The sequence below is a fragment of the Methylibium rhizosphaerae genome (assembly GCF_006386545.1).
GTDB classification, from domain to species: Bacteria; Pseudomonadota; Gammaproteobacteria; order Burkholderiales; family Burkholderiaceae_C; genus Pseudorivibacter; species Pseudorivibacter rhizosphaerae.
Genome location: NZ_SWAR01000016.1, coordinates 1 through 57,671, shown reverse-complemented (window position 1 = coordinate 57,671; position 57,671 = coordinate 1). Strand labels below are relative to the sequence as shown.

Below are 57,671 nucleotides of genomic sequence, written 5' to 3'. Positions count from 1 at the left end.
AGCGCGGCCACGTCCTGGCGCTGTGGCGCGATGGCAGCAGCACGCTCGACAAGACCCAGGAGCGGCCGGTGGCCATCAAGCTGCCCGACGAGCGGCACGGCCTGCTGTTCGTGTTCAGGGTGTTCGACCGCATGTCGTACGCGCTCATCCTGTCTTCGCAAGACCCGGTGCGCGTGGGCGACCGCTTCACGCAGCCCTGAACCCGCTGCTCGCCGGTGATCGAGCGCGACGAGCTGGCGGCCTGGCTGCGGCTGGCCGAGACCGCTCAGATCGGCCCCGTTGCCGCCCGCAGGCTGCTGGCGGCGTTCGGGTCACCGCAGGGGATCTTCGAAGCCGAGCCCTCAGCGCTGCGTGAGCTGGCGAGCCCCGCTGAAGCCAGTGCCCTGCGGCAGCTGCCCGAGTCATTTGCGGCACAGCTCGAGAAAACCTGGGGCTGGCTGCAAGCGGGCGACGACCGCACGGTCCTGACCCTGGGGGACCCTGCGTATCCGTCGGCGCTGCTGGAAACCGCCGACCCGCCATTGATGCTTTACGTGATGGGCGACGCCGGCTTCCTTCGCCGGCCCTGCATCGCGATCGTGGGCAGCCGCAATCCGACGCCGCAGGGCGCCGACAACGCCCGAGCATTCGCCGCCACGTTCAGCCAGGCCGGCCTCACCGTGGTCTCGGGCCTGGCCCTCGGCATCGACGGCGCCGCGCACGAAGGCGGCGTGTGTGGCCCGGGCGGCACGATCGCGGTGGTGGGCACGGGGCTCGACCGCGTGTACCCGAAGCGGCACCACGAACTGGCTCATCGCATCTCCCGCAACGGCGCCCTGGTGAGCGAGTACCCGCTGGGCATGCCGCCGCTGCCGCCCAATTTCCCGAAACGCAACCGCATCATCGCGGGGCTGGCCGGCGGCACGCTGGTGGTGGAAGCGGCGCTGCAGTCGGGCTCGCTCATCACCGCACGGCTGGCTGTCGAGATGAGCCGCGAGGTCTTCGCGATTCCGGGCTCGATCCACTCGCCCCAATCGCGCGGCTGCCACGCGCTCATCAAGCAAGGGGCCAAGCTCGTCGACAGTGCGCAGGACGTGCTGGAAGAACTCCACTGGCCGTCTGCCGCGGAGGAGCCGGCTGCGGGCGGCACGACCACCGCAGCCGCGCGCGACCCGGTCCTTGCCGCGCTGGGATATGACCCAACCAGCCTCGACGCACTGTGCGCCCGCACCGGATATGCGCCGTCCGAGCTGAGTGCGCGCCTGCTCGAACTCGAGCTTGCGGGGCAGGTGGCCCGTCTGCCGGGGCAGCTGTTTCAGCGTCTGGCGCAAGGCTGAAAAGCCCCACCGATACCCGCGCGCAAAGCCTTACTTTTTCCCGCCGCCGGCCAGCGACCCTCGGGTATAGTGGCCCGCATCATGTTTGACGTACTCGTCTACCTGTACGAAAACTACTGGCGTCCCGACGCCTGTCCCGACCACGCACAGCTGACGCGCAAGCTGTCAGCCGTCGGGTTCGAAAGCGACGAGATCCAGGAAGCCCTTTCGTGGCTCGACGGTCTGGCCAGTGCGGCCGAGTCGCACGACGGCATCCAGGGCGCCGACAGCCTTCGTGTCTACACGCTGGCCGAGCAGGATCACCTGGGTGACGAATCGGTCGGCTTCATCAGCTTCCTCGAATCGGCCGGCGTACTGCGCCCGCCGATGCGCGAGATCGTGGTAGACCGCGCCATGGCCATCCCGGGCGGCCCGGTGCCACTCGAAGATCTGAAGATCATCGTGCTGATGGTGTTCTGGAGCCTGGGCGAGGAGCCCGACGCACTCATCCTCGACGAGCTGTTCGTCGACGCAGCCGACCGCCTGATCCACTGACGCGCCTACGCGCTTCACCGCAAACGACGACGGCCACCTTCGGTGGCCGTTTTGCTTCCTGTCGGCCGGTCAGTGGATGAGCCGGCTCGGGTCGACGTCGAGCTTCGCCAGCGCGCTGCGCGTGGCTCGCACGGTGAGGGCTTCGTCCTGCGCGGGCACCAGCAGGCCAGCCTGCAGGAAGGCGGCCAGGCGGTGCTGCTGGAACAGCACCCCACGGCCGGCCGGCGTGACGAACAGCGTGAGCTGCTTGCGCAAGCCCTGCCAGGCCAACTGCACCGGCTCGTTGCGACCACGGTAGTCGAGCTTGTACCAGCTGCCGACCTGCAGCTCGCGCGCCCAGGTGAGCATCGCCGGCGTGGGCATCGAACCGCCCTCACCGACCACTTCGAGTTCGGACGACTCATGGCCCGACAGGTCCAGGACCATCGACTCGTCGATCTGCACGTCCTCGGCCTCGGGCAGCAGTTCCTCCAGCGTTTCGAGCCTGGCCATCAGCTCGTTCAGCCGCTCGGTCGGGATGGTCGCTGCCTTCGCGGTGAACGCGGCAGCCAGTGAATTGTTCAGGGCCTGGATGTGCTGGTCCTGCTTTTCCAGCGTGATGCCGGCCTGCGCCATGCCCTCGCGCAGCGTCTTCAGCAGAGGCGGCAGCCGGCGAATGACCTCGGCCCGCTCCTCGCGTGACACCTTGGCGCTGGCCGACCAGATGAGGTCGGCGGCGGCCCGCTTCATCACCTTGGTCTGCTCGCTGGCAGGGCCCGACTTGACGCCGGTCATGGCCAGCACGTCGGCCCAGACGTGGAACAGGAACTCGCGCACGCCCTCCTGCACCGGCACTTCGTTGAGCATCTTGCGCAGCTCGATCGTGTACTGGATGGCCAGCGTTTCGCGCTGCTCGACCTGCTGGGCCAGCGACACGCCCTTGCGCGTGGCCTCGTTCTCGTTCTTGAAGTAGTGCTCGAGAAACCGCTCGAACTCGGTCAGCACGGTCTGGAACACGCGGCGGCCTGTGTCCGGGTAGGCCTCGACCACCTGCACGACCCGCTTGATTTCCTTCTCGAGTGCGTCGCCCACCGCGCGGGTGGTGACGTCGAAACCCATCACGCAGGCCCCCATCCGGTCGATCAGCTTGCGCGCCGGATGGTCGGTGGTGGCAAAGAAGTCGGGCTCGCTGATGGCCACTCGCAGCACCGGCATCTGCAGGCGGGCGAACCACACGCGCACCGCTGCCGGGATCCGCTCTTCGGTGAGGATGCTCTGGAACAGCAGGGCCACGATCTCGATCGTGGCGCGTTCGATGGGTGTGGTGGCCGCCTGCTTCAGCGCCTGCTTGCGCACCTGCAGCTCCTGCAGGAGCGCCGGGGTGCTGACCGGGCCGCCGGCCTCCTTGCCGGGCGAGGGCGCGAGGCGCTGGTGCAGGCTCTGCTGCGCCTCGTTGATGGCGGCCTTGAGCCCCGGCGAGGGCTGCGGCTGGATCACGGTCGACGAGCTGAACTCCGGCACGTGCCGGCCGATCAGGCGGTTCAGCCGCCCGAGCACCGCCTCGGCGTGTTCGGAAGTACGGGCCAGGCCGGCCGCCCGGGTCATCAGCCGGGTCTCCTCGCCGACCGTGTGGCGCGAGAGTCCCGCGCTCAGCGTGGCGCCACCGCCCGGGCCGCTGCCCAGCGGCGTGTTGCCGCTGCCCGCATGTCCGCCGGCAGCACTGCGGCTGCGGCGGATGAAGGGCCGCAGGTCGATCTCGGGTCGCACGCCGTGGTTCACGAGCCAGCGGTTGGTCTCGTGATAGGCCTCTTCGACGAAGTGCGCGAATTCCTCGTGCAGCGACGGCTGCAGCGTGCGCCAGGCGTCGAGCGTGAGGCCGGCGCTGCGCCAGGCGTCGAGGACGAACCGCGCCAGCACATGGGGCCGCAATACGTCCTGGGGCTCGAGCTCGTCGCGCTGCTCGAGCACCGACATGCGCGAGCGAAGGTCGGTGAACTCCCAGGACGCCTTGTCCATCATCGCGAGCGCCAGGCGGGAACTCAGGATCTCCCGCTCGATGGTGTCGTCGTCCACCAGCGAAAAGTCACCGCCGGAAGACAGCCCGCTGCTGCGCGGAGGGTTCGCCTCGGCGGCCGTGCGGCCGCCCGCGGTGAGCGCGAAACCGGCGCCGCGCAGGGCGGTGATCATTGCGTTCTGCCAGCGTGCGCTCGCCTTGGGCAGGTCGATCGCGACGTTGCGGCGCTTGATGCCGGTTTCAGGATCAGTGGTCTGGTTGGCCAGCAGCCGCGCGCCTTCGACCACCGCATTGCCCACCTGCGCCACGCCCTGGAGCAGGAATTCCACATAGGCGCGTCGTGCCTGCGCGGCCAGAGCCTGAGGGTTGGCAGTGGTCGCCATGAGAGGGGCGATGCGAACTCGATCGGTAGTGAATGCCGGTCAACTCTACACCACCGCCCCGGCGTTGGGGTCGTCAGGATCGCCTTCCTTGCGCACGGGGGCCTTCACGAGGTCTTCGCGCTTGACACCCAGCCACATCGCGATGGCCGCCGCCACGAACACCGACGAATAGATGCCGAAGCAGATGCCGATGGTCAGCGCAATGGCGAAGTAGTGCAGCGTCGGGCCGCCGAAGACCAGCATCGACAGCACCATCATCTGGGTGGAGCCGTGGGTGATGATGGTGCGGCTCATCGTCGAGGTGATGGCATGGTCGATCACCTCGTGCGTGCTCATCTTGCGGTACTTGCGGAAGGCCTCGCGGATCCGGTCGAAGATCACCACCGACTCGTTGACCGAGTACCCCAGCACCGCCAGCACCGCCGCCAGCACCGAGAGCGAGAACTCCCACTGGAAGAAGGCGAAGAAGCCCAGGATGATCACCACGTCGTGGAGGTTGGCGATGATGCCGGCCACCGCGAACTTCCACTCGAAGCGGAAGGCCAGGTAGATCATGATGCCGATCACGGTCATGGCCAGCGCGAGGGCGCCGTCGCGTGCCAGCTCGTCGCCGACCTGGGGGCCGACGAATTCGCTGCGCGACAGGCGCACCGGCTCGCCGCCGGCGGCCTCGCAGACCTGCTTGGAGACGGCCTCGCCCTTGTCGGTGACCAGCTGGCGCTGCACCACCTTGCCCGACTCGGCCTGGCACAGCGTGTCGAACACCCGGGCCACCACGTCGGCCTGCTTCACATCGCCGCGCAGCGGCAGGCGGATCAGCACGTCGCGCGAGCTGCCGAAGTTCTGCACCTGCACTTCACCGAAGTTGAGCGACTCCACCGCGTGGCGGGCGCGACCGACGTCGGCCGGCTGCGCGTAGGCCACCTCGATGACCGTGCCGCCGGTGAACTCGATCGAGAAATGCAGGCCGCGCGTGACCAGGAAGAACACCGCCGCGGCGAACGTGACGAACGAGATGACGTTGAACACCAGCGCGTGCCGCATGAACGGGATGTCGCGCTTGATCCGGAAGAATTCCATCTGAGTCCTCTGAGTCGTTGTGCTCGCGGAGCCTGCGTCAGGCCTTGGCGGTCGGTTCGGTGTCGGGCTTCCACACCTGGCCGATCGACACCGACTTGAGCTTCTTCTGGCGCCCGTACCACAGGTTCACCAGGCCGCGCGAGAAGAACACGGCCGAGAACATGGAGGTGAGGATGCCCAGGCAGTGCACGATCGCGAAGCCGCGCACCGGGCCGGAGCCGAAGGCCAGCAGCGCGAGGCCGGCGATCAGCGTGGTCACGTTGGAGTCGAGGATGGTGCCCCAGGCGCGCTCGTAGCCGGCACTGATGGCCGCCTGCGGCGAGGCGCCCGAGCGCAGCTCTTCACGCACCCGTTCGTTGATCAGCACGTTGGAATCGATGGCCATGCCCAGCACCAGCGCGATGGCCGCCATGCCGGGCAGCGTGAGCGTGGCCTGCATCATCGACAGGATGGCCACCAGGAACAGCAGGTTCACCCCCAGCGCGACGGTCGAGAACAGCCCGAACAGCAGGTAGTAGGCGCACATGAACACCGCGATCGCGATGAAGCCGTACAGCACGCTGTCGAAGCCCTTGGCAATGTTCTCGGCGCCCAGGCTCGGGCCGATGGTGCGTTCTTCGATGATGTCCATCGGGGCGGCCAGCGAGCCGGCCCGCATGAGCAGCGCCAGGTCGTTGGCTTCCTCGGGGCTGCGCATGCCGGTGATCTGGAAGCGGTTGGACAGCTCCGTCTGGATGGTCGGCGCCGTCAGCACCTCCGGCTTGCCCTTTTCGATCAGCACCACCGCCATGCGGCGCTTCACGCCCTCGCGGGTGGCCGCCTTCATGGCGGCGCCGCCCTTGGCGTCGAGCGTGACGCTGACCACCGAGCCGGAGTTCTGCTGGTCGATGGTGGCGTCGGCGCCGGTCAGGTTGTCGCCGGTGAAGATCACCTGCTTCGACAGCAGCAGCGGCTCCTCGCCGCGGCCGTCGCGGCGCGAGTACAGCAGCTCGGTGCCCGGCGGCACCATGCCCTTGGTGGCGTCCTCGATCTTGGTCGGGTTGTAGTCGCGCACCTGCGGATCGGAGTTGAGGTGCGCCTCGACCATGCGCACTTCCAGCGTGGCGGTGCGGCCGATGATGTCCTTGGCCTTGGCCGGATCCTGCACGCCCGGCAGCTGCACCACCACGCGGTCGGCGCCCTGCTGCTGGATCACCGGCTCGGCGACGCCGAGTTCGTTGATGCGGTTGTGCAGCGTGGTGATGTTCTGCTTCAGCGCCTGGTCCTGCACCGCCCGCGCCGCCTCGGGCTTGAGCGAGCCGGTGAGGCGCAGGTCGGCCCCGTCGGCACCTTCCACCCACAGCATGTCGGGCTGCTGCTCGTTGAGCACGGCCAGCGCCGCGGTGAGCGTCTCGCGGTCCCGGAAACGCACCTCGACCTCGTTGCCGTTGCGCGCGATGCCGGCGTGGCGGATGTTCTTCTCGCGCAGCGCGGTGCGTACGTCGCCCGCCACCGACTCGGCACGCTTGGTGATGGCCGCCTTCATGTCGACCTGCATCAGGAAGTGCACGCCGCCGCGCAGGTCGAGGCCCAGGTACATGGGCAGCGCATGCAGGCGGGTCAGCCAGGCGGGCGAGCGCGGCAGCAGGTTGAGCGCCACGATGTAGCCGGGATCGGCCGGGTTCGGGTTGAACGCGCGCAGCAGCGCGTCGCGCGCCTTGGTCTGCGTGTCGATGTCGCCGAAGCGGGCCTTGACGGAGTTGCCGTCGAACTGCACGAAGTCGGGCGTCAGGCCGGCCTGCTTGAGCGCGGCCTCGACGCGACCCACCGCGTCAGGGCCGACCTTGATGGTCGCCTTGCCGCTGGACACCTGCACCGCCGGCGCCTCGCCGAAGAAGTTGGGCAGCGTGTAGATCGTGCCGATCAGCAGCGCGACGACGATGATCGCGTACTTCCACCAGGGATAGCGGTTCATGAGGGAGTCCTAGGTCGAACCGGAACTAGAAACAAAGCCGCGGCGTCAGCGGTGACGGCCGCGGCTTGCGATGAACGGGATCAGGAGGGACGCGCTTACTTCAGCGTGCCCTTGGGCAGCACCTGGACCACCGCGCCGCGCTGCACCTGCAGCTCGACGCCGTTGGCCACCTCGATGTACAGGTAGGCGTCGCCCAGCTTGGTGATCTTGCCCAGCAGGCCGCCGGCGGTGACCACCTCGTCACCCTTGGCCAGGGCTTCGATCATGGCCTTGGTTTCCTTCTGGCGCTTCATCTGCGGACGGATCATCACGAAGTACAGCACCACGAACATCAGCAGCAGCGGCAGCATGCCCAGGAGGCCGTCGGTACCGCTGGTGGCGGCTGCCGGGGCAGCCTGCGCGAACGCGTTGGAAATGAACACGTCTCGATCCTTCAAACGTTGCTGGAAACAAACGGCGGATTGTATGCCGCCCATCTTGCACGGACGAACCGGCCCGGCGGCCGGCCGGCGCAGGCTGTGCGGCGCCCCCGTCTTGCCTATCATGCGGGCTTCCCACGAGGAGCCTGCATGCAAAACCGCCTGGCCCGCACGATCTGCGCGGCTGCTCTGATCGCCACCTACGCCATGAGTTTCGCCAACCCCGCCGTTTCTTCTTCTGCGCCGCCGCCTGCCGAGGCCGACCCCTACCAGTGGCTCGAGGAGGTGCAGGGCGAGCGTGCCCTCGCCTGGGTGAAGGAGCGCAACGCGTCATCCCAGGCCGCACTGATGGCGCGCCCCGACTACGCGCCGACCAAGGCGGCGCTGCTGGCCGTGCTGAACGCGCGTGACCGCATCCCGTACGTGCGGCGCATCGGCGGGCACGTCTACAACCTCTGGCAGGACAGCACCAACAAGCGCGGCCTGTGGCGCCGGGCCACGCTCGACGAATACGCCAAGCCGCAGCCGGCCTGGGAAAGCGTGCTCGACCTCGACGCGCTCGGTGCCGCGGAGAAGGAGAACTGGGTCTGGGGCGGTGCCACCTGCCTGGCGCCGGACTATGAACGCTGCCTGGTGTCGCTGTCACGCGGCGGCGCCGACGCGAAGGTGGTGCGCGAGTTCGACCTCAGGACCAGGCGTTTCGTCGACGGCGGCTTTGCCGTGCCCGAGGCCAAGACCGACATCGAGTGGATCGACCAGGACACCGTCTACATCGGCAGCGACTTCGGCCCCGGCTCGCTCACCGACTCGGGCTACCCGCGCGTCATCAGGCAGTGGAAGCGCGGCACCCCGCTGGCGCAGGCGCCCACCGTGTTCGAGGCCCGGCAGACCGACGTCTCCGCCGGCGTCAGCGTCGACCCGACGGTGGGCTACCACCGCACGGTGTTCACCCGGGCGATCGACTTCTACACGACCGAGAGCTTCCTGCTCAAGGGCCGGCAGCTGGTGCGCATCGCCAAGCCGGACGACGCCGGCATCGCCTTCCACGGCCCCTGGCTGCTGATGTCGCTGCGCAGCGAACTGCGGCAGGGCGAGCAGCGGTTCGCCGCCGGCTCGCTGCTGGTGGCGCGTGCCGACGCCTACCTGCGCGGGCAGCAGCGCCTGGAGCTGCTGTTCGAGCCCACTGCCACCCGCTCGCTCGAAAGCTACACCGCCACCCGCTCGACCATCCTGCTCAACATCCTCGACAACGTGGCCAACCGCCTCGAGGAAGTGCGCCATGTGCAGGGCCGCTGGCAGCGCCGCACGGTCGAGGCGCCCTTCCCCGGCAACATCGGCGTGGCCAGCCTGCACGACCCTGCGCTCAAGGCCGACCCGCTGGCCGAGCGCTACCTGCTCACCTACACCGACTTCCTCACGCCCGACTCGCTCTACCTGGGCGGCACCGGCAACAACCAGCGTCAGCTGCTCAAGCAGCGCCCGCCGCAGTTCGACGCCTCCGGTGCACGCGCCGAGCAGCGCTTTGCCACCTCGAAGGACGGCACGCGCGTGCCCTACTTCGTGATCTGGCCGCAAGGCGCCAGGCCCGACGGCAGCAACCCGACGCTGCTGTACGGCTACGGCGGCTTCGAGGTGTCGCTGCAGCCCTGGTATTCGGGCAGCTTCGGCCGCGCCTGGCATGAACGCGGCGGCGTTCTGGTGGTGGCCAACATCCGGGGCGGCGGCGAGTTCGGCCCGGGCTGGCACCAGTCGGCCATCAAGGCCAACAAGCAGCGCTCGTACGACGACTTCATCGCGGTGGCCGAAGACCTCGTGCGCACCGGCGTCACCTCGCCGGCACGCCTGGGCATCCAGGGCGGCAGCAACGGCGGCCTGCTGGTCGGCGCCGTGGCGATGCAGCGCCCCGAGCTGTTCAACGCGGTGGTGTGCCAGGTACCGCTGCTCGACATGCGTCGCTATCACAAGCTGCTGGCCGGCGCCTCCTGGATGGCCGAGTACGGCGACCCAGACAAGCCGGACGACTGGGCGGTGATCTCGCGATACAGCCCCTACCAGAACGTGAAGCGCGAGGCCCGGTATCCGACCATGCTCTTCACCACCTCCACCCGCGACGACCGCGTGCACCCGGGCCACGCCCGCAAGATGGTCGCGCGCCTCCTGGAGCTGGGCCACCCGGTGCTCTATTACGAGAACATCGAGGGCGGCCACGGCGGCGCGGCCGACAACGAGCAGCGCGCCCACCTGCAGGCGCTCGAGTTCAGCTACCTGTGGAGCCGGCTGGGCGGCGACACGCCGGCCCGGCACTGAACCCGCCGGTTCATCCGTCCAGATTGGTGCGGAAATGCGGCGCCTTCGGCGCCGCATTTCTTTTTGTGAGCGCCGGAACTCGCCACCCGGCCCCGGGTCGTATGCCGGTTACGCCGGTGCCACTGCACCGGCCGCAAGGGCCGCGCAGCCGGTTGTTGGTTGTCGAGCGCTTTCGCAGCCCGCTCATTGCTTGTTGTTGGTGCAAGGCCAGGTGCCACCAGAAGGCACCAGGCCTCGCGTTGTTGCGCAATCAAGGAGGCATGCGATGGCCAGGCTCAATGTCAATGGTCGTGTCCGCGAGTTCACTGCGGAACCCGACACTCCCCTGCTGTGGGTGCTGCGCGAGCAGCTCGGACTCACCGGCACCAAGTACGGCTGCGGCATCGCCGCCTGCGGCGCCTGCACGGTGCACATCGACGGCGTGGCCACGCGCTCCTGCGTGCGGCCGGTTTCCACGCTGTCGGCCAAGGAAAGGATCGTCACGATCGAAGGCCTGTCGCGCAACGGCAGCCACCCGGTGCAGAAGGCCTGGGCCGAGGTCGACGTGCCGCAATGCGGCTTCTGCCAGAGCGGCATGCTCATGGCCGCGGCGGCGCTGCTCAAAGACAAGCCCAAGCCCACCGACGCCGACATCGACGCGGCAATGACCAACATCTGCCGCTGCGGCACCTACAACCGGGTGCGCCGCGCGATCAAGATCGCCTCGGCGCAAGACTGAAGCAAGGGGAGCTCGCATGGACCACCACACCATCACCCCCACGCTGACCCGCCGCTCCTTCATCGCCACCTCCACCGCCTTGGGCGGGGGGCTGTCGCTGGGCTTTCATGTCCCGCTCGCCGCGCAGCAGGCCGGCACCCCGGTCGAGGTGAACGCCTGGGTCGTCATCAAGCCCGACGACACCGTGATCGTGCGCATCGCACGTTCCGAAATGGGCCAGGGCTCGCTCACCGGCCTGGCGCAGCTGGTGGCCGAGGAGCTCGAGTGCGACTGGGCCAAGGTCACCACCGAATACCCCACCCCGGGCCAGAACCTGGCGCGCAACCGCGTGTGGGGCAACTTCTCCACCGGCGGCAGCCGCGGCGTGCGCGAATCGCACGACTATGTCCGCAAGGGCGGTGCGGCCGCCCGCATGATGCTGGTGCAAGCCGCCGCCGACGGCTGGAAGGTGCCGCCCGCCGAATGCAGCGTGGCCAACGGCGTGATCACCCACGGGCCTTCGGGCCGCAAGACCACCTACGGCAAGGTGGCCGCGGCGGCGGCCCGGCTGGCGCCGCCGGCCGACGTGCCGCTCAAGGACCCGAAGGACTGGAAGGTCGCCGGCAGGCCGGTGAAGCGGCTCGACACGCTCGACAAGCTCACCGGCAAGCAGGTCTATGGCATGGACCTCAGGCTGCCCGGCATGCTCAACGCGGCCATCAAGGACTGCCCGGTGTTCGGCGGCAAGGTGAAAAGCTTCGACGCAGCGGCCGTGGCCAGGCGCCCGGGCGTCAAGAAGGTGGTGGCGGTGGGCGACAGCGCCGTGGCCGTCGTGGCCGACACCTGGTGGCATGCCAAGACCGCGCTCGACGCCCTGCCCGTCGAATGGGACGAAGGCCCCAACGCCAGGGTTTCCAGCGCCGACATCGCCGCCACGCTGAAGGAAGGGCTCGACGCGCCGCAGGCCGCGGTGGGCAACCAGGTCGGCGACGTGAAGGCCGCGCTGGCCGGCGCCGCCCGCACCCTCGAGGCGGTGTATTCGTACCCCTTCCAGAACCACGCGACGATGGAGACGATGAATGCCACCGCGCGCTGGACGCCCCAGCGCTGCGAGGTGTGGACGCCCACGCAGAACGGCGAAGCCGCGCTCGCGGCCACCGCCGAAGCCGCGGGGCTGCCGCCGGCGCAGTGCGAGGTCTACAAGCTGCACCTGGGCGGCGGCTTCGGGCGGCGCGGCGCGGTGCACGACTGGGTACGCCAGGCGGTGGCCATCGCGAAGGAGCTGCCGGGCACGCCGGTCAAGCTCATCTGGTCGCGCGAAGAAGACATGCAGCACGGCCGCTACCACCCCATCACGATGTGCAAGCTGCGCGCCGGGCTCGACGCACAGGGCAACATCACCGGCCTGCACATGCGCATCTCCGGCCAGAGCATCGTGGCCGGCATCTTTCCGCAGAACATCCGCGATGGTCGCGACCCGGTGGTGTTCCAGGGCCTCAACCCGCCCGGGCCCGAGGCCTCCATCGGCTACAGCTTCCCGGCGCTGCTGGTGGACCACGCAATGCGCAACCCGCATGTGCCGCCGGGCTTCTGGCGCGGGGTCAACCTCAACCAGAACACCATCTACCTCGAGTGCTTCCTCGACGAGGTGGCGCACGCCACCCGCACCGATCCGCTGGCGCTGCGCCGCAAGCTGATGGCCAGCCATCCGAAGCACCTGGCGGTGCTCAATGCGGCGGCCGAACGCGCAGGCTGGGACAAGCCGGCACCCGCCGGCGTGTACCGCGGCCTCGCGCAGACCATGGGCTTCGGCAGCTACGTGGCGGCGGTGGCCGAGGTATCGGTCAGCGACGACGGCGTGCTGAAGATCCACCGCATCGTCGCGGCCACCGACCCCGGACATGCAGTCAACCCGCAGCAGATCGAGGCGCAGGTCGAGGGCTCGTTCGTCTACGGCCTGTCGGCAGCGCTGTTCGGCGAGTGCACCGTGAAGGACGGACGCATCGAGCAGGACAACTTCAGCAGCTACCCGGTGGTGCAGATGGAGCACATGCCGGCGGTCGAGACCGTCATCGTGCCTTCGGGCGGCTTCTGGGGCGGCGTGGGCGAACCCACCATCGCGGTGGCGGCGCCGGCGGTGCTCAACGCCATCTTCGCGGCCACCGGCCAGCGCATCCGCGAGCTGCCGCTGAAGAAGCACAGCCTGAAGAAAGCCTGAGCGGATGGCATGGCTTGCGATGGTGCTGGCCGGCGCGGTGGTGGCGGGTGATGCGATGCCCGAGCCGCTGACGTCCCAACCGGGCGACGCGGCGCGCGGCCGAGCCATCGTGACCAGCCGGCAGGTCGGCCTGTGCCTGCTTTGTCACAGCGGCCCCTTTCCGGAAGAGCGCTTCCAGGGCACGCTGGCACCCAGCCTGGCCGGGGCAGGTTCGCGCTGGAGCGAAGCGCAACTGAGGCTGCGGGTGGCCGATGCACGCCGGCTCAACCCGCAGAGCATCATGCCGCGCTACCACCCCACCACCGCCGACGACCCGGCGCAAGGCCTGAACCGCGTGGCGCCGGCCTGGGCCGGCAAGCCGGTGCTCGATGCACAGCAGGTCGAAGACGTGGTGGCCTTCCTGCGCACGCTGCGGGAGCCGGCCCGATGAAGCGGCGCAACATCGTTGCCGCCACGCTGGCCTGCAGCGTCGTGCCGGCGGCCTGGTCCACGCCCGAAAGCATGGCCGCAGCGGTGCGCGCCTTCGCCGGCGGCGCGCCCGTGCTGCCGAATCCGAAGGTCCGGCTCGACATCTCGCCGCTGGTGGAGAACGGCAATGCGGTGCCGGTGTCGGTGAGCGTCGACCATCCGGTCGAGGGCGCCGATGCGGTCGTCGCGATCGCGCTCTTCAATGAACGCAACCCGCAGCACGACGTCGGCGTGTTCACCCTGTCGCCGGCCTCCGGCCGCGCTTTCGTGGCCACGCGCATCCGCCTGGCCACCTCCCAGAAGCTGGTGGCCCTGGCGAAACTCGCCGACGGCCGCTGCTGGTCGCACACCGTCAGCGTCGAGGTGACGCTGGCGGCGTGCATCGAATGATCGAGAGGGCGCGCCATGGCCACCGCCGCACGCACCGTCATCACGCTGCCCGCCACCGCACGCCGCGGCGACGTGGTGGAGTTGCGCACACTCATCGGCCACACCATGGAGACCGGCTACCGCGTCGGCGACGGCGGCCAGGTGCTGCCGCGCGACATCCTGCGGCGCTTCGAATGCAGGCTCGATGGCGAGCTGGTGTTCGCGGCCGACCTCGCGCCGGCGATCTCGGCCAACCCCTACATCGCGTTCAACCTGCGCGCCGCGAAAAGCGGCACCCTGAGCTTCTCCTGGCAAGGCGACAACGGCTTCGCATGGACCGAAACCCGCCCGTTCACCGTCACCTGAAGCGGGTGGCCACGTGCGCCCTGGCGGCCCTGCTGGCCGGGCCCGCCGCCGGCGGCGATGAAGACACCCGCCGCTCCGGCATGCACGACATGAGCCCTGCGCTGCAGGCCATGCAGCAGGACGACACGCAGAACCCGGCGATGCTGTGGGTGGCCGAAGGCGAAGCGCTGTGGCAGCGCGACTGCGCCTCATGCCATGCAGACGCGGCCCGCAGCATGCGCGGCGCCGCCGCCCGGCACCCGGCCTTCGACAAGGACACGGGCACGCCGGTGAACCTGGCCATGCGCATTCGAAGCTGCCAGCAGCACCGTGCCGGGCGCACGCCTTCGGCCTTCGAGAGCCGGGACCTGCTGGCGCTGGAGGCCTATGTGGCGTTGCAGTCGCGAGGTCTGCCGATCGCTCTGCCCAAGGACAGGCGGCTCGAGACGGCCCGTGCCGAAGGCGAGCGCCTCTTCAACCGCCGCCTCGGCCAGCTCGACCTCGCCTGCATGCATTGCCACGACCGCAACGCCGGCCAGCGGCTGGCCGGCAGCCTGATCCCGCAGGCGCATCCGACCGGCTACCCGATCTACCGGCTCGAATGGCAGGGTCTCGGTTCGCTGCAGCGCCGCTTGCGCAACTGCATGACCGGGGTGCGAGCCGAGCCCTATGCCTTCGGCGCCGCGGAGCTGGTGTCGCTGGAGCTGTTTCTCGCGGGGCGCGCCGCCGGCATGAAGCTCGAGTCTCCCGGCGTGAGGCCGTGACGGCCTGCCAACGGGAACCGCGCCGCCACCAGCACCATTGCCGCCGCGAGCGCAAAGCCGGCGGCCAGCAGCGGCACCGCGCTCGCGTCGTCGCCGGTGACCATGAACGACGCCACCATCGGCCCGAAGGCGCTGCCCAGCAGCTGCGCCGCCGGCACCAGGCCCGCCAGGCGCCCGCTCGGGTCAGCCCGGAAGGCCAGGCCGATGTGGAAGGGCAGCATGAACAGCCACACGAAGCCGAACAGCGCGCAGGCCAGCACGAACTGCAAGGCGGCCCCGCTCGGCAGCGCCTGCACCGCCAGCGTGACGGCGGCCAGCCCCACCGATGCCGCCACCAGAACCGGCACCACCGGCAGGCGCCGCACCACGAGGGCAGCGGCACTGCCGCCGATCACCTGCATGACCAGCACGCCGGCCACCAGCGACTGCGCCGCCTGCGCCTGCAGGCCGGCCGCCTTGCCCAAGGGCTCGAGGTAGGCCCAGAACGCCCCGAGCGTGGCCAGCTGCAGGAACACGGCCGTGAGCGGCAGCAGCGTCGGCAGCGACCAGCGGAAGCCGGTTTGCGAGGCAGGCGCCAACGGCGCCAGCCTCGCCGGCTGAACGAAGGCCAGCAGGCAGGGCAGCAGGCAAAGGCCGGCCAGCGTGACGAAGCCGCCCTGCCAGCCCCACCGCGGGATCACCGCATTGGCCAGCGCCAGGCCCAGTGCAGCCTGCGCCAGCGTCTGCAGCACGAAGAAGATGCCGCCCACGCGCCCCGGGTTGGCGCAACGCACCACCACGCCGGTGGTGCCCCACACGAGCAGGCCTTCGGCCAGCCCGGCGGCGGCGCGCACGCCCAGCATCTGCGCATCACCGGTGGCCGCGGTGGTGAGCAGGTCCAGCGCGGCCGCCAGCAGCGCGGCCACCACGGTGACCAGCCGCAGGCGCGCCCCCGGCAGCACCGCATCGCCCAGCACCACGCCCAGGCCGAGCGTGACGATCTCGCCCATGGCCACCAGGCCCACACCTTCGAGGCTGACCTCCTGGCGCTCGACCAGCTCGCCCAGCAGGATGGGCTGCACGCCGATCATCAGCACGGCGATCGAACCCACCGCGAGTGCGGCGCCCACCTGGCGCACGGGGAGGCTGTCCAAGGCTTGTGGCAGCGACATGGTGCGTCGGGTCCTCGTGTTCGGCTGGGTGGAGGAAACGGGCAGTCTGGCCGCTCAGTAGCCGCGGCTCTCTTCGGGCAGCTGCCCTTGCATGAAACGTTCCGCGGCGCGCTGCTGGTCCTTGCGCAGCCGCCGGTTCGCGATGGCTCGCACCAGCCACGGCAAGGGCTTCACCCGCCCGCCCGCGGCCACGGCGAGCACATAGGCCTTGGCGCATTTCTCGAACAGCTCCGCGTTCAAGGCCAGCCGGGTGGCGGTCATGCCCAGGCAGGCCGGCCGGCCTTGCAGCAGCAGCACATTGCCCCAGGCGGCCATCGGGCCGATGTGGCGGGCCTGCTCGTCGAACACCTGAGGCAGGCCGCCGCCGAAGTCGGCCAGGCAGCGCCCATAGGCGCCGCCGCCGATCGCGACGGCGCCGGCGTCGCCGCGGCTGCGGTAGATCGCCGCATGCGCATCCGCCTCGGGCGGCAGCGGTTCGCGCCAGCTCAAGCGCTGCGGCGCGTCGTCGCCGGCCCGGGCCCACCACATCGCATCGCTGCCCGGTATGCGCAGCGACAGGCTCGCGCCCGGGCCGTCGAGCAGCTCGCGGGCTTGCAGGCGCTCGCGCAGCTGCTGCCAGGGGGCGCGCAGATCGATGCCGGTGTCCATGGCGTCAGACCAGCTTGAACACGTCGTCGAAACGATTGAGCGCATCGTCGATCACGTCGTCGGTGTCGGCGAGGCTCGTGTAGATGCGGCTGCCGGCCAGCGTGATCAGGCCGTGCGCGGTGTACGCCGCGCCCATCTCTTCCATCATGTGCTTGCGGCGCCGGGCCTCGTCCTTCACCCGCAGCAGCTTGAAGACATTGCTCGTGTCCAGCAGCAGCACGCCCGAGGTCTGCAGGTGCACGATGGAGCCCATGTTGTACGTGACGTAGGGCAGCCCGCGCCGCTCGATGATGCCGGCCAGGCCCTTGCAGAGCCGGTCGCCGGCACGGCCGGCCGCGCCCGCGGCGTCGGTGCGCTGCGCTTCGAGCAGCGCGTGATAGCCGGCCACGCAGGACAGCGGATTGGCCGACAGCGTGCCGCCGACGAAGGCACGGCGCGCGGTGGTGCCGATGCCGCCCACCAGCAGCATCATCACGTCGCGGCGCCCGCCGATCGCACCGGCCATCGGATAGCCGCCGGTCAGGCACTTGCCCAGCACGGTGAGGTCGGGCGTGACGCCGAAATAGGCCTGCGCTCCGCCCATGCCGAGCCGGAAGCCGGTGACCACCTCGTCGAAGATCAGCAGTGCGCCGAACTCGTCGCACAGCGCACGCACCTGCGCGTTGTAGTCGCGCTGCACCGGCCGCGTGCCGCTTTCCGGCCCCAGCGGCTCCAGCAGCACCGCCGCCGTCCCCCCGCGCAGGCGGTTGAGCTGCAGCTTGCGGCGCAGGGCGTCCAGGTCGTTGGGATGGCACTCCTGCGTGTGGCCGGTGGCCCCGCGCGGAATGCCCACCGCCTCCATGCGGCCGGTGCCCGGCAGCCGCATGCCATAGACCAGTTGGTCGCTCCAGCCATGGTAGGCGCCGCCGATCTTGATGATCCATTTCCGCTTCGTGCAGGCACGCGCCAGCCGCACCGCGCCCATCACCGCCTCGGTGCCCGAACCCAGCAGCCGCAGCATCTCGACGCCGGGCATCGACCGGCACACCAGCTCGGCCAGCTTCACTTCGTATTCATGCAGCAGGCCGGTGGCCGGGCCGCAGGCATCGAGCACCTCGTTCACCTTCAGCCGCACCGCCGGGTGGTTGGACCCCAGCAGCGTGGGGCCGCCGGCCTGCAGGAAGTCGATGTAGCGGTTGCCGTCCACATCGGTCATGTGGGCGCCCTGCGCCTGGGCGATGGCCAGCGGGAACGGATGGTTGAAGGCGAGGTTGTGCTGCACGCCGCCGGGGATCACCGCCTTGGCCTCTTCGGCCAGCCGCTTCGAGCCCTGGCAGCGCTCGTCGAACCAGCGCATGACCCGCTGCATCGCCTCGGGCCGGATCGGGCGCATCGGCTGCTTCACCAGCACCTCGAAGCGGCGGTAGAGATCGCTCACGTCGGGCCAGGCCGAGATGGCGGGGGCAGGCGTGGCGGCGGCGTGGATGGGGGCGAGATTGCTCATGCGATGGGCTGTTGCGGAGGAATCGGGGACGGGCGGGACAGCAGCTCGGCCACGCGCGCCAGCGCGTCGCGTCGCGAGGGGGCCTGCGCCGCCTTCAGGTGGATGCGCTGCGCCAGATGCGCGCGCGCCAGCGATTCGAGGTCTTCGACAGCCTGCACCGCCTGCTCGAGGCTCGCGCCGCAGCACAGCACGCCGTGGTTGAGCATCAGGTAGGCGTTCAGCTCGGGACGCAGCGCCCGCGCGAGCCTGGCCGACAGCCAGCCGGTGCCCGACGGCGCATAGCCCACCACCGGCACGCGCGGGCCGAGCGTGCGACGCAGCGGGCCTGCCGGCACCTCGAGCGCCTCGCCGATGAGCGCGCAGGCGCTGGCCACCGGCTGGTGGGTGTGGATGGAACATTGCACGTCGGTCCGCGCGCGCAGCACCTTCGCATGCAGGCCGCTCTCGACTGAAGGCGCGCGGTCGCCTTCCACCTGCGCGAGGTCTTCCAGGCGCAGCACGCACACGTCGGCCGCGCCCATGCTCAGGTAGTCGGTGGCCGAAGGCGTGACCGCGAAATGGCCGGCGTCGATGCGCAGCGCGACGTTGCCGCCGGTGCCGGCCAGGTGGCCGCGGTGCGACAGCCGTATGCACAGCTCGACCACGGCCTGACGAATGGGCAGGGTGTTCACGCGGGGGAGCCCTGTGGTGCGTTGAGCCGGTGGTACAGCGGCGCAAGCCGCGTGCGCACTTCCTTGAAGGTCTCGAACTTGTCGGAGTACAGGCGGCGCAGCGCGCTCGCCGGCTCGTAGGTGCGGCGCACCTGGCGCAGCGAACACAAGTCTGAAAAGCCAAGTGCCCCCAGCCCCACCGCCGCGATGAAGGCCGCGCCGATGGCATTGGCCTGGATGGGACTGGCCAGCTGGCGGATCGGCCGGCCGGTCACGTCGGCCATGATCTGGCACCACACGTCCGACTGCGCGCCGCCGCCCACCGCGGAGATGGCGCCGGCGTCGCGCCCGAGCAGCCGCGCAAAGGGCTCCAGCATCCAGCGGGTGTTCAGCGCAACGCCTTCCAGGAAGGCCCGGAAGATGTCCTCGCGCGAATGCTCGAGCGAGAGGTTGATGAGGCCGGCGCGCAGGCAGGGGTCGTCCACCGGCGTGCGCTCGCCCAGCAGCCACGGCGTGTAGACGAGGCCCCGCGCGCCCGGCGGCACGCGGGCGGCGATCCGGTTGAGCGCCTCGTAGACCGCCGGGTGCTCCTCGTCTGCGGCCAGCTCGTCCGGGTGGTACAGGATGCGGTCGCGCAGGAACGAGAGGTTCGCGCCGGCAGTGGACTGCAGTGCCATCGCAAGGTAGCGGCCGCCCACTGCGCACGGCACGCTCGCGATCTTGTGGCGCACGTCGGTCTTCATGAACGGCACGTGCGCGCCCAGCCACGACGAAGTGCCGAGGTACAGGTGCGGCTCGAAGTCGCCCGCCGCCGCGCCGACGGCCACCGCCGACGTGTCCACCGCGCCGCCGACGACCACCGTCTTCGCGTCCAGCCCGAGCGCCTGCGCCACCTCGGGCAGCACCGGCCCCAGCACGTCGGTGGACTTCACGATCTCCGGCAGCTTGTCCGCATCGATGCCGAGCGCGTCGATGAGTCCCGCGTCATACCGCACCCGGTGCGGGTCGCGGTTGTCGGTGACCCAGGCGGTGACCAGCGAGTCCTGCGTGGCGCACAGTCGCCCGCACAGCCGCAGGTTCAGGTAGTCGGGCACGTTGAGAAACTTGCGGGTGCGTTCGTACCGCGCCGGCTCCTGGTCGCGGATGTAGGCCATGTGCCCCGCGCTGTCGCGGCCCGACAGCGATGGTGCGCCGCCGGTGAGCCGCAGCCAGCGCCACAGCTTGAGCGGCCCATACCCCTCGACGTTGAGGAGGCGGCCGCGCACCCGCCGCCCGATGGCCGCGGCGCCGCGTGCATCGAGCCAGGTCATGGCCGGGCCGATGGCTTCGCCGGCGGCATCGACACACACCGTGCCTTCGGTCTGCGCCGAGCAGCACACCGCCACCACCCGCCGTCGCAGCGCCGCATCGGCCGCCAGCAGCTCGCCGGCGCTGCCCATGAAGGCGCTCCACCAGTCGCGCGGGTCCTGCTCGGCCAGCGCCCCCTGCACCTGCAGCTTCACCGGGCGGAAGGCCCAGGCCTGCACCGTGCCGTCCAGGGCCACGAGCGCGGATTTGCAGCCCGAGGTGCCCAGGTCGACGGCCAGCACCAGCCGTTGATCGGCGGCGTCGCGCATCAGAACTTGCGCGACACGGAAACGACCAGCTTGTCGCCGTCGGTGGCGCGCAGCCTGTCGCCGTCCTGCGCCAGGTAGAGCTCGCGCACCCTCGTGTTGGTGCCCACCCAGTCGGCGCTCCAGTCGAAGCCCCACTGCCGGTGGGTGATGCCGATGCGCCAGTCGGCGAAGTCGGCTTCGCGGAAGTTGTTGATCTTCTGGTAGCCGGCATGCAGGTTGAGCGTGGTGGCCGGTGCGAGGTGGTACTTGTAGTCGAGGTCGAACAGCCAGCTGCCGCGCGAGCCGTGGTCGCCGCGGGCATAGCACTCGAGCGCCTGCGTCGGGTCCGGCATCAGCAGCAGCATCGTGCCGCACACGCCGCCGGTGTTGGCGCCGCGGTAGGTCCTGGAGATCACGTTGAGCACCCGGCCCTCGAGCGCGCCATAGCCGGCTTCGAGGACCGCGAACGACGAGTCGTACTTCGTGGTGCGCACGTCGCCTGGTGTGAAGGTGTTGAAGTCGAACGACTGCGGCGCCTCGAACCTGGCGCCGGGAAAGCGCTCGGTGGCGAGGCCCGCGCCGAAGTGCCAGCCGTCCGGGTCGCCGAAGCGGTAGCCGCCGGCCAGCGTGACGCCCACGCCCTTGCCGTCCAGGAACTGCTTCTTGCTCACCGAGGCGAACTCGACCAGCGCCACCAGGCCGCTTTCGTGCGCGGCCTGCAGGCTGAGCTTCGCGCCCGGCCGGTTGAGCGAGTCGGAGATGCCGCGCGTGCGCTGGTCCGAGGTGAGCTTCACCTCGGTGTCGATGGCATAGGAAGCCGTGTCGTTGCCGGCGGCGAAGGACGCGCAGGCTGCGGTGCCGGCGAGCACGGCGGCGGCGCATGAGGGCATCAGGCGGAGGAGGTGCATGGGTTTGCTCCGGGGCGGTTGGGTCATGACGAAAGGCCTCACGACTTGCACGACGGCGCGGCCGGCAAGGCGGCGGTGCGCCTGAGCAGCTCGGTCTGGCCGAGCACCTCGACACCCACGAAGGCGCGGATGTGCAGCTCGTCGGACTTGACCCGGACCACGCCCTTGTATTTCTTCTGGTTGCGCGGGTCGTAGACCCAGCCGTCGCGCCAGGCGTCGTTGTCGAAGCGCTCGAGCTGCGCGATCGCCATGCCGCAGGTGTCCCGGGGCGTGCCGGCATCCTTGTCCCAGACGATGCGGCCGCACAGCGCGGTGGCCCGGTCGGCGCACGGCCTGAACTCGATCACCGCGTCTTTCTCGGCGGTGAGCCACAGGCCCTTGGCGTCGTCGGGCCCGGCGGCCCAGCCCGTGGCGGCGAGCAGGGCCGCCAGCAGCGGGATGCAAGACACAGGTTTCACCGGCACTCCTTTCATTGCCTGCAAGGCATCGGTTTTTCGCAATCAGGTAGTCATCACTAGTTTATAGTCATGACTATCGTTTTGGTCAACGCGACGCCTAGGACAATCCCGGACGCCACGCCGACGCCCCACCCCGACATCCCGCACGATGCCCACCGCCAAGAAGCACCAGCCGTCGCTCGCCGCGAAGAAGCAGCCCGCGCAGCAGCGGGCCACCGAAACCTACGAGCGCATCCTGGAAGTCACGGCCGAGACCCTGGCCGACGTGGGCATCGAGCGCCTGTCGACCAACCTGGTGTGCGAACGCGCCGGCCTCACGCCGCCGGCGCTGTACCGCTACTTCCCCAACAAGTACGCGCTGCTCGCCGAACTGGGGAAGAGGCTGATGCAGCGGCAGAACGAACGCGTGGCGCACTGGATCGGCATCGACACCTTCGAGGGCGGCGTCGAAAGCCTCGAGCAGGCGCTGGAAGGGCTGATCCGCGACACCTACGAGGTGACCGAAAACACCGTGGGCGGCGTATGGATCATGCGGGCGCTGCGGGCCGTGCCGGTGCTGCAGCAGGTTCGCCTGGCCTCGCATGCGGCGGTCACGCAGGAGCAGGCGCAGCTGCTGGCGCGGGCGCTTCCGGGTGCAGACGAGGCCGAACTCAGGCTCGTGAGCCGCATCGTGGTCGACCTGATCTACGCCACGGTGGAGATGCTGTTCGACGAGTCGCTCGACGTGCAGGCGGCCGCGCGCATCGTGGCCGGCATGATGGCCAGCCACCTGGAGCGGGTGGTGCCGAAGAAGTCGGCTGGTCGCAAGGCGGCGCGGCGCTGAGAACCACGTGGTCGGTCGGCAGCGACCGTGTGTCGCACCGACCTGCGGAGGCCGCTCCGGTAGAGCTTCGGGTGTGTCGCGCTACTTCTCGAGCACCCCGAGCTTCGCCGACCCGTTGACCTCGACCTTCTGGCCCACCGGCTGCCCGGACTCGGCCTCCTCGATCCAGACGACCGAATAGTTTTCGCCCAGCTGGCCCCGAACCACGTACCGGGTGTTGGCCTTGGGAGAGAACTCGACGACGCCCTTGACCTGATAGACCGTGCGGGTGAGTGCCTGGATCGGTGCCGCGTAGTGGGTCCTCCCCTTTACCGCCACCTTGAGCGGCTGGTCGGCCACCAGCGGCCGGCTGATGAAGTACGGCGTCATGGCCAAGCCGCGTCCCTTGTTCCTGCGGAACGTCTCATTCAGGCTGTTGTCGACGTCGGCGCCGTTGATCTGCTCCACGACGAAGAAGTCCGCCTTGGAGCTGCCATGGACCTTCGCCGAGTCTTCGAGCACGGCCTGCGGACCGGTGTAGCCCTCGGGTACAGACGGCGCGAACGTGGCGCAACCGGTCATGGACAAGGCGAGGCAAGCAATGGCGGCAAGTCGTATCACGGGTCCTCCTGCAGATGTTGTCGGCCCCGCATGCTACGCGCGCGCCGGCTCACCCCGCAAAGACAACGCGGTTGCGCCCCGCCTGCTTGGCCTCGTACAGGGCTGCGTCCGCACGGGCGATCAGCGCCTCGAAGGTGTCAGTGGCACCGGCCTGGGCCTCCACCGCGCCGGCGCTGCAGGTCACCGGCAGTGGCCCGGCAATGCCGATGTCGAAGGCTTCTTCGGCGACGCAGCGTTGCAGGTGTTCGACACGGCGGCGCCCTTCCTCCTGCGCAAGCGACAGCCCGGGCAGCACGAGCAGGAACTCCTCGCCACCCCAGCGGCCGATCGCGTCGTAGCCGCGCATCGCCTCGCGCAGCCGCAGCACCAGCTGCTGCAGCACCGCGTCGCCTGCAGGATGGCCGCAGGCGTCGTTGATGCGCTTGAAGTGGTCCACGTCCAGCAGCACGAAGGCCACCGGCGCCTCGCCCCGCCGTGCATGCGCCAGCTCGCGGCCGGCGAGTTCCTCGATGGCACGCCGGTTCATCGCGCCGGTGAGGCCGTCGGTGAGCGCGAGCTTGCGCATCTGCTGGTACGAGGCTTCGAGCTCGGCAGTGCGGCGCCCGACCAGCGTCTCGAGCTCGCGCTGGCGCCGCACCAGCAGGCGCACGCGCCAGCGATACACCAGCACGGCGAACGCCACCCCGCCGGTGCCATAGCCGGCCACCGCCCAGGGGTGGCGCCACCATGGCGGCAGGATCTCGAACTGCAAGGTGGCCAACCGGGAGGTCTCGCCCAGGTCGGCGTTTTCGGCCACGGCCTCGAAGCTGTAGCGGCCGGCCGGCAGCGCGGCGAAGCTCACGTCGCCGTGCGCCGTGGTGTGCCATGCGTCGCTCAGGCCCTTGAGGCGGTAGCGCACCTGCTGCGCAGCCCGGTTGGTGTACAGCGGCACGGTCCATGCGATGTCCAGCGCCGCCGGCGACCAGGCGCCCGCCCAGGGCCGGTCGTGCGGCCAGGCCTGTGCGCCGCGGACCACCTGCGTGATGTGCAATTCCAGCGGCACCGGCTCGAACAGCAGCTGCGGCTGCAGCACCTGGCTGGCCCCGCGGCTGGTGCCGATCCAGACGCCGCCCGCCGAGTCTTCGTACAGCGAGCCCTGGTTGCAGTCGCTCCACACGAGGCCGTTGCCTTCGCCGAAGCGGCGCCACTGGCGCCCGTTCCACACCAGCACGCCATCGTCGGTGCTCACCCAGAGCCAGCCCCGGCTGTCGCCCAGCAGGGCCATCACCGAGCGCTGCCCCAGGCGCTCGATCGGCAGCGGCTCGGCCGACCAGCGGCTGCCGGCGCGACGCAGCCGCCATACACGGTTGTCCTTGGAGCCGACCCATAACGTGCGGTCGAGCGCGCAGCCGAGCTTTTCGACCACCAGGTCTTTCGGCAAGCCGGCCACCGCAGGCCGGGTGAGGCCCGCCACCGCGTCGTGCATCAGCAGGCCCGCGGAAGTGCCGAACCAGGCCGGCCCGCCGGGTGACCTGCAGGCCGCATATACCGACATCTGCTGCGCCTGCCGGCGATCCATGCCGGGCGGCAGCATCAGCTCGTGCGACATGCCGCGCCCAGCCGGCTTCATGAGGTGGAGGCCGCCATTGTCGGCACCGAGCCACAGCCTGCCGCCCTCCTCGGGCAGCAGTGCCATCACGAACGGCAGGCCGGCGGCCACGCGCTGCCAGGCCTCGCCGGCACGCCGCCGGAACAGCTCGCCCGAGTAGGTGCCCATCCACAGGTGACCCGACGCATCGCGCACCAGCGCGCCCGCCGGGTCCTGCGTGCCGCTCTCGCCGCCCAGCCGGGCCGCATCGGCTCCAGCATGCTCCACCAGCGCCGCGCCCCGGCCGGTGCCCATCCAGAGGCGGCCGGGTGCCTCCTCGGCGAAGGCCCACACGTCGTCGCTGCGCAGCCCCTGGCGCTGCGTCCAGTGGCGCGAGTGCCGGTAGCCACGCCAGTGCGCGAGGCCGTGGCCAGCGGTGCCCAGCCACACGTCCTGCTGCCGGTCCACCAGGATGGCGTGCACGCCGCCACCCACGGTGAGGCCCTCGGCCGCGGCGAAGTGGCTCCAGCGGCCCGCCTGCCACCGCAGCAGGCCGGTGTCGCTGTGGGTCATGACCCGGCCATCGCCGTCCTCGACGAGCGGCTGCTGCAGGTGCACCGTGCCCTGGCTGAGGCCGGGCGGGGTGACGTCCTTGAATGCAGCGTCGGCCTGCGCGCCACTGCGCAGCACCAGGGTCCGGCTGCGCACCCACAGCGCACCGTCACGCGCGCGCAGCAGGCCGGCCCACTGCGCCCGGCGCACGCCCTCGCGTTCGCCCCAGCGCCGCAGCTCGCCGGCGTGCCAGCGGCACAGCGCCGGGCCGCAGCCCAGCCACCAGGCGCCGTCGGCCTCCACCATCACCGCATGCACCGCAGCGAGCTCCGGCTCCTCGCGCCACGCCTGCGCCGGCAAGGCGGGGCTGGCCAGCCAGCCGCCGCTGCCGGCATCGCGCCGCACGGCGTACAGACCCTCTTCGGCGGCCACCAGCGCGCCGCCGTCGGCGGTGGCCGCGAGGGTCTGGCCCTGCTTGGAGACGAGGCTGCGCCCGGCCCCGCCCACCGGCTCGAACCGGTCTTCGTGCCAATGGAACAGGCCCTCGCTGGTGCCGACCCACAGGCCGTGGCGGCCGTCGCTCGCCAGCGCGTTGATCTGCCGGCTCGGCATGGCGGTCTCGACCTTGTCGACCCGCTCGATGCGTGCACCGTCGTGCCGGTACAGGCCGTTTTCGGTGCCGATCCACAACCGCCCGTCGGGCGACTGCACGAGCGCAGTGACGACGAGGTTGCCCAGGCCTTCGGGCTGGGCGTGGTAGTGCAGCGCCAGGCCCTGGGCGGCCCCCCCTTGCACCAGGCCACACCAGGCGAAAAGGCCCGCTGCAGCCCTTTGGACGAATCGGCGCATGGTCCGTGGTGACGACATCAGAAACGGCATGGGTACAAGGCATGCGGCCTCACGCCGCCCAGCCTTCAGCATAGGAGCCCGGCATCGCAGGCATGCATGAAACAGCGGGGAATTCCTGCGGTGTTCAACGCATCGGCGCGCGTCCTGGGCAGGAAGTCACGCTCCGTCCTCGCCTCGGCGAGCCACTTCGCCCTTTCGTCCATGGCTGCGCATCGGCCCGCGCCGCGCACCGGCATGGGGCTACCGTCCGCAGCATTCAGCAAGACCGATCGAGCACCACCGATGATGTCCATCCCCACCGGCGGCGCGCGCGCGCGCCCCGCCACGCCCCCCCGCAGCCCGCGCGCGGGGATGACGCCTGCGCAGGCCGACTTCATGTCGCAGCTGGCGTTGCAGCTCGGCATGGGGCCTGACGACGGCCCCTCGCTGGTGGCGCCCCGCCTGTTCACCGGGCCGGCCGGCCTGGCCTGCCGCGTGCACCTGCAGGAAGGCGAACCCGCCGTGCGGCCGGAGGCGCTTTTGCCCATGGCCGCGCAGGAACTCGCCGGCAACGAAGTGCAGCGGCTGCTCTCGGTGCAGTCGCTCGTGCTCAGCGAACTGGGCTGGTACCTCACCACGTCGCCCGAAGGGCTGCTGCAGCTGAACTCGCTCTCGTGGTTCAACGACCCCGTCGACGCCGCCACCGCGCTGGACCTCGCCAACGGCGTGGGCCTCGCCGTCATCCACGCACTGATGCTCGACGACCCCCGGCTCGGCCAGTCGCGCGGCCTGAGCAACTGACAACACGTCGAGCACACCGAGATGAGCATGGTTTCCCGCACTTCCCCACTGGCTCCCACGCCTCAGCCGCCCGTGTCCGAGCCGCAGCGGCCGCAGGCGCCCCAGTCCGGCGCAGCGCTCGTGCATGACCTGATGGGCCGCAATCCCCGGACCCAGTCGTTCTCGGCCGCCGAGACGGCCGAGCGGATCAGGCTGACTTCGACGCTGCTGTCGGACGAGCAGCGCAACGCACGTTCGGACCGCTTCGAGGTGGGTTCGTCCTCCGGCGCCGTGGCAGCCCGGCTGCAGCCTTTCGAGATCGCGATCGACGTGGCGCGGCTCGAGGCCGCGACGGCTCCCTCCGGCCCTGTGCAGCAAGGCCCGGCCGAGCGCATCCGCGCCGCGCTGGACTCCATCGAATTCAAGGCACCGGCCGGCCCCGAGCGCGAAGCCCAACAGGCGCTCGAGGCCCGGTACGTCGACTGGGCCGCCGGCGTGCTGCAGGCACGCGAACGCGCTTTCGGCAACGGGCGCTACTCCATCGACAGCGACCGCAAGGTCTCCATCGGCGAGGCCGTGCTGCCTGCCCTTTACGACGGCGTACGGCAGTTCCTCTCGTCGTCATCGCGCTCGCCGGTGGCCGGGGCCCTGGCCACCGCCGTGGGCCCGCGCTTCAGCGGCAGCGACTCTTCGGGCCAGCGCATCAACCAGGGCGAACTGAACAACACCTACGACCCCGCCGTGCTGGGCGGTGCCGTCGGGGGTGTCACGGCATTGGCCACCGACTCCACGCTGCTGAGCGCCATGGACCGGCGCGCCCGGCTGGCGAACTTTCCGCAGCTGGCACCGGTCGACCTGAAGGCGCTCGTACCCGACCCGGCGCCCGTGCAGCTGCGCGTGGTCGAGGGCAGGAAGGAATACTGGACACCGCTGGCAGACAACACGAATCCGGCGGCCTCGCCGGACCTGCCAACCCTGGGCAACCTGCAGGAAGCGGCCGAGCAGAAACGCCAGCGCCTCGCCCTCCTGCAAAGCGCGCTGCAGGGGCAAGGCTGGGGCCTGCTGGCGCAGCCGATGGTCACCGGAGCGGCCAACGTGCTGCGCCGCTATGCCATGCCTGCGAAGTCACTGCTGCAGCCCGGGCCCGTGATGGCCGGCTCGGTGCTGGCGTCGGGTGCCGCAGGCGGTGCCACGCGGGTCACCCTCGGGCTGCTCAAGGCACCGGCCTTTGCCGACGTGGACAACCTCGTCGGCGGCCGGCAGCGTGTGAACCTTTTCGAAACCCGCCTGCCGCAGCCCGACGCGCCGGCCGCGACCTGGTCGGACGCGCGCAACCTGCCGCGCCATGCCGCCGAGGTGGCACGCGAAACCGGCTCGCTGATGAAGCACTACCTGGCGGGGCCCTGGCGCGGCGCCGGCGGCCCGATTCCGTCAGGCTCAGCCGTGCTGGCGCGCGTCGGGGACCTCGCGCACGCCGTGGTGGCCAACACGTTCGCGGCGGTGTTCTCCACCGCGACCGGGCCCTTGATCGGGCAGATCCTGCGCGATGGCGCCGCCTCTGCACGACCCGGCGAAAGCACGCAATCGCCGGCCTATCTGCTGCAGCAGTTCTCGCAGAGCGCCACCAACGACTTCGTCTGGCAGGCCGCGAGGTCGGCGTTCAAGGGCAGCGCATTCAATCTCGCCGGCTCGCTGGACCGCTGGCGAGATACGCGCGAGATCAAGCTGCGGCAGACCGCACTGCAGGCGCAGGGCGACCTGCCTCACCTTGCCGAGAAGCTGCTCGCCACGCTCCAGGGTCGTCCCGACTCGACGCTGCAACGCTCCCTGCACGAATTGCAGGCGCTGAGAGGCGACACGGTGGACACCACGAAGTTGCAGCGCGCGCTGGCCGAGCTGAAGCGTCATGCCGAGGCTGCAAGCGACACCCCGGCGGAGGCAGGCACACTCATGCGGCGCATCGAGACGGCGCTGCAGAACATGGAGCAGCGCGAGGCGAGCATGCGCTGGCGCATGCCTGCACACGAGCGTGGCACGGGCGGCCAGACCTCGAGCTGAAGCCGTCGCCGCCGGACAAGGACGTCCCGGCGCACCAGACCGTCATGTCGAGCGCTTCACCGTCCCTTGCGTGGGCGGTGCATCCGCGGGACTCGTCGGCTCCTGCGGCGAAGCCGGCCGCCAGGTCGTGGCGGGCGCAGAGGCAGGCCAGTTCCACGCGTCGAGATGGCGGGAAAGCTCGGTCATCGCACTGGCCGGATGCGTGTCTGCAGGATTCGTCGCAGGTGCCGCCGGCTGCTCGACGCGTGCACGCCGCGCCCGGGGCTCCTGAATGCGCAGCCCGCCTTGCTTGCGCTTGCCCGGCACCACCGACGACGTGGAGGGCGCCGAAGACGAGGACTGCGGGTCCGCACGCCGCGGCGCGCGGGCGGCGGCGTCGTCGCCCGACGAGTCGCTGTCGGTGTTGTAGTTCACGCTGATCTTGCCGGCTCTCGTGAGCGTGGCGTAGGTGCCGATCGCCTGGCCGATATTGCGCTCCACGATCTCGTTGGCGTCGTAGAAGGCCTGGCCCGCCCGCGACAGCCAGGCCGGCCCACGGCGGACCGAGCCCGGCAGACCCAGGTCTTCGGCACACACGGTGCACGGGCGCATCGTGCCGGCCAGCGACTTCAGCTTCAGCGCTTCGCCGGTGGCCTCCTGGAACGCGTCCTTGATGCGCCGCTCGGCATGCAGGTCGATGGCCTTGCCGTGCTGGTACACGGCCTCGGTGGGCACCCGAAAGCGCTTCTCCGCCATGGCCTTGAGCACCGGCGCCATCGCGCCGCCCGCCTCCGGCTCGGCCAGCTTGCGCGCCAGCTTCGACTGGTGCCGGCCTTCGCGGCTGGCACCCGCATCGACGCTCTGGGCAAGCGTGTCCGCCAGCCTACCGGAGGCGAGAAAGACCTTGATCTTGCGGTTCATGCTGTCGCTGTTCGAGGACACCCAGACGTCCTGCCGCTTCGCATCGAAATGGCACTGCACCTCGGTGGCCTTGAATTCCGTCTTGAGCACTGTCGACAGCCAGCGCAAGGCCTGCTTCGCGCGGTCGTGCCTGAACGAGCGCGGCGGCATCACCAGCTCGGGGCTGTCCGCGTAGATGGCGCGCAGGCCCTTTTTCGTGGTGCTCTGCACACCCGCGCCGTCGTCCGTCTTGTTGACGATGAACAGCTTCGCGCCGTAGCCGGCGAAGCCCGGCACCAGCACCCGGCGCATGCCTGACGGCACCGCGGGCTGCAGCTGCGCGAGCAGGGCCGAAAGCTCGTGCTTGTGGCGCTGGAGCTGCAGGTGGGGCAGCTGCGCTTCGATCTCGGCACGGCCGCGCACTTGCCCGCCCGGCCCGACGAGCAGCTCCAGGCGCTCGGCCAGTTCGGCCGAGTCCGACATCCGCTGCGCAGCCTCGCGCACCGAAAGACCCGGCTCGGCCCGCATCGCATTCGCGGCGGCCGCCAACGGGTACAGATCTTCCTTCAGCGCGCGCATGAACCGCTCGCCGGGCGTGGGCGGGCGCGGCAGGTGGCTTGCCCTTTCCACCTGACCCAGGGTCTGCAGTGCGGTGCGGATGGCCTGCCAATGGGTGTCATAGCCGGGAAGGTGCCGCAGGCGGTGATCGCTGACGGTCAAGGCGCCGGTGCGCGCGTCGATGGTGCGGTCCAACACGCGGCGGTTGCCGCGGGTGAGCCGCGCCAGGCTGGCGGTGCTGGTTGCGCTCGGGTGGTCGATCTGCGCCTGCAGCACCGCGGCCACCAGGTCCGCGGAAAGCGGCTGGGGCAACTGCTCGGCCTGGTCTTCATGGCCCAGCGCCGAGAGGTGCTGGTGGAAGGCGTCTCGCTCCTCGAAGAAGCCCGGCACTTCCGACAGGGCGTCCAGCGATCGCCTCAGCCTGCCGTCATGCGCGAACCAGGACCGAAGCGTTGGCCCGTCCAAGCCGGCTACGTGGTCCGCACCTTCGAGCAGGTTGCGCTTGCCGGCCGCCTTGTTGGCCGCCATCACCTCCAGCGCGCTCGTGAGTTGACTGCTCCGTGGGCGCCGGGGCACACGAGCGCCGGCCGGCGCCGCGACCGGCTCCGTGGGGGCCGGCAAGGCGCTCGGGCCGGCCGCGGCTTTCGCGGCCAGCGCTTTGCCGCGCCGGATCCGGCCGATCATGTCCTTGATCGTCATGGCCTCGTCCATGGGGCCCGGCCCCACATGGCGCAGGGTGGGCGCTTCGCCGGCCGTGGCGCGTCGAAGCAAGGTGGTGGGCTTGTCGCTGCCCTCCAGCGGAAGCACATGTCGCGTGATGCCATGTTCCGCGTTCACGACCGTGCCGCCATGCTTGTCGCACAACGCGTCCAGGTGGCGCAGGAACGCAATGATCTCGGCGCGGCTTTCATGCCGTGAGTGCATGCGCCGCTCGTAGGCCTGGAACTGCGGTTGGAGGGGGACGCCGAGATGCACCCACTGGCTGCGCAGGTGCTTGGTGTAGGTGGTCTCCCCCGTGCGCCGGGCCTGCTGACCCCACCTGCCGCCGCCGCGACGTCTCTGGAACTTCGCCATCTCGTCGAGCACGTGGTCTTCTGCTTCGATGGAAGGCAGCAGGCGCAGGTCTGTCAAGTCGCCGCCGGGGTCGCGGTGCACCAGGAGCCGGATGTCGCGATCAACCCCCGGCAGACGCAGCAGGCCCCGGTCGATACCGGCCACGTCGGTCGGCTCCGATGCGCGCTGCTGCAGAAGCTGGACGAAGTCCGCCCCGGTGAACTTTTGCTTGCCCCGCAACGTCTCCACATATGCCTGGTGCAGAGGGGCCAGTTGCTTCTTGCGTAGGCTCCACACGTGCTGTTGCGGCGTTCGCTTCGACGCCTCGTTGCGCGCAGCGGCAGACGAGCCGCCGACCCTCTTGCGCTTTGCAAGGCCCGCAAGCACTCCGGCCCGGCTTGCCGCACGCCTTTGTGCCTCGCGCTGCATCGCGCTGGCCGCCTTGCGCACATCGGCCTGCGCGTCACTGCCGGCGATGCGCAGGTCGGCCAAGACACCATCGTCATCGTCGCACCGCAACACCTGCACCGGTTTCGCAGTGCCCGGGATCTTGACCGCATGGCGCTGAATGCCCGGCACGCCGGTGGGCAGCGCCGGCGCCTCGGCCTGGGTCGTGAGGAGGTGCACCATGCGAAGAAACTGGTATCCCTCGATGGGCTTCCTGTCCTTGTCTGCTGCGCGGATGTACGCCTGCCGCAGGGGCTCGAACTCCGCCTGGCGCGACTCGCTCCTCGACCACATCCTCCACAGACGGGCTACGTTGACGCGCACAGGCCCCTGAAGACCGGCCGCATCCGCCTCGGCAGACGATCCACCGGGAGGCTGCGTGGCCAGAGGTCGCGAGGAGGCCGCGGGGCCGCCGGAAGGCAGGATCGCGTTCCTAGGGCGTGCCGACGTGGCGCCCGCCGGGTCGCGCGGCGCACGGGCGTGCAATGGCAGTGCCGGTGCCGGGCCCGCGCTGTCCGTCGTGCTTGGCGCGGGCACGGCGCTCGCTTCCGTCGGTGCCCGCGACGACGAACCGTGCACAGGAGGCAGCGGCGGGAGGTGGTGTCCGTGAGTCTTCATGTGCTTCCGTTGCGGTTTCGAGCGGCCGGCTCTCGGCCGCTCCCGGGCGCCTGGTGCTCGTCGCTTTCGCCGTCAGTCTTTCGGCCACTTGCCTTTTCGCGCTGGCTGTCCACGGCCCGGGACGCAAGACCGTCGTGCGCCGGCTCCGATGTCGACCGAGAGGGCGAACCGCGTCGCGAGGACGCCGTTTCGGCGACGGAGGTCGGCACATAGGTCGAACTGTCGCCATGGCTGCGCCCGATTCCGTGCCGTCCTGTCATCGTTCGTCACCCCTGATGTTTGCGGCCGGCGCCCCTGGAATGGGCGCCACATGGCCGGCGAGTCTGTCGCGAGGCAGGATGGTCGGTGGCCGGGGCGTGCGAATGGCGGTCGAGGCAGGCGAAGCAGCACTGGCCGTCGGCATGCGCTTGTCTGTGCGAGTGTTCGCTGCTGCAACGGCTCGCTGGCTGGTAATGGTTTGCAAATTCGGCACATCGTGATGTGCTGGTCAGGTTTCGGTGAAGACCTCCCTCGCGCGCCGGACTATGGTGCTCGCGGTCAACAGGACCATTGAGGAGTGAGCATGTCCAAGAAGTTCGAGGAGTCCGCAGAGTTCGAGGAACTGCCGGATCCTGTACGCCGCGCATTGACCCGGGGCCTCGGCCTTTTCCCGATGCTGCCGCTGCTGCCGGGATGCGGCGCGGGCTCGGACGAGTCCGACCAGCCCGACCAGCCCGGCCAGCCCGAACCGTCCGAGGACAAGGCACAGGCAAACCGGCTCGCCGGCGCCTCGGCGACCGGCGTGTTCCGCCACCCCGGGCTGCTGGTCACCGAAGACGACTTCACCCGCATCCGCGCGCATATCAAGGCAGGCAAGGAGCCGTGGACGACCTGGTGGAACACGCTGTGCGCCGATCGCTTCTCCAGCCTGGACGCCCGGCCCTTCCCGCTGCCGGCCGTCTACCGCCTCGACAACAGCAAGCACGCGATGTACGTGGACATCCGGCGCGCCTGGTACCTGACGCTGCGCTGGAAGCTGTCCGACCCGCAGGACAACCGCTATGCCGACAAGGCGGTGGAGTTCCTGGACGCCTGGGCCAACACGCTGAAGGAGGTCGGAACGGTGCCTCCCGGATCGACCGCCTCTGACGACCACACTTTCATCATCATGGCCGGCATACAAGGCCACCAGTGGGCGCAGATCGGCGAGATCCTGCGCACCTACAAGGGCTGGGCGCCGCAGAGCCTGAAGCGCTTCCAGCAGATGCTGCTCACCGTCTTCGCCCCGATCTCGTCGGCGATGCTCAGCAAGGCCCCCATCGGATCGCATGCCAACTGGGACATGGCCTCGCTGTGCGGCGCGCTGTCCATCGGCGTGTTCTGCGACAAGCCTGATCTGTACCGGCAGGCCTGCGACTACTTCGCCGGCAACAACCGCGGCCAGCTCATGAGCTTCGGCAACGCCTCCCTCGTGCACGGCGTGTACTTCATGCACCCGGGCCACCTGGGGCAGTGGGAGGAAAGCGGCCGTGACCAGGGCCACTCGACGCTGGGCATATCGCTCGGCGGCAGCTTGATGGAGATGGCCTGGAACCAGGGCGACGACCTCTACGGCCTGCACAACAACCGCTTCCTGGCGGCGGCCGAGTACGTGGCGCGCTCCAACCTGCTCGACGAGAACGGCAAGACCTACCCGATGCCGTACGTGCCCGAACACAATCCGACGGCGCCCCACACGGAGTTGTGGACGCAGGTGAACCAGGGGTTCCAGCACCGCCGCAACGCCTGGGAGCCGATCTACAACCACTACGTCAACCGCATGGGGCTCGCCGCGCCCAACGTGGCACGCATGGTGGCGTGGTGCGAGCCCAACTACGGGGGCAACAGCGACGATGTGCCGTACCCGACGCTCATCCACCGCCGGCCCGCCTATGCCGGGCCGATGAAGCCGCCCTCGGGACTCACCGGCCACCTGCACGGCGGCCGCGTCCTGCTGTCGTGGTGGGGCAGCGTGGGGGCAACGGCGTATGCGGTCAGGCGCAGCTCGCGGGCCAACGGCTCCTTCATGCACCTGGCCACGGTGTCGGCCACCGAACTGCTCACCTTCACCGACACGCCGCCCGACGGCGTGTGGTTCTACCAGGTCACGGCGCAGGGCCCCGGCGCCCCGAGGGCCGGCTCCAACGTGGTTCGCGTCGCCGCTCCCGGCGAGACCTGGTTCTCGCTGCCGCTGAACGACCCGAGCAGCACCGGCACGGTCGGCGCGCTGCGGACTGCCACGGGCACCTTTGCCGCGGTAGAGGGCAAGCTGCTGGGCGGTGCCACCTGGGGGGAGGGGCGCCGCAACGACAAGGCCATCGTCTTCGACGGCAGGGAGTCGGGTTTGCAGTTGCCCTCGGGCGTGTTCAGGGACCTGGACGACTTCACCGTCTCGATGTGGGCCTTTTCGAATCCGCCGGTGCCCTGGAACACCTGCCTGCTCTTCGCCGGGAACGATGCCTACTCCTTCATGCGCATCACGCCGAAGGCGGGCCGCGGAATGCGCTTCGGGATCTGTGGCGCCACCTCCCCCAACGACGAGAACCCGCAGGTCCTCGAAGCCCCCTGGTTCATGCCCATCCGCCGCTGGGTCCACGTGGCGGTCACGCTGCGAGGCAACATCGGGCGGCTGTATGTCGACGGCACCGAAGTGGTCAAGTCCGAGCACATGCGGCTGTCGCCGCGCCATGTGGGTGATCAGGTGACCTTCCTCGGGCGAGGCTGGGGGCTTCCGTCGTTCAACGGCCGCATCCAGGACTTCCGCGTCTACTCGGGCGCACTGAGCGCCGCGGAGATCGCGGCCCTGGCGCGGTGAGGGGTTGATCCGGCAGCCCGAACCTGGCTTCGAGCAAGAGCGGGCCGCAGATCTGCGGCCCAGACGGTCCCATGGGAGGCAGCACCGCGTTTCTCGGGCGTGCCGAGGTGGCGCCCGCCGGGTCGCGCAGCGCACGGGGACGGGCCTGCGACGACGAGCCCCGCACAGGAGGCCGTGGAGGAAGGCCTTTTCCGTGCGTCTTCATGTACTTCCGTTGCGGTTGCGGCGCGGCCTGCAATGCGAGGCCGCGTCGCGAAATGCGAAGCGGCGCCTGACGCCTTCGCCGTGGGCGGGGCCAGGTCTTACCGTCGATGCTGCGGTGTGCAGGAAGAGTACGCGGAAAGAGCGCCGACGCCTTACCTGCCCTCGACGAAGTGAGCCAAAGGCGTGGAGAGAATGTCGGGCCCCACATCGACGTGGAGGATGCCGTAGCCGTCAATGGGCCTGTTCTTCGTGTGCGAGAAACCGCGCAGGAAGCTTTCGAACTCGCCTTTCGGCACCTTGAACTCGCCGCAGTCGGCATCAAAAACGCTGATGACTCCCGCACCGCTTTGATGATGGACGGCAACCACATGTCGGTCGACCCGCCCATAGTTCTGGCTCGGTGTGATTGTCAGCAACGCATATCCATTCACTTGGCCCGCCACCGCTCGCGCCGTTGCCTTGGCATCCAGGAGGCGGCTGCTGGACGCATGCACCTGCATGCCCCAGTTCTCTGAAGCCTGCCGCAGCGCCGTGGCGTCCACCGACCGGGCCGACCCACTCGACTGGCGAGCCACCGCTGCCGCATCCACATAGCGCTGCTGACAAGCGTCAGCGTGCTTCAAGGAATCGTACGAGCCGACGACGTTCACCCGGTCCACTGCGGACGTCTGGGGACTCGCGTGATGCAGCCGGACCCAGAGCGCCGAGAAACCCACGCAACTGCCCTCATAACCCTCGGCCGAGCCATAGTGAGCTCTGGCCGCAAGATCCTGACCAAACCTGGCAACCGCAAACGGTGCCATTTGCGAAGGAAGCTCGACCCATGTGGGCGCGTCATGATTGTCAGCCGACGGCAATGCCCCAGGCTTCGCGGTGCGCCCGTCGATCGACGCGGTAATCAAAGTGTGCGAGCGAGTTGGCAACCCGAGCGAGCGAGGCCCGACGTCGCTGGTGCGTGCGTACGTGCCCTGACTGCCATCAGGCGAGCGCATCCCGGTCAGTTCGCCGCCGCCCCACGACATACCTGGCCGCGCAGTGGCGTTGCTGCTTGATGTGGGGCCCGATGCCGGCGTCGGTGAGTGATAACGCGAGACGCTTCCGCTGCTCCCGCCAAAACAGATATTGCCCATAGCTTATTGATGCGTGATTAGTAATTGAAGCTGTGACCGCACAGAGAGAGCAGCAGTCAATCATGTTCGTACAACTGATTCCGGCTGAAATAGACCCTGTTCTTCGTCATCAGCACGTCCACGTAGGACTCTTCTCCCGCTTCTTCTATCGAATTGACGTGCAGCCTGGCGCCACGGATGTTGAATTCGTTGCGCAGGCCGAGGAGTTCCCATTCGTCGTCGAGAGTGTCGTAGTCCGGATCCGGCGATGACATGCCGCCAACGACGTGGATCGAAACGCCCCGGGCGCCCGCCTCTTGCATCTCGTCGCGCAGCCGTTGCAGGGCGGCGCGCGGGGGGATCCTGCCGCCGTGAGGATCGACGCCCGAGTGGTGCAGGAGGCCGAGGATCGTTTGACCTTCGTCGTTCACTCCGCGCGCGCACATCGCGAAGCAGGTTGCGACGCCCAGCGTTCCAATGGAGTCATATTCACCAGCCGCGGTATTGACCACCAGGCATTCGTCCATGTCGACGTCCCTCGTCGACATGACCGGCGGCACGACGGCGCGGCGGCCCGCTACGCTGGCAATACTGGGCGACGTGAACAGATCCTGGTGCATCAACTCCATCGCTTCGATTCCGCGGCCCAGGTTCATGCTGCTCATGGCGGGTCCGACCGGCTGCAGCCCGAAGGCGGGTGGCGCCCACAACTGCTGCGGCGGCAGCGTGCTTGAAGACGGCCCCGCTTGGAAGGGCCCAGCGCCCATGGCGTGAGACGACATGCCAGCATCGTGGTGCGCCATCTGTGCCGCATCCGCCGCGTCCCAGTGGGCGAAGGCGCTTTCCCACGGAGAAGGTGCCAAAGGCTGCCAATGCGGAGCGGGCGGCATTCCCATCGGCCCGGCCCACGGGGCGTAAGCGAGTTCCGCGCCGTGTTCCCGTCCGAAGGAGTGCGCCAGGAGTTCGCAGTCGCTGCGGGTGCCGGGCGAAGTCGGAATCGACAGCGACCGGAATTCCGCAGGATCGAGGTTGGTCTCGCGATCGGCATCTGAAAGCCGGACCTGGACGCGCTCGGGCGACTGCGGTGCACTGTCCATCCGGTGAAGGGTGCCGGACGTGCGCCCTGAAGACACACGCGACACAGGCGGCGGACGCAGGGAGGCGTCAGTGCTGTGGTGCGAAGAGGAGGCGCCGGCGTTGCGGCTGTACGAATCCTTGCGGCGGCTGCTTCCGAAACCGAACGCCTTCTTGAGGCTCTTCGTGAAGCCCGACATGAAGCCGCCCTTGCGCCGCGGGGCGGCTTCGTGGCGGGTGGTGTACGAGGCGTAGGCGCTGCTGTGGCGGGTCGGCTGCGGGGCGGCGTACGGCTCGGGGCTGTCGGGCGGGGACTCGGGCACGTAGGGCATGCGCGCGCTGTGGAAGCTGTCGCGGCCCACCAGTGCTGCCGCCGCCGAGGGCGGCAGCCGCATCGAACCGCCGATGCCGGGCGCCGCGCCGCGCGGCGCGAGGGTCGCCCCGGCATCGCTGGCGCGGTGCCGCTCGGGGCGGCCCAACCGCAGGTCTGCAAACTGCCCAGCCAGATCGTCGGCCCCGGCGGCTGGAGGAACGTGAGGCGCCTGCGTGGTGGACGCAGGCTGCGGAATCCCGGCGGCTTCGCGTGCCTGCCAGTAGCTGTCGGCGTCGTAGTACTGCCACGAGTTGTTCCCTGGAAATCCCATTGCGTTGTCTCTCTTTGTTGAAGGTTCAAGGCGGCCCGAAAGGGCCGTGGCACTGCAGCCCGCGTGTGCGTCGCAGACGAAGAGCGAACCGCGGTCAGCGCTGCTTCTTGCGTGGCCCGGTGTCCATGTAGAGGGGCTGTTGCTGTCCCTGGGAGGCAGGGTTTTGCGCGGTGGCCTCCGCGAATGCCTCGTACCGGGTCAACGCCTCGACGATCGCTGGCCGGCTGGGCTGGATCGCGCTCAGGTCCCACGGGGCTTGGCCCGCGCCGTCTCTCCGGTCCCACGGGATCGGGCGCTCGCTGTCGACCATCCTGCGCGTCAGCTCCTGGATGCCGAACAGCACGTGGTCACCGCAGGAGTGCAGATCGCGTTGCCGGGCCGTCGGCCTGCCCAGCACCTCGTTCACCCCCAGCGCGTTGGCCACCTCAAGTGACCTCGCGAACTGGGGGGTGTCGGTGGCGTTGCGGGCCTCATCAGGAGCAACCATCGAATCGTAGTGATAGGCCTGCCGCTCTGCCCGGTTGACCACCAGCAGCGACCAGTGGCTGTTGGCGTTGTTCACCGGCAGCAAGACGACGGGCGCGTCGAGATGCGAGAGCACCCGTGCCCGTCGCACGGGATCGTCCCCGGTGAGCAGACTCACCTGCGCCGCGTCGGCAATGGCCAGCCGTTGGTTGAGCCGTTCGTAGCGCTGGCGGGCCATGCCCGGGCCCATCGCCTCGACGATCCCCTGGACCGCCATCCGCGTGCAGTGCATGAGATCGTCGTCGCCCAGCCAGCCGTTGCCGGACAGCCTCTGGGCCGCGGTCTGGCGCGACGCCTCCTTGCGTTTCTGGCCCACCTGGTCGTTCTCCAGGTCGATGATCTGGGGCGTGGACACGGTGGCCTTGTCGGTATCGGACGATCTTGCGGGCCCCGTGACCTCTTCGTCGGGCGTGTTGAGATCGAACAGCGCGCCGCTGAGCGGCTCGATGCTGTTCCAGGCCGAATCCGTTGCCGAGCGCTGTGGAGAGCTTTGCGGCATGTCCCAGACGCCCGGCCGCAGGCTCGCGCCGGCAGGCTGCGCCGGCGAGGCGCCCGCTGGACCGGTGCCGCGGCGCCAGCGGGCAGCAGCCCGACGTGCTGGCGACCCCTGTGGGTCCCGGGCGGGGCCGGTGACCTCCTGCGAGCACGTGTCCCAATCCTGGGAACCCTGCGAAAGGCTGGGCAGCGACGTCAGCGGCGCCAGGCCGCTGTAGACCCCGGCATCGGCGCGGTTCGGCGCATGGGCGGGGCCGGTCACGTCCGGCAAGGGCGAATGCAGGTGGAAGTCGGGCCAGCCGCCACTCGGCGTCGGGTCGAACGGCGACGCCGGGACTGCGCGAGCCTGTGCCAGGCCGGCAGGCGCATCAGCCGCCTGGGCTCGATCGAAAGCGCCCGCCCTCGTTCGCGCCCGTTGCCCGAGGTGCCCCTCGGCCTGTTCCTTCAGATCCGGCCGCAACGTCGCCACGTAGGCGCTGCCCAGCGCGGTGAGGCCATTGGGGCTCTTCTCGTCGAGCAGCTGGCGCAGATGGGCGGCCTGGTCAGGCGCCATTTCCTCGAGCACCGCGTCCAGGCCGCGGCCGCCTGCGCAGTCCTTCAGCGCCCCGACGAAGCAGCCCGGATCGATGTCCTTGCACGCGACACCCACAACATCTTCCGGCTTGATCGTCGCGCAAAGCCTGTTCAACTGGGCGCGTACTTTCTGCGCTCTCTTGTTCCCTTTGGTGAACTCCGCGATGTCGCCCTGCAGGGTGCCCGCGACGAGGCTGACAGCCAAGCCGGGTCGGCCCTCGTCCTGGAGCCAGCTGCTGAACAAGCGACCCTGGCTTGCGCAGTTGTCCGCTTCGTTGCGTACGTTCGACCCGGGGGCGTCGCGCGGACCCGGGTTCGGGCGCGGCGGGAGCCCTTCCTTTTTCTTGGCGATCTGCTCCCGGAGCAGTTCACTGAGCCGCTCGACGAGCCGTGCGTCCGTCGCAGGGATTCCGCGGGTGCTCCGGTGGGTCCCGATCGCGACTCGCCCCGTCTTCTCAAAGGTGCGCAGGCATTCGAGAAGCGTGCCCGGCAAGATCCTGGTGCCGACGGCTGCGGGCTGGGCTTCGACGGCCAGGCGGGGGTCGTCCAGACGGCTGGCCAGACCCGCGCCGTGCGCTCGAGCCTCATCCGTTGCCCTGTTGGAGGCCCATCGGCTGAGGCGGCGGAAATCGACCATGTATTCATTCAGCGTGGTTTGGCGAACCCCTTGAGCCTTGGCCGCATTGGTGAAATCCTCAAGAAGCGACTTGTCCTCTTCCACGATCTGTCGCCGCGACGCGGCGCTGGCCGCTGCGTCGCCCGTGTCCACCAAGGGCGAGTCCAAATGGAAGTGCGGCCACCCCTCACTGGGGGGCTGATCGAACGGAGACAGCGGCACCGCTGCGGATTGACCGGACACGCCGGCTCGCGATAGCGCCCATTCCAGGAGATGCCGCTCGGCCTGTTCCTTCAGGCCGGCCGGCAGCGTCGCCACGTAGGCGCTGCCCAGCGGCGTCAGTCCGTTGAAGCTCGTCTCGTCGAAACACTGGCGCAGGTCGGTCGCCTTGTCGTCAGACGCCATCCGCTCGGCCAGCCCGTCCAGGCCTGTGCCGCCCGCGCAGGTCCCCAACGCCTGGACGAACCAGCGTGGATCGACGCCGCCGCAGGCCACGCTCACGACATGTTCCGGCTTGATCGTCGCGCACAGCCTTCTCAAGACGCTGCGCACGGTGGGAACCGCGGAAAATTCGTCTATCTCCTTGTTCAGCGTGCCCGCGACAAGGCAGCTGGCCAGGCCCGGCTTTCCTTGCCGCCGGAGTTCTTCGCTCAACGCGCGCGCGTGGCTTACCCCGATGTCCGCGTCGCTGCGTTGTTTGCGTTTCCCCGGAATCGACGGCCGCGGGGGGCGTGCTTTGGCCTTGTCGTTCAGCTGCTGTGTTCGCAGCTCATGGAGCCGCCCGATGAGCCGCTCGTCCATCGAAGGAATCCCGCTGGTATCGCGCACGGTCTTGATGTGGATCTGCCCCGTCCTTTTGAAGGTCCGCAGACAGTCGAGGGTCGTGCTCACCGCAAGGCAAGCGTTGCGGGTGTCCATCTGCTCGAAGCGGTTGGCCAGGCCGGGGTCGTCCAGACGGCTGGCCAAGCCGATGCCGCGGGCGCGCTCCTCATCCGTGGCCTGGCTCGATATCCACTGGCTGAGGCGGCGGAATTCCTTCCTGTAGTTACCGACGCATCTGCCTTCGATGGCGGCGGCCGACTCAAACTGGTCGAGGAACGCCTTGTCCTCCGCGGCGAGCGGAGGTTGATCAGCCCCGCGGCCGACCGGACGAGGCTCACTCGCTTCTCTTCTCGGCGGTCTGGGAACCGAGACCGCCGCCTGTGTTGTTGCATGATCATCCAGAGGACGAACCGTCCCGCCGAAGTCCAGCAGCACAGCCGTTCGCGGCGCAAGACTGGCATCGGCATGGGCGGCGCGGGGTCGCCCACCCAGCCCGAGGTCGTTCCCTCCCTCCCCGAATCTCGGCGGCGCAGCGACCGGCGCAGCCGGTGCCTCCGTGCCCGCGGGCGCAGCCCCGGCCTGTTGCCATTGCGCGCGGGCTGCGGGGTTGCCATAGCGGCTCCAGTCATGGTTCATCGAGCTTCCCTCCACGCACCGCCGAGGCCATGCCTCGCGCGCTCCGCCGCGGCAGCGGGCCTGACGCCGGAAGGGACGATGGCGATGCAGGAATGCGCCCGCGACGGCGGCATCTGTTTGGAACTCATGCTTTCTCCCTGAAAGTCGCAGAGCTGCTTCTTCGTGTGGACGGATTGCACCCCTGTTCTGGAGGTGAACCATGACGATGGCGAATCTCTGCACCGGAATGCGAAGTCCGATGAACGACTCCCGGTTTCGCAATCCCCGTCGCCGCTTCGCGCCCCCGGTGCCCAGGCGCAGGGACCGTGCAGGCTCGCACCCAGCGGTTGCCGCCTCCTGGGTTCGACGCTGCGTAAAAAGGATGTCAAGGGTGAAGGACGACGCACCATCGGCCGGCGAAAGGCCGCACGCATGATCCGCGAGGCCACCGGCGCGGCCCGGCGCCCCCTTCCCGATCCGGGCGTCGATGAGGCGAGCGCGGGCGGTGAGGCACGGCGGGTGCGCCCTCGCACCCAGGACGCCGGCGAGGCCCTGCCAGGCTTGTCCCCGCGCCGCACGATGCCCGATGCGTCGATGTCGGAACCGCCGCGCCGCTCCCTGGTATCGGCCGGGCAGTTGCAGCAGGTGCGGGCCGCCGAGGTCACCCCTGGCGGCCGGGCCGCCCTGGAGAAGCAGGCGTTGCTGATTCGCGTGGGCGTGGCGCTGAGGGCCAAGGGCCACGGCGGCCTGTCCGGCTGGCTGCGGATGCAGCAGCAGCCCGACGGTGCCCGCCTCGCAGCCGAGGTGCTCGACCGCATCAAGAACGGCCCGGAGCTCCACCTGGGCACGGCGAACAAGAAAAGACTCGACCAGGCAGCCGAGAAACTGCGGAAATGCAGCCTGGACGAACCGCCGCGCGGTGCGCTGCCCGCCGCCTCCCACGATGCCCGACAGCTCCGCTTCCGCCACGCGACACCGGTCCCCACAGCCCGCTACAGGCCGCGGCGGGTACCTCGGCGACCACCGGATCGATGCAGTCGCTGCCGCCGTCGGGGCGTAATACGCTGGTGGTCCTCGCCGCAGAACGGGCGTTGCAACAGACCGACATATCGCGTCAGGACGGGACGACGCGCCATGGCACGACGCTGGGCCATCTCGGTGATGCCCTGCTCCGGCGCCAGCCCGCCCTCACGCTGGATGCGTTCCTGGACCGCCTGCTCGGCTCCGATCCGGCGCAGCGCGATGCCGCCGCCGCACTGAAAACCGCGCACGAGAACGAACAGACGAACCCGGCGCTCACGCGGTCACTGCTCAACGCCTGCGTCAAGGCACTGTCAGCGGTGCCCCGCGAGCAACGCATGCTCACGCTCGAACAGGCGTTGCCCCTCAAGCTGACACGGACGCTGAAGACGCTGCTGCCCGAGGAGGACCTCCGGCTCCTGCAGCAGGTACAGGCTGCCCGCGGCACCGGTGCCCAGGAAACGCAGCGCAAGCAGGTCCTGCTGACCCGGCTGGGCGTCCTGTTGACTGCCAGGGGCCATGGCGGCCTGGCCGGCTGGGTGCAGATGCACCGGCAGCCCGGTGGTGCCCGCCTGGCAGACGAACTGCTCGATCGACTCAAGAACGACCCGCAACTCAAGGTCGGCAACTGGAACAGGACTCAGTTCGACCGGGCGGTCGCGGATCTGCGTGCGTGCGCCCTCGGCGAGGCCGGCGCCTCTGCGGCCACCCCGGGAAGCGGGCCCTCCACGCCGGCTGACGGACAAGACGACCTGCTGCAAGGCTTCGCCGAATCCCTCGAGCGCTCGCTCATGTCGCCCACGCACACTGCGCCCTCTTCGCCGGTGTACGAGACCGCGGACGACTTTCCGCTGTTCGATCCGGGCACTCCAACGGCGGGCGACCTGACGCTGCTCGCCCCCTTGCAGAACACGGGCCACTGGTTGCCGCCCAGTGCGACGGCGTCGCACGACGACCCCCTGCGGGACTTTGCCGAATCCCTGGAACACATGCTCATGTCGCCCGGAGAGGCCGCGACCGCGTCGCCCGGGACCGGGCAGGCCTGATCCGGAGTCCCTTCCCTGCGATGCGCCTTTCAAGGACTGCCGTGCTACCGACCCGCTGCACGGCGCGACATGGCCTGCAGCTTCTCCAGCACCTCTGCGCCGACCTGTCCGCGGTGCACCTTGTCATCGTGGCCCAGCGCCCGGCGCATTTCTTCCCACTTCGCGCCCAGGTTGCGCTGTTCCGCCGTTTTCACGTGGACGGCAGCGAACCGGTTCAACGGGAGCGTCGCCGCGGCCTCCGGCGTCACCGGTGCATCGGTGTGGAGGTGGAGGTAGAGGGAAGGCGTGGGCGCACCGTCCGCACGCGGCCGGGGCCGGATCTCCATCTCGAACAAGGTGCCTGCGGGCCCCTGGTCACCCGCTGAGGGCAGCCGCCTCGGCGGGCGCGCCTGGGCGATGTGCCCCACCTCGAGCAGGCGCGCCAGATGGTGTCCCTTGGGGAACGCGTGGCCTTTGATGCCATCGATCTCCTCGGCCTGGACCCGTTGTGCAAGCAGGTCCAGCACCGCGGCGCGGCGCTCGATCCGCGCGGACAGCTCGGCGACCTCCGGCGTGCCGCGTTGTACGGTGGGCAGCGCGGCCAGTTGCCGGCCCGCCGCGCGCAGTGGCCCCGGGTCGCCGAACCACTTCGTCATCGAGTCGCGGACGGTCTTCGCGATGTGCATGGGGTCGATGTGCAGGCGCTCGAACGAGTCCACCGTGGACGTGTCCACGCCCAAAGCGCGTGCGAGGTCCACGACGCGGGACTGCTGGACGTCCTGGCGGTCGAGGTCGCGTGACCTGCCAAGCGCCTGCCGCGCACCCGCCAGGGCTTGGTCGCGCCGCAGGTCGGCGGGCGAAACCGACGGGCCGGCCGCAGTCTCTGCGGACGCCGGCTTGTGCGCCGCGGCGCGCTGTCGGCGGCTTCTTCGCGATGTCGCCGGCGCGGCCGCCTGCGTGCGTTGCGGACGGTCAGGCGCCTGCGACGTGGCAGCCGTCGCTGCGGCTTGGTCGGCCAGCGGCAGCGCAGCTTGCGCGACGCTGCGCTGCGCCCGAGCCATCAGGGGGCCGAGCGACGCGGTGAATTGACGCACCGCGTCGCCGCACTCGAGCGCCAGCGTCCACTTGTCGGAGGCGCTGTCGATCTCCCGCGATGCCGCCAGGCACAGTTGCCCGCCGGTGGCCTCGAAGTCACGCCGGATGTTGTGCATGGCTTCGAGCGCGCCGGGCAGGTGCTCGGGGTTCACGCGCTGCTGCGTCAGGACTTCGTAGGCCCGGGTGTAGGCACCTCTGCTGGACTCCATCAGCGCCATGTGGGCCCTGAGCGCCCCACGCAGCTCTGGCGACAGTCCGCCGCGATGCGCTTGCAGCCGCCGTGTCGTGAGGTCGACGATGCGGCGGCTCGAGTAGCACTCGTGGGCGACGGCCCAGAAATTCGCGAGCCCGGCCGAGGCAGCGGAGATTTCTCCGCGCCGGGCGCCGTTCTGTACGGCCTCGTCTGCGCCTCGCACGCGCGCGACGTCGCCGCGATAGTGCGCCAGCCGCTCGGAGATTTCTCCCAGGTACGCCTGCATCTCGGCGGGATCGGCGCCGTCGGCGGGCAGTGCCCGCGTCAGCGTGTTCACTGGTTCGGCGTGATCCCTCAGCGTGAGAAACAAGAGCGAGCTTTTGCTCAGCTGCTGCTCGAGCATTCCGCGCCCGCCCAGCATCTCGGGCTCGCTTCGCACGCCAAAAGGCAGCGACGCATAGGCGGCCAGTCCGCTTTGCACGACGTCGATCGTCTGCATGGCCGCGCGCGCAACCAGCAGTGTGGGCATGTTGTCCACGCCACCCGCGGTCAAGCTCTGGATGAACGCCTGGTTCTTCGCGGCGCGCAGCACGGCGTCCGCGTAGATGGCCCTCGCATCGGTTTCTCCGACGGAGGGCCGGATGCTGGTGCTTGTGCTGGCAGAGGGCTTGGGGGCGGGCGCACTTGTTCCTGGCGGCATGCCGCGCGGCGCGACCGCGTCGGAATTCGCCGCGGCTGGCCGTCTGCCCAGCCCTTCCATGCCCGCCGGCGTGCTGGCTACAGGGCTTGTTCGCGGTGGGGACAGCCGGCGGCCGGCGGCGTCATCGTCTTCGAGCGACAACGACGTGAGTCGCAGCGGGCGGGCGCCTGCGCTGCGTTGGACCTGCTCGCCGGACATCGGGTGCCTCCCTGATTCGATCGCCGCGACGATAGGCAAGTCGCGGCGCGAAAGGCGGCGAGGCGCGAACCGAGGGCCGCTCAGGCGAAGAGCGCGCAGCACGGAGGGCGCTGCGGCGCATTACGACCGCCGTGGCCGTGGAGCGGGAGAGTCTTCCGGCGCCGCCGGGCCCGTGGGGCTGGCCGGCTCCTGCGGCGAAGCAGGCCGCCAGGTCGTGGGAGGCGGCGAAGCAGGCCAATTCCAGGCATCGAGATGGCGGGTGAGCTCCGTCATGGTGTTCGCCGCATTCACAGCGGGCGCAGCCCTCGGTTCGACGGCGGCACCCGGTTCACGAGATTCGATGGGCGGCTGGACGCGCGGCTCGCGTGCCTTGCGCTTGCCCAGCACCGCCCACGACATGGAGGGCGCCAGCGACGTGGAGGGTGCCGAAGACGACGCCCGCGACGCCTGCGGGTCCGCACGGCGCGGTGCGCGTGCGGCAGCGGCGTCGTCGTCCGACGAGTCGCTGTCGGTGTTGTAGTTCACGCTCAGCTTGCCCGCTCTCGTGAGCGAGGCGTAGGTGCCGATTGCCTGGCCGATGTTGCGCTCCACGATCTCGTTGGCGTCGTAGAAGGCCTGGCCCGCGCGCGACAGCCAGGCCGGCCCGCGGCGGGCCGTGGGCGGCAGGCCCAGGTCTTCGGCACACACGGTGCAAGGGCGCATCGTCCCGGCCAGCGATTTCCGGTTCAGCGCTTCGCCGGTGGCTTCCTGGAAGGCGTCCTTGATGCGCCGCTCGGCATGCAGGTCGATGACCTTGCCGTGCTGGTACACGGCCTCGGTGGGCACTCGGAAGCGCTTCGCCACCATGGCCTTGAGCACCGGCGCCATCGCGCCGCCCGCTTCGGGCTCGGCCAGCTTGCGTGCCAGCTTCGACTGGTGCCGGTCCTCGCGGCTGGCAGAGGGGTTCGCGCTCCCCTGCTCGAGCCGGCTCTTCAGCCCGCCAGAGGCCAGAAACTCCTGGATCTTGCGGTTCGTGCGCTCGCTGTTCGAGGACACCCAGACGTTGTTGCGCTTCGCATCGAAGTAGCACTGCACCTCGGTGGTCTTGAACTCCTTCTTGAGCACCGTCGACAGCCACCGCAAGGCCTGCTGCGCGCGGTCATGCCGGAACGAGCGCGGCGGCATCACCAGGTCGAGGCTGTCGGCGTAGAGGGCGCGCAGGCCCTGCTTCGTGGTGCTCTGCACGCCCGCGCCGTCGTCCGTCTTGTTGACGATGAACAGCTTCGCGCCGAAGTGGCCGAAACCCGGCACCAGCGCGCGGCGCATGCGCGACGGCACTGCCGGCTTCAGCTGCGCGAGCAAGGTGTCCAGCTCCTCGTGTCGGTGAAGCTCCAGGTCGGGCAGCCGCGCCGCGACCTCGGCGCGGCTGCGCACCTGCCCGCCAGGCTCGACCAGCATCTGGAGACGCTCGGCCACTTCGGCCGAGTCCGACATGCGGCGCGCCGCCTCGCGCACAGGCAGGCCCGGCTCGGCCTGCATGGCACTCACGGCAGCGGCCATGGGGTACAGGTCTTCCTTGAGGGCGAGCACGAACTGCTCGCCGGCCGTGGGCGGCCGCGGCAAGCCGCTCGCCCGCTCTGCGTGGCCCAGGGCCTGCAAGGCCGCGCGTATGGCCTGCCAGTGGGTGTCGTACCCGGGCAGGTGCTGCAGGCGGTGGTCGCCAATGATCAAGGTGCCGGTGCGTGCATCGACGGTGCGGTCGATCACGCGGCGGTTGCCGCTGGTGAGCCGCGCGAGGCTGGCGCCGTTGGTGGCGGCCGGGTGGTCGACCCGGGCCTGCAGCACGGCCGCCACCAGCTCGGCCGAAAGGGGCTGGGGCAGGCGCTCGGCCTGGTCTTCATGGCCCAATGCCGAGAGGTGCTGGTGGATGGCGCTTCTCTCGTCGAAGAAGGCCACCAGGGCCGTCATGGCGTCGAACGATCGCCTCAGCCTGCCCTCGTGCGTGAACCAGGAGCGAAGCGTCGGCCCGGGAACTCCGGCAGCCTGCTCCGCCCCTTCCAGCAGAGGCTTGCCGCTGGACTTGTTGGCAACCATCGCCTCCAGCGCCAGCGTGAGCTGGTCGGCCCGTGTGAGGCGCCGTGCGCGCGCCCCGGCCGGCTCGGCGGCAGGCGGCACACCGGCCGGGCGCGTCTCGGCGCGGGCGGCCCGCTGGTCGTTCGTGATGCTGGCCTGCATGCGGCCGATCATGTTTCTGATCGTCGCCACTTCATCCATGAGGCCTCGCCCCACATGGCGCAGGGTGAGCGCTCCTTCGGCACTGACGCGTCGCAGCAGGGTGACGGGCCTGTCGCTGCCTTCGAGGGCAAGGACGTGGCGTGCGATGCCGTGCTCCGCGTTCACGAGCGTGCCGCCTTCCTTCTTGCACAGGTCGTCGAGGTGGCGCACGAAGGTGTTGATCCCAGCGTGGCTTTCGTGCAGCGCGTGCCGGCGCTGCACGTAGGCCTCGAATGGCGCCTGCAGGTGGGGCCCGAGGTGGTCCCACAGGTCGCGCAGGTGTTTGCTGTCGGAATCTTCCCGCGTGTACTGGACCCGGTTGGCCAATGCGTTGGTGGCGTGACGTTTGCGGACCGTCTCCATCTTGTCGAGCACATGGCCTTCCTCTTCGATCGAAGTCAGCAGATGCAGGTCGGTCAGCTCGCCGCCAGCGTCGCGGCGAATCAGGAACCGTACGTCTTGATCCAGCCGCGGCAGGCGCACGAGGCACCGGTCGATGCCGGCCACGTTGGTCGGCTGCGATGCGCGCGGCTGCCCGGCGAGCTGCTCCAGAAGCTCGAGGAAGTCCGCACCAGAGAACTTGCGCTTGCCGGGCAAGGTCTGCGCGTAAGCCGTGTGAAGGGCGCGCAGCTGCTGCCGGCGTGCCTTCCAGACACGTTGATGCGGTGTTTGCTGCGGGGCTGCGTCACGCGCAGGTGCGGATGGGCCCGCGGTCCGCCCCGCTTTTGCAAGGAGTCCCGCCCGGGTTGCGACGCGCTTGTCCGCCCCGCGCTGCATGGTGGCGGCGGTCTGGCGCACATCGGCCTCGGCGCCGCTCCTGGCGATGCGCAGGTCGGCCAGTGAGCCGTCGGCATGGTCGCGCCGCAACACCTGCACCAGGCCCGCCGTGCCCGGGATCTCGACCTCGTGGCGGTGGATGCCCGGCCGGCCGGTGGGCAGCGCCGGCGCCTTGGCCTGCGTCGTGAGGAAGTGGACCAGGCGCAGGAACTCCGGCCCTGGGATGGCTTCGTTGCCGGCACGGATGTACGCCTGGCGCAGGGGCTCGAACTCCACCTGGCGTGATCCGCTCTTCTTCCACAACTTGTCGACCCGGACCCGCACGAGGGGTGGCTGCGGCAGGACCGTGCTTGCGTCGGCAGACGCCCCCACGCCGGGAAGCTGAACGACCGGCTGTTGCGAGGAGCCGGCGGGCAGCACCGCGTTTCTCGGGCGTGCCGACAGGGCGCCCGCCGGGTCGCGCGGCGCACGGGGGTGCGCGGGCAGCATGGATGCCAGGTGCGTGCCGTCAGTCGCAGGCTCCGTGGCGCGAGAAGTAGTGGGCGCCTGCGACGACGAGCCGCGCACAGGGGGCAGCGGGGGGAGGCCTTTTCCGTGAGTCTTCATGAGCGTCCCTCGCGGCGGGGGCGACCGGCTGTCGGCCCGGCCCTCGGGTTCGCGCCAGTCTTGCGGGCACGTGCCAGGAGAGTGGCCCGCCGTGCGAGGCCGCGCGCTGCCGCGCGAAGCGAACGTTGGCGAACGATGTGCAGGGCGCGCGCTGGTTCGGCTTCCCCATCGCCACTTCGCGGCCCCGAGCGCTGCGTGCCGCCAGGCCGGGCACTCTGGCGACACAAGCGAGGTGAAGGTGAACGACGCAATACCGGCCGGCAGCGTGCCCGGCGGCCAAAGGCCACACCGATGAGGCCCCCCGGCATCGGCCCGTCCCTGCGCCCTCACCCCGATTCGAGCGCCGACGCGGCGTCTCCTGGCGAGCAGGCGCGGCGGGTTCGCCCCCGCACGCTGGACACAAGCGCCGGCGAAGCGCTGCCGGGCTTGTCACCGCGCGGCACCGCGCCGGACGCATCGATGCCGGAATCGCCGCGCCGATCCGTGGTGTCGCTCGAGCAGCTGCAGCAGTGGCGAAGCGATGCCGGCCCCCGCAGCCCCGGGCAGGCAGCGGCGGGCACGGCGGCGGTACCGATCGCGATCGCGACCGCACAGCCGGGTGCGTCGTCGTCGCGCCCAGCAGGCGCCGCAGCCACGCCATCGACGGCCTCCGATGCGTCGCAGGTCTTCACGCCGCAGGGGCGCAACACACTCGTCGTCCTTGCGCTGGAACGGGCGCAGCAACCGAGCACCGCCCCCGGGCAGGCGGAAGCCACGCGCCACGGCTCGGAATTCGCCCGTTTCGGTGAGGCCCTGCTGCGGCAGCAGCCCCCCCTCACACTGGACGCGTTCCTGGGCCGACTGCTGGGCCCGGACCCGGCGCAGCGTGATGCCGCCGCCGCGCTGCAGGCAACGTACGTGAGCGAACAGGCCGCCCCTCGAGCCGCGCGCAGCCTCCTCAACGACTGCGTGAAGACGCTGTCCGGCCTGCCCCCCGAGCAACGCATGCTCACGCTCCAGCAGGCGCTGCAGCGCAAGTTGCTGACACGAACGCTGAAGACGCTCCTGCCCGAGGCAGACCTCGGACGCCTGCAGCAGTGGCAGGCCGCCCAGCCCGACCCCGACGGCGAAACCGCCCTGCGGAAGCTGGCCTTGCTGACTCGCCTGGGCGTCGCGTTGAGGGCCCACGGCCACGGCGGCTTGTCCGGCTGGGTGCAGTTGCACCAGCAGGCCGGAGGTTCCCGCCTGGCAGGCGAACTGCTCGATCGCTTCAAGAACGACCCGGAACTCCAGCTGAGCAGCACCAACAAGGCGAGACTCGAGCGAGCTGCAGCCGAGATGCGCACATGCGATACCGCCGAGGCGGGCCCCGCCCGCACCCGGCCACCGGTCGCTCGCGCGGTGGCGTCCGAGCCGCCGGGGGTCGGACCGAGCGACGCGGGCCCGTCCAGCCCGAGGCCGGCCGCCCCAGGCAGCCCCGCTGCCGCTGAGCTGATGCAGGCGTTGCCGCCACAGGGGCGCAACACGCTGATGGTCCATGCGGCGGAGCGCGCGCTGCACGAGACCGGCATGTTGAACGAGGCAGAAGCGAAGCGTTACCGCTCGACGTTCGCCCATTTCGCCGATGCGTTGCTCCAGATGCGCCCGCCCGTGGGCCTGGATGCGTTCGTGGAGCGCCTGAACAGCCCCGACCCGGCGACGCGCGACGCCGCGGCCAGGTTGCGTGCGGCGTACGAAAACGGACGGACCAACAGCAGCAAGGCGCGGACCGAACTCGCGGCCTGTTTCCGGGCCCTCGCGATGGTGCCGCCGGAACGTCGCACGTTCACCCTCGGCGAGATGTTGCAGCGCCAGGCAGTGGCCCGGGAGCTGAAGACGCTGTTGCCTGCGGCAGACCATGGCCTGCTGCAGCAGGTGCAGGCTGCCGAGCGACCGCCCGGCAGCCGGGCTGCACTGGAGAAGCAGACCTTGTTGATCCGCCTGGGCGTGGCGTTGAGAGCCCAGGGCCATGGCGGCCTGTCCGGCTGGGTGCAGCTGCATCGGCAGCCCGGGGGCCCGCGCCTGGCAGACGAACTGTTCGAGCGCATCAAGAACGGCCCCGAGCTGAAGTTGAGCGGCCCGAACAAGCGAAAACTCGACGACGCGGTCGCAATCCTGTGTGCGTGCACCAGAACCAGCGCGAGCAGCAGCCTCGGCCCGGCAGGCCCGGCCGCTGCCGGCCCGTCTGCCGCCGCCGCACCCGCTCATGCCGCGCCCGCGCCGCCCAGGCCTCAGGCCACGGACGACCTGCCCCTGTGCGACCCGGGCTCCCGCACGGGGTGGGATCTCGCCTTCCTGGACGCCCTGCACGACACGGACCAGCTGCTGTCCGGTGCCGTGGCATCGCACGACGACCTTCTGCGCGATTTCGGCGCACCCCCGAGCCCGTAACGGCCTGCAACCGTGGGCTTCGCTTGTGGTTCCACGGCTTCGCGCCGCCGGCGCTCAGGCGAAAGAGGGGCGGCACATTCAACGCAGGTGCGGTTCGGCCGCGACCCAACTTATGCAGTAAAGGAGTACCCCCAATGAGCGTTGCAGCTTCTTCCACCCAGTCCGAGGCAGCAGCCAAGGCCAACACCGTGCACGCATGGCGTTGCGCGGCGGCCCTGGGTCTCGGCGCGCCCGAGAACGTCGCGCAGCGTTTCGGCGAAACCGGGCTGGCCGAGTTCAGCGGCAAGCCGCTCTCGCTGCAGCCCTTGCAGGGGGATCCGTCCGGTCCGTGGATCGGCGCCACGCGCGCGCAACGACCGGCCGGCATGAGCGAAGACGAGTGGTGCGACGCCTTGCTGCTGGCCACCAGCCACTGCGTGGCGGCCACGCATGCCGCCTTTGCGCTGGCCGACGACGGCGACGGCGTGGTGCTGCTGCGCGTTCCCGCTGGCCACGATCATCCCGACCTGCTGGCCGCCGAGCTGGCCTGCCTGCTCGGGCTGCGCCAGGCGGTGGAGCAGGTGACGAAGAGCAAGGCGCCCGCCAAGGCAGCGGCGTCGCAACCGAAGCCCGGGCAGTCCCTGCAGTCCGCTGCGCCCTTGCACACGCGGCCCGCACCGGCGCAGGCGAGCCCCCTCCGCGACGAGGACATCCAGCAGTTCGAGGCCCCGCAGCAGGTGCTGGAGCTGGTCTATGCCGCGGCAGCGGCGCTCGGTTTCAGCCCCGAGCAGGCCGTCGCGGCCGCGCACACAGGCAGCCTCAAGATCGACGGCGTCTCGGTCGGCCTGGCCTGCGACGACACCGGCCTGACCTTGGTGGTCGCCGCCGACGTGGCCGCGCAAGCGCTGGACACGCCAGCACGCCGCCGCCTCGCACTGCAGGCCAACGTGCACTTGATGGCGACCACCGGCGTGGCACTGGCGTGGGACCGCGGCCAGGCTCGCCTCGTGTCGCGGTGCCAGACGGAGGGCCACTCCGCGGAGGACCTTGCCGCCTGGCTGACGAACCTTGCCGGCCTGTCGCGCGCCATTGCCGAACAGCGTGGTGCCCAGGCGACCCGCCCCCATTGAACCGACGAGCAGTACATGACCATCTCACGCACTCCTTCTTCGCGCATCGACCCCGCGGCCGTGCCCGCCGGCGACGGTGCGTCCTCCTCCCAGGGCGCGCCGTCCGGCGCAGGGCAGTCCACGCTGCCGTCGGCGCCCCCCGGCCTGCACTCTCGCCAGCCCTCCTCCTTTTCATTCGCGGTTGAAGGCGCCGGAGCGCCAGCCCTGCCGCCGCGCACAGCGGTTCCTGAGATCGTGGAAGTGGCAGGGTCCTCGACGCCCGAACACGATCGCAGCCGGATGCTGCGCCCCGGCGAGCGTTCGGAAAGCAGCATGAGGAGGCTCGTGAGCACCGTGATGAATCTGGGCTGGGGCGCGAGATTCCTGGACCCCAATACCTTGCGCATCGCCAGTTCCCTCGGCGGGTCCGCCCGCGAGGGCGGCGAGGCGAACAGCGGCACGCCGACGGGCCGCGCGCTCGGGCACGCCCCGACCTTCGGCGACCGCGTGGCACCGCCCGAGCGCAACTGGCGCTCGGTGGCTGCCGACATCGTGAAGGGGGCTGGCCAGGTCGGCGCCCAGGCAGCGAAGGAGCTCGCACTCACGGCCCAATCGCTTCTGCCGTCGAAGTCAACGGTGGTGGGCCTGGCGCGGACCCTGCCCCCTGTGGCCGGTCACGTGATCCACCAGGCGGTGGCCGTGGGCCTGCCGACCTTTGCGCGCGAGATGCTGGCTGCGGGCGTGATGCATGGCCTGAGTAACAAACCGCCCGAAGTGGCATACGGGGTGCAGGGCGCGGTCGGCGCGTTCAACCTGGCCATGCAGGTGATCCGCGAAGTGCGCGAGCGCCGGCACCCCGACGAAGCCGCACGCGGTTTCCATTCCCTGAGCCCCGAGCAATGGGACGCCAAGACGCCCGCCGAGCAGGCCGCTCTGCGCAAGCACACGCAGAAGGTTTCGCGTGCGATCACCATGGGACAGCTCGCTGCCACGGCCACCAACTTTTTGCTGATGGCGCAGGCCCACAGCGAAGGCCCGCAGAACAAGGCGGCGATGCTGCGGCCCGTGGCCACCGAGTTGAAGGTGGGCCTCTACACCGCCCTGCGCGACGCGGCGCAGGCGAGCTTCAACATGGTCGGGTACGACGACAAGAAGGACAACACCAATGGGCTCACCGGCAACGCCTTCAATTCCGCACGGGCCACCTATGCCGGCGTGATCACCACCGCCGACGTCCTCTCATCGGCGGCGATGGGCGTGCTGGTGCCGGGGCGCGGCGACGCAATGGGGGCGCTGGTGGGCACGTCCAATGCGATGAGCTCAGGCGATGCCTGGCGCACGACGGCAGCGGCGGCCGGCGTGGGCGCCGTCACCAACACGCTGGTGGAGGCGACGGACTGGTTCCAGCGCATGCATTTCGAACTGAGCCAGAACGCGGCCCCTCCGCCGCAGAAGCTGGAACCGCACATCACCGGGAACGACCTGGGCCGCGTGTTAGATCAGGCCCAGAGCCGCGCTGCGCTCATCAATGGCCTCAACTCGATGCTGTCGGCCCTGGGCTTGGCGATGGCCAAGGCCGAAGTGCCGCCCGCCTTGCAGGGCGCGCTGGGCAGCGCCGGGCTGGGTGCCATGGTGTTCCTGACGGACTCAGCCATCACCGGCAACTGGCAGGGTCAGAAGGCGGTGCGCATTGAAGTGTCGAGACTGGAAGAGCAAGAGAAAAAGGACAAGGCCCCAGTCGACCTGGAAGCGGGTCTGAGGGCTGCGGGTGCGGGGACGAGCGAGGCGACGGGCCAGCGCACGGAAGGCTCGCCCGAGGGGAGCGGCCGACTCACGGGGACGGTGCCCGGACGCAAGACGCCCGGCCAGAGTTTCCGGACGGCCGACGTGCCGGCGTGGCCGGCAGGCCGCCGCTCAGGCTCCAACAGCCCGCCCGGTCGCAACAGCCCGCCCGATCGCAGCAACACGCCCTCGGACGACGAGCGGCGTTCAGGGGACCTGGTGCGCCGCCCCCGGACGGCGGCGGCGACCACCGGCTCCAGCGACGACGAAGCAGGCCGAAGCACGACATCGGCAGGCGCCAAGCGTCCCCGCTCGTCTGCTGTCTGACGGGCCACCCGCCGTGAAGTCCGGCGGGGCGCGCCCGGGCGTCGTCATCCTTTCGTCAGGACATCATCGTTTCGCCGGGCCATCATCGTCTCGTCAAGTGACTCGAATGGTCCGCTGACCGACAAAGCGCGCGGGGGCCCGGGCCCCCGCGGCTTGGTGCCCGCGCGGCTTGGTGATCGCCCGGCCGACGCTCGCGCCGATCCCCTGGCAGTGCACGGTCCGCGACTTGCATGACCGCTCGCGCAAGACTGTTCATTCGAAAGGGAAAGAATGCCGATCGCTCTCAACGCCGCGTCCGCCTCGCGCCTGGTCGCGCTCGCCGTCCTGATGGCAAGCGTCGCCTCCTGCGGGGGGAGCGGGTCGCCGTCGCCGGGCCCCAGCGGGACGTCCACGCCGTCGCCGGGACCGGTGTCCCCTCCGGCACCCACCCCCACTCCGCCCCCCACTCCGACCCCCACACCAACACCTCCGGCCTCCCCCCCTGCGTCCGCCGGGTCGATCAACGCGGCCCTCGGCCTGCCCGACCGGCTGCTGGGCGGCCTGGGTGCCGGCAACCCGATCGCGGACATGGCGAACCAGCAGATCCAGCCCGACATCATCGACACCTACCTGGTGGGTGTCGGCGACGGTTCGTGGCCCACCTGGAACAGCCCCGACGGCGCCTACGTCACCTACGTCTCGGCGAACGTCAAGGCCGCCGGCGCGGTGCCCATGTTCACCCTCTACCAGATGGCGTCCAGGGGCGAAGGCAACCTCGACGCCATCAACGACCCGGGCTTCATGACGAGCTACTGGGCCCAGGTGAAGCTCATGTACCAGAAGATCGGCGCGACGGGCCTGCCCACGCTGGTCAACCTCGAGCCGGACTTCTGGGGCTTCACGCTGGCAGGCGCGCCCGATGGCGACCCCACCAAGCTGCCGGCGCGCGTGAGCATGGTGACCGAGTGCGCGAGCCAGCCCGACAACGTCGCCGGCCTGGCCGGATGCCTGGTGGCGCTCGGACGCACGTATGCGCCCAAGGCCAAGATCGGTTTTCCGCCGTCCTCCTGGGGCCGCGACGCCACCACCGTCGGCAACTTCATGCGGAAGGTGGGTGCCGACAAGGCCGACTTCATCGTCGCGCAGACCAGCGACCGCGATGCCGGCTGCTTCGAAGTCGCCTCGCCCCCGGCCGAGTGCGCCGGACGCGGCAACGGGCCGTTCTACTGGGACGAGAACAACGTGGCGACGCCCAACTTCCGCCAGAACCTCGACGAGTGGAGCGCCATCCGAAGCGCGCTCGGCAACCTGCCGGTCCTGTACTGGCAGACACCGATGGGCGTGCCCTCGGCCACGCCGGGCGGCACGCCGGGGCATTTCCGGGACAACCACGTCCAGTACATGCTCACGCACGCCAGCGAATACACCGCCAAGGGTGTGTTCGCCATCGTGTTCAGCGGCGGCGGCAGCACCTCGGCCAACATCAACACCGACGGCGGGCAGTTCGCACGCCTGTTCAAGGCCTACCTGGCAAGCCCCGCGGCGCTCGCGCATTGAGCGCAGGAGGTGACCGGGCGGGCGGCAGGCACGCGCGCTGGTGTGCGCGTTGCACGGTGCGCAGACCGGCCTCGAGGCCGAGCTAGCGCGCCAGGTCCTGCCGCACGACGTCGGCGTTGCCTGTGTGACGCCTTAGCCGCTCGGCCAACCACTCCGTGTTGCGGCTGCAGCCCAACTCCCGGCTGACGCGCTTGGCGCGCCAGGACAGCGCACTGAGCGACAGCATCCTCTGCACCTCCTGCGGCGCCAGCATCGCGCTCCCTTGGCCCGCTTAGACCAACGGAGCTTGCTCGATTGCCGCTTCCATCCAGACCTCTTCGGGTTGAAGGGGCCAGGGGGTCAGCTTTTCATGTCGCCTGACACCTGCAATGGAGACGTCAAACGGCCGTCTTGCGCTTCCGGCAAGCGACCTCTACGACGAGTACTGCAAGACATTTCCCAATGCACGTTGGGATCGTTGGACGACCGATGAGGTCCACCACCTGATGCGCCCGCCGCTACCCGCAGAACTTCGGCGTCAATGGCAGTTAGGGACGCGCTGAACAATGAGCGTCGCCGCCCGAGTTGAACCGATGCAACGCCACGATGACATCGCACACGCGTTCAACCACGCGGTGCGCTGCCTCGCGGCGGTGTCTGAAGCCTCTTT

At 69.9% G+C, this 57,671-nt stretch carries 38 protein-coding genes (1 of these 38 running past the window's edge); 19 read left to right on the top strand and 19 right to left on the bottom strand.

Going from position 1 to position 57,671, the window contains the following annotated elements; genetic code table 11:
- The 3 genes from E8D38_RS13315 to E8D38_RS13305 form a co-directional block, all read left to right on the top strand.
- Positions 1 to 200, top strand: the final stretch of a protein-coding gene (locus E8D38_RS13315; protein WP_140631034.1) for a LysM peptidoglycan-binding domain-containing protein. It extends 997 nt beyond the left edge of the window; 200 of the gene's 1,197 nt are visible here — the last part of the coding sequence; the start codon falls outside the window, past its left edge; it ends in the stop codon at positions 198 to 200.
- An 18-nt stretch (positions 201 to 218) separates the two neighbouring features.
- Positions 219 to 1,316, top strand: a complete 1,098-nt coding sequence (dprA, locus tag E8D38_RS13310; protein ID WP_140631251.1) for a DNA-processing protein DprA — start codon at positions 219 to 221, stop codon at positions 1,314 to 1,316.
- A gap of 81 nt (positions 1,317 to 1,397) precedes the next feature.
- On the top strand, positions 1,398 to 1,850 hold the full coding sequence (locus E8D38_RS13305) for a Smg family protein (RefSeq protein WP_140631032.1): 453 nt from the start codon (positions 1,398 to 1,400) through the stop codon (positions 1,848 to 1,850).
- Positions 1,851 to 1,919: 69 nt separating this feature from the next.
- Here E8D38_RS13305 and E8D38_RS13300 read toward each other — a convergent pair whose 3' ends face one another.
- The 4 genes from E8D38_RS13300 to yajC form a co-directional block, all read right to left on the bottom strand.
- Positions 1,920 to 4,226: a DUF1631 family protein gene (locus E8D38_RS13300; RefSeq protein ID WP_140631030.1), complete on the bottom strand. Its 2,307-nt coding sequence runs from the start codon at positions 4,224 to 4,226 to the stop codon at positions 1,920 to 1,922.
- Between the two features lie 45 nt (positions 4,227 to 4,271).
- The gene (gene secF, locus E8D38_RS13295; RefSeq protein WP_140631027.1) at positions 4,272 to 5,306 is read right to left on the bottom strand and encodes a protein translocase subunit SecF; all 1,035 of its coding nucleotides are present in this window, start codon (positions 5,304 to 5,306) and stop codon (positions 4,272 to 4,274) included.
- Between the two features lie 37 nt (positions 5,307 to 5,343).
- Positions 5,344 to 7,260 (bottom strand): protein translocase subunit SecD, encoded by a 1,917-nt coding sequence (gene secD / locus E8D38_RS13290; protein ID WP_140631025.1) that lies wholly within the window; start codon positions 7,258 to 7,260, stop codon positions 5,344 to 5,346.
- Between the two features lie 95 nt (positions 7,261 to 7,355).
- The gene (gene yajC, locus E8D38_RS13285; protein WP_140631023.1) at positions 7,356 to 7,682 is read right to left on the bottom strand and encodes a preprotein translocase subunit YajC; all 327 of its coding nucleotides are present in this window, start codon (positions 7,680 to 7,682) and stop codon (positions 7,356 to 7,358) included.
- 147 nt (positions 7,683 to 7,829) lie between these two features.
- Between yajC and E8D38_RS13280 the strand changes: the two genes are divergently transcribed.
- The 7 genes from E8D38_RS13280 (at position 7,830) to soxA (ending at position 14,847) form a co-directional block, all read left to right on the top strand.
- Positions 7,830 to 9,986 carry a prolyl oligopeptidase family serine peptidase gene (locus E8D38_RS13280; protein WP_140631020.1) on the top strand — a complete coding sequence of 719 codons (2,157 nt, stop codon included), beginning with the start codon at positions 7,830 to 7,832 and terminating at the stop codon, positions 9,984 to 9,986.
- Between the two features lie 265 nt (positions 9,987 to 10,251).
- The gene (locus E8D38_RS13275; RefSeq protein ID WP_140631015.1) at positions 10,252 to 10,704 is read left to right on the top strand and encodes a (2Fe-2S)-binding protein; all 453 of its coding nucleotides are present in this window, start codon (positions 10,252 to 10,254) and stop codon (positions 10,702 to 10,704) included.
- 16 nt (positions 10,705 to 10,720) lie between these two features.
- Positions 10,721 to 12,901 carry a xanthine dehydrogenase family protein molybdopterin-binding subunit gene (locus E8D38_RS13270; RefSeq protein WP_140631013.1) on the top strand — a complete coding sequence of 727 codons (2,181 nt, stop codon included), beginning with the start codon at positions 10,721 to 10,723 and terminating at the stop codon, positions 12,899 to 12,901.
- Between the two features lie 4 nt (positions 12,902 to 12,905).
- Complete coding sequence (gene soxX, locus E8D38_RS13265) at positions 12,906 to 13,331, top strand: sulfur oxidation c-type cytochrome SoxX (RefSeq protein WP_140631010.1); 426 nt, start codon at positions 12,906 to 12,908, stop codon at positions 13,329 to 13,331.
- The gene (locus E8D38_RS13260; protein WP_140631006.1) at positions 13,328 to 13,759 is read left to right on the top strand and encodes a thiosulfate oxidation carrier protein SoxY; all 432 of its coding nucleotides are present in this window, start codon (positions 13,328 to 13,330) and stop codon (positions 13,757 to 13,759) included. The genes soxX and E8D38_RS13260 overlap by 4 nt, the downstream gene beginning before the upstream one ends.
- A 15-nt stretch (positions 13,760 to 13,774) precedes the next feature.
- Positions 13,775 to 14,104 carry a thiosulfate oxidation carrier complex protein SoxZ gene (gene soxZ / locus E8D38_RS13255; RefSeq protein ID WP_140631003.1) on the top strand — a complete coding sequence of 110 codons (330 nt, stop codon included), beginning with the start codon at positions 13,775 to 13,777 and terminating at the stop codon, positions 14,102 to 14,104.
- Positions 14,071 to 14,847 (top strand): sulfur oxidation c-type cytochrome SoxA, encoded by a 777-nt coding sequence (gene soxA, locus E8D38_RS13250; RefSeq protein WP_140631000.1) that lies wholly within the window; start codon positions 14,071 to 14,073, stop codon positions 14,845 to 14,847. Before soxZ ends, soxA begins: the two co-directional genes overlap by 34 nt.
- Here the strand turns inward: soxA and E8D38_RS13245 are convergent.
- From E8D38_RS13245 to E8D38_RS13215, 7 genes are read right to left on the bottom strand one after another with little or no spacing between them, the layout of a single operon-like run.
- Positions 14,751 to 15,998 carry an MFS transporter gene (locus E8D38_RS13245; protein ID WP_246099472.1) on the bottom strand — a complete coding sequence of 416 codons (1,248 nt, stop codon included), beginning with the start codon at positions 15,996 to 15,998 and terminating at the stop codon, positions 14,751 to 14,753. The genes soxA and E8D38_RS13245 overlap by 97 nt on opposite strands.
- A 54-nt stretch (positions 15,999 to 16,052) precedes the next feature.
- Positions 16,053 to 16,646, bottom strand: a complete 594-nt coding sequence (locus E8D38_RS13240) for a hypothetical protein (protein ID WP_140630996.1) — start codon at positions 16,644 to 16,646, stop codon at positions 16,053 to 16,055.
- Positions 16,647 to 16,650: 4 nt separating this feature from the next.
- The gene (locus E8D38_RS13235) at positions 16,651 to 18,129 is read right to left on the bottom strand and encodes an aspartate aminotransferase family protein (RefSeq protein WP_140630993.1); all 1,479 of its coding nucleotides are present in this window, start codon (positions 18,127 to 18,129) and stop codon (positions 16,651 to 16,653) included.
- Complete coding sequence (locus E8D38_RS13230) at positions 18,126 to 18,800, bottom strand: class II aldolase/adducin family protein (protein WP_140630990.1); 675 nt, start codon at positions 18,798 to 18,800, stop codon at positions 18,126 to 18,128. The genes E8D38_RS13235 and E8D38_RS13230 overlap by 4 nt, the downstream gene beginning before the upstream one ends.
- A complete protein-coding gene (locus E8D38_RS13225) occupies positions 18,797 to 20,395 on the bottom strand; it encodes a xylulokinase (protein ID WP_140630988.1) in 1,599 nt (532 codons plus the stop codon). The genes E8D38_RS13230 and E8D38_RS13225 overlap by 4 nt, the downstream gene beginning before the upstream one ends.
- The gene (locus tag E8D38_RS13220) at positions 20,395 to 21,282 is read right to left on the bottom strand and encodes a TorF family putative porin (protein ID WP_140630983.1); all 888 of its coding nucleotides are present in this window, start codon (positions 21,280 to 21,282) and stop codon (positions 20,395 to 20,397) included. The genes E8D38_RS13225 and E8D38_RS13220 overlap by 1 nt, the downstream gene beginning before the upstream one ends.
- Before the next feature lie 38 nt (positions 21,283 to 21,320).
- Positions 21,321 to 21,740, bottom strand: a complete 420-nt coding sequence (locus E8D38_RS13215) for a DUF2147 domain-containing protein (protein ID WP_246099471.1) — start codon at positions 21,738 to 21,740, stop codon at positions 21,321 to 21,323.
- 148 nt (positions 21,741 to 21,888) lie between these two features.
- Here E8D38_RS13215 and E8D38_RS13210 point away from each other — a divergent pair, with 148 nt between their 5' ends.
- A complete protein-coding gene (locus tag E8D38_RS13210; protein ID WP_140630976.1) occupies positions 21,889 to 22,563 on the top strand; it encodes a TetR/AcrR family transcriptional regulator in 675 nt (224 codons plus the stop codon).
- Between the two features lie 81 nt (positions 22,564 to 22,644).
- Here E8D38_RS13210 and E8D38_RS13205 read toward each other — a convergent pair whose 3' ends face one another.
- Both E8D38_RS13205 and E8D38_RS13200 read right to left on the bottom strand, forming a co-directional pair.
- Positions 22,645 to 23,124: a hypothetical protein gene (locus E8D38_RS13205; RefSeq protein WP_181179123.1), complete on the bottom strand. Its 480-nt coding sequence runs from the start codon at positions 23,122 to 23,124 to the stop codon at positions 22,645 to 22,647.
- 88 nt (positions 23,125 to 23,212) lie between these two features.
- The gene (locus E8D38_RS13200) at positions 23,213 to 26,131 is read right to left on the bottom strand and encodes a ligand-binding sensor domain-containing diguanylate cyclase (protein WP_181179121.1); all 2,919 of its coding nucleotides are present in this window, start codon (positions 26,129 to 26,131) and stop codon (positions 23,213 to 23,215) included.
- A 282-nt stretch (positions 26,132 to 26,413) separates the two neighbouring features.
- Between E8D38_RS13200 and E8D38_RS13195 the strand changes: the two genes are divergently transcribed.
- Both E8D38_RS13195 and xopF2 read left to right on the top strand, forming a co-directional pair.
- On the top strand, positions 26,414 to 26,911 hold the full coding sequence (locus E8D38_RS13195) for a hypothetical protein (RefSeq protein ID WP_140630963.1): 498 nt from the start codon (positions 26,414 to 26,416) through the stop codon (positions 26,909 to 26,911).
- A 27-nt stretch (positions 26,912 to 26,938) separates the two neighbouring features.
- Positions 26,939 to 28,948: a type III secretion system effector XopF2 gene (xopF2, locus tag E8D38_RS13190; RefSeq protein ID WP_181179119.1), complete on the top strand. Its 2,010-nt coding sequence runs from the start codon at positions 26,939 to 26,941 to the stop codon at positions 28,946 to 28,948.
- A gap of 42 nt (positions 28,949 to 28,990) precedes the next feature.
- Here the strand turns inward: xopF2 and E8D38_RS13185 are convergent, their stop codons facing one another.
- Positions 28,991 to 32,068: a hypothetical protein gene (locus E8D38_RS13185; RefSeq protein ID WP_140630956.1), complete on the bottom strand. Its 3,078-nt coding sequence runs from the start codon at positions 32,066 to 32,068 to the stop codon at positions 28,991 to 28,993.
- Positions 32,069 to 33,065: 997 nt separating this feature from the next.
- On the opposite strand from E8D38_RS13185, the gene E8D38_RS13180 reads away from it, so the two are divergent.
- The gene (locus tag E8D38_RS13180; protein WP_140630951.1) at positions 33,066 to 35,336 is read left to right on the top strand and encodes a LamG-like jellyroll fold domain-containing protein; all 2,271 of its coding nucleotides are present in this window, start codon (positions 33,066 to 33,068) and stop codon (positions 35,334 to 35,336) included.
- Positions 35,337 to 35,692: 356 nt separating this feature from the next.
- Here the strand turns inward: E8D38_RS13180 and E8D38_RS13175 are convergent, their stop codons facing one another.
- The 3 genes from E8D38_RS13175 to E8D38_RS13160 form a co-directional block, all read right to left on the bottom strand.
- Positions 35,693 to 36,562 (bottom strand): YopT-type cysteine protease domain-containing protein, encoded by an 870-nt coding sequence (locus tag E8D38_RS13175; protein ID WP_181179118.1) that lies wholly within the window; start codon positions 36,560 to 36,562, stop codon positions 35,693 to 35,695.
- A gap of 164 nt (positions 36,563 to 36,726) precedes the next feature.
- A complete protein-coding gene (xopAK, locus tag E8D38_RS13170) occupies positions 36,727 to 38,367 on the bottom strand; it encodes a XopAK family type III secretion system effector (protein WP_181179116.1) in 1,641 nt (546 codons plus the stop codon).
- Between the two features lie 94 nt (positions 38,368 to 38,461).
- Positions 38,462 to 42,982, bottom strand: a complete 4,521-nt coding sequence (locus tag E8D38_RS13160) for a Ulp1 family isopeptidase (protein WP_140630939.1) — start codon at positions 42,980 to 42,982, stop codon at positions 38,462 to 38,464.
- 62 nt (positions 42,983 to 43,044) lie between these two features.
- On the opposite strand from E8D38_RS13160, the gene E8D38_RS13155 reads away from it, so the two are divergent.
- The gene (locus tag E8D38_RS13155) at positions 43,045 to 44,079 is read left to right on the top strand and encodes a hypothetical protein (protein ID WP_140630935.1); all 1,035 of its coding nucleotides are present in this window, start codon (positions 43,045 to 43,047) and stop codon (positions 44,077 to 44,079) included.
- A gap of 44 nt (positions 44,080 to 44,123) precedes the next feature.
- Here E8D38_RS13155 and E8D38_RS13150 read toward each other — a convergent pair whose 3' ends face one another.
- Together E8D38_RS13150 and E8D38_RS13145 are read right to left on the bottom strand one after the other, a co-directional pair.
- Positions 44,124 to 46,244, bottom strand: coding sequence for a hypothetical protein (locus E8D38_RS13150; protein WP_140630932.1), 2,121 nt, complete (start codon positions 46,242 to 46,244; stop codon positions 44,124 to 44,126).
- 120 nt (positions 46,245 to 46,364) lie between these two features.
- Positions 46,365 to 49,763: a hypothetical protein gene (locus E8D38_RS13145; protein ID WP_140630929.1), complete on the bottom strand. Its 3,399-nt coding sequence runs from the start codon at positions 49,761 to 49,763 to the stop codon at positions 46,365 to 46,367.
- Positions 49,764 to 50,171: 408 nt separating this feature from the next.
- On the opposite strand from E8D38_RS13145, the gene E8D38_RS13140 reads away from it, so the two are divergent.
- From E8D38_RS13140 to E8D38_RS13125, 4 genes are all read left to right on the top strand, one after another.
- Positions 50,172 to 52,289, top strand: coding sequence for a hypothetical protein (locus tag E8D38_RS13140; protein ID WP_140630926.1), 2,118 nt, complete (start codon positions 50,172 to 50,174; stop codon positions 52,287 to 52,289).
- Between the two features lie 134 nt (positions 52,290 to 52,423).
- Complete coding sequence (locus E8D38_RS13135; RefSeq protein ID WP_140630923.1) at positions 52,424 to 53,398, top strand: CesT family type III secretion system chaperone; 975 nt, start codon at positions 52,424 to 52,426, stop codon at positions 53,396 to 53,398.
- Positions 53,399 to 53,413: 15 nt separating this feature from the next.
- On the top strand, positions 53,414 to 55,486 hold the full coding sequence (locus tag E8D38_RS13130; RefSeq protein ID WP_140630920.1) for a hypothetical protein: 2,073 nt from the start codon (positions 53,414 to 53,416) through the stop codon (positions 55,484 to 55,486).
- A gap of 567 nt (positions 55,487 to 56,053) precedes the next feature.
- Positions 56,054 to 57,022, top strand: coding sequence for a hypothetical protein (locus E8D38_RS13125; protein WP_140630917.1), 969 nt, complete (start codon positions 56,054 to 56,056; stop codon positions 57,020 to 57,022).
- The last annotated feature ends 649 nt before the right edge of the window (positions 57,023 to 57,671 follow it).

Coding starts and splice junctions, on each gene's coding strand:
- E8D38_RS13305 (WP_140631032.1), top strand. CDS start 1,398: ATGTTTGACGTACTCGTCTACCTGTACGAAAACTACTGGCGTCCCGAC.
- E8D38_RS13300 (WP_140631030.1), bottom strand. CDS start 4,226: ATGGCGACCACTGCCAACCCTCAGGCTCTGGCCGCGCAGGCACGACGC.
- secF (WP_140631027.1), bottom strand. CDS start 5,306: ATGGAATTCTTCCGGATCAAGCGCGACATCCCGTTCATGCGGCACGCG.
- secD (WP_140631025.1), bottom strand. CDS start 7,260: ATGAACCGCTATCCCTGGTGGAAGTACGCGATCATCGTCGTCGCGCTG.
- E8D38_RS13280 (WP_140631020.1), top strand. CDS start 7,830: ATGCAAAACCGCCTGGCCCGCACGATCTGCGCGGCTGCTCTGATCGCC.
- E8D38_RS13275 (WP_140631015.1), top strand. CDS start 10,252: ATGGCCAGGCTCAATGTCAATGGTCGTGTCCGCGAGTTCACTGCGGAA.
- E8D38_RS13270 (WP_140631013.1), top strand. CDS start 10,721: ATGGACCACCACACCATCACCCCCACGCTGACCCGCCGCTCCTTCATC.
- soxX (WP_140631010.1), top strand. CDS start 12,906: ATGGCATGGCTTGCGATGGTGCTGGCCGGCGCGGTGGTGGCGGGTGAT.
- E8D38_RS13260 (WP_140631006.1), top strand. CDS start 13,328: ATGAAGCGGCGCAACATCGTTGCCGCCACGCTGGCCTGCAGCGTCGTG.
- soxZ (WP_140631003.1), top strand. CDS start 13,775: ATGGCCACCGCCGCACGCACCGTCATCACGCTGCCCGCCACCGCACGC.
- soxA (WP_140631000.1), top strand. CDS start 14,071: ATGGACCGAAACCCGCCCGTTCACCGTCACCTGAAGCGGGTGGCCACG.
- E8D38_RS13245 (WP_246099472.1), bottom strand. CDS start 15,998: ATGTCGCTGCCACAAGCCTTGGACAGCCTCCCCGTGCGCCAGGTGGGC.
- E8D38_RS13240 (WP_140630996.1), bottom strand. CDS start 16,646: ATGGACACCGGCATCGATCTGCGCGCCCCCTGGCAGCAGCTGCGCGAG.
- E8D38_RS13235 (WP_140630993.1), bottom strand. CDS start 18,129: ATGAGCAATCTCGCCCCCATCCACGCCGCCGCCACGCCTGCCCCCGCC.
- E8D38_RS13225 (WP_140630988.1), bottom strand. CDS start 20,395: ATGCGCGACGCCGCCGATCAACGGCTGGTGCTGGCCGTCGACCTGGGC.
- E8D38_RS13220 (WP_140630983.1), bottom strand. CDS start 21,282: ATGCACCTCCTCCGCCTGATGCCCTCATGCGCCGCCGCCGTGCTCGCC.
- E8D38_RS13210 (WP_140630976.1), top strand. CDS start 21,889: ATGCCCACCGCCAAGAAGCACCAGCCGTCGCTCGCCGCGAAGAAGCAG.
- E8D38_RS13205 (WP_181179123.1), bottom strand. CDS start 23,124: ATGACCGGTTGCGCCACGTTCGCGCCGTCTGTACCCGAGGGCTACACC.
- E8D38_RS13200 (WP_181179121.1), bottom strand. CDS start 26,131: ATGCGCCGATTCGTCCAAAGGGCTGCAGCGGGCCTTTTCGCCTGGTGT.
- E8D38_RS13195 (WP_140630963.1), top strand. CDS start 26,414: ATGATGTCCATCCCCACCGGCGGCGCGCGCGCGCGCCCCGCCACGCCC.
- xopF2 (WP_181179119.1), top strand. CDS start 26,939: ATGGTTTCCCGCACTTCCCCACTGGCTCCCACGCCTCAGCCGCCCGTG.
- E8D38_RS13185 (WP_140630956.1), bottom strand. CDS start 32,068: ATGGTGCACCTCCTCACGACCCAGGCCGAGGCGCCGGCGCTGCCCACC.
- E8D38_RS13180 (WP_140630951.1), top strand. CDS start 33,066: ATGTCCAAGAAGTTCGAGGAGTCCGCAGAGTTCGAGGAACTGCCGGAT.
- E8D38_RS13175 (WP_181179118.1), bottom strand. CDS start 36,562: ATGTCGTGGGGCGGCGGCGAACTGACCGGGATGCGCTCGCCTGATGGC.
- xopAK (WP_181179116.1), bottom strand. CDS start 38,367: ATGGGATTTCCAGGGAACAACTCGTGGCAGTACTACGACGCCGACAGC.
- E8D38_RS13155 (WP_140630935.1), top strand. CDS start 43,045: ATGCAGTCGCTGCCGCCGTCGGGGCGTAATACGCTGGTGGTCCTCGCC.
- E8D38_RS13150 (WP_140630932.1), bottom strand. CDS start 46,244: ATGTCCGGCGAGCAGGTCCAACGCAGCGCAGGCGCCCGCCCGCTGCGA.
- E8D38_RS13145 (WP_140630929.1), bottom strand. CDS start 49,763: ATGCTGCCCGCGCACCCCCGTGCGCCGCGCGACCCGGCGGGCGCCCTG.
- E8D38_RS13140 (WP_140630926.1), top strand. CDS start 50,172: ATGAGGCCCCCCGGCATCGGCCCGTCCCTGCGCCCTCACCCCGATTCG.
- E8D38_RS13135 (WP_140630923.1), top strand. CDS start 52,424: ATGAGCGTTGCAGCTTCTTCCACCCAGTCCGAGGCAGCAGCCAAGGCC.
- E8D38_RS13130 (WP_140630920.1), top strand. CDS start 53,414: ATGACCATCTCACGCACTCCTTCTTCGCGCATCGACCCCGCGGCCGTG.
- E8D38_RS13125 (WP_140630917.1), top strand. CDS start 56,054: ATGGCGAACCAGCAGATCCAGCCCGACATCATCGACACCTACCTGGTG.